The organism is Butyrivibrio sp. Su6 (assembly GCF_900108105.1).
Classification (GTDB): domain Bacteria; phylum Bacillota; class Clostridia; order Lachnospirales; family Lachnospiraceae; genus Butyrivibrio.
This window is the reverse complement of record NZ_FNUR01000018.1, coordinates 1-57671: the sequence shown is the minus strand read 5'-3', so window position 1 is coordinate 57671 and position 57671 is coordinate 1. Positions and strand designations below refer to the sequence as shown.

At 41.2% G+C, this 57671-nt stretch carries 46 protein-coding genes and 1 riboswitch (1 of these 47 running past the window's edge); of the genes, 1 reads left to right on the top strand and 45 read right to left on the bottom strand.

Translation table 11 applies throughout. The features are described from left to right. The 14 genes from C4S54_RS15315 to C4S54_RS15250 form a co-directional block, all read right to left on the bottom strand. Positions 1 to 313: the beginning of a ribonuclease Z gene (locus tag C4S54_RS15315; protein ID WP_103870264.1), read on the bottom strand. 608 nt of this gene lie to the left of the window's left edge; only the first 313 of its 921 coding nucleotides appear in the window; its start codon is at positions 311 to 313; its stop codon lies beyond the left edge, outside the window. A gap of 3 nt (positions 314 to 316) precedes the next feature. Next, positions 317 to 1528 (bottom strand): tRNA (adenosine(37)-N6)-threonylcarbamoyltransferase complex dimerization subunit type 1 TsaB, encoded by a 1212-nt coding sequence (tsaB, locus tag C4S54_RS15310; RefSeq protein ID WP_103870263.1) that lies wholly within the window; start codon positions 1526 to 1528, stop codon positions 317 to 319. Between the two features lie 13 nt (positions 1529 to 1541). Continuing rightward, positions 1542 to 1979 (bottom strand): tRNA (adenosine(37)-N6)-threonylcarbamoyltransferase complex ATPase subunit type 1 TsaE, encoded by a 438-nt coding sequence (tsaE, locus tag C4S54_RS15305; RefSeq protein WP_022774355.1) that lies wholly within the window; start codon positions 1977 to 1979, stop codon positions 1542 to 1544. 117 nt (positions 1980 to 2096) lie between these two features. Continuing rightward, positions 2097 to 2879, bottom strand: a complete 783-nt coding sequence (locus tag C4S54_RS15300) for an ECF transporter S component (protein ID WP_103870262.1) — start codon at positions 2877 to 2879, stop codon at positions 2097 to 2099. A gap of 120 nt (positions 2880 to 2999) precedes the next feature. Then, a riboswitch (FMN riboswitch) is annotated at positions 3000 to 3127 on the bottom strand. Positions 3128 to 3276: 149 nt separating this feature from the next. After that, a complete protein-coding gene (locus C4S54_RS15295) occupies positions 3277 to 4566 on the bottom strand; it encodes a UDP-N-acetylglucosamine 1-carboxyvinyltransferase (protein ID WP_103870261.1) in 1290 nt (429 codons plus the stop codon). Between the two features lie 93 nt (positions 4567 to 4659). Beyond that, positions 4660 to 6159 carry a M23 family metallopeptidase gene (locus C4S54_RS15290; RefSeq protein ID WP_242973845.1) on the bottom strand — a complete coding sequence of 500 codons (1500 nt, stop codon included), beginning with the start codon at positions 6157 to 6159 and terminating at the stop codon, positions 4660 to 4662. Between the two features lie 113 nt (positions 6160 to 6272). Continuing rightward, positions 6273 to 6662 (bottom strand): hypothetical protein, encoded by a 390-nt coding sequence (locus tag C4S54_RS15285; protein ID WP_022774362.1) that lies wholly within the window; start codon positions 6660 to 6662, stop codon positions 6273 to 6275. Positions 6663 to 6972: 310 nt separating this feature from the next. Next, entirely contained in the window at positions 6973 to 7632 is a 660-nt protein-coding gene (locus C4S54_RS15280) for a GTP pyrophosphokinase (RefSeq protein WP_022774363.1), read from the bottom strand. 1 nt (position 7633) lies between these two features. Beyond that, positions 7634 to 8572 (bottom strand): glycosyltransferase family 2 protein, encoded by a 939-nt coding sequence (locus tag C4S54_RS15275; protein WP_103870259.1) that lies wholly within the window; start codon positions 8570 to 8572, stop codon positions 7634 to 7636. A gap of 162 nt (positions 8573 to 8734) precedes the next feature. Further along, positions 8735 to 10069: an LCP family protein gene (locus C4S54_RS15270; protein WP_103870258.1), complete on the bottom strand. Its 1335-nt coding sequence runs from the start codon at positions 10067 to 10069 to the stop codon at positions 8735 to 8737. A gap of 127 nt (positions 10070 to 10196) precedes the next feature. Continuing rightward, complete coding sequence (locus C4S54_RS15265) at positions 10197 to 11600, bottom strand: undecaprenyl-phosphate glucose phosphotransferase (protein WP_103870257.1); 1404 nt, start codon at positions 11598 to 11600, stop codon at positions 10197 to 10199. Continuing rightward, entirely contained in the window at positions 11597 to 12568 is a 972-nt protein-coding gene (locus C4S54_RS15260) for a glycosyltransferase family 2 protein (protein WP_103870256.1), read from the bottom strand. The genes C4S54_RS15265 and C4S54_RS15260 overlap by 4 nt, the downstream gene beginning before the upstream one ends. 11 nt (positions 12569 to 12579) lie before the next feature. Then, the gene (locus C4S54_RS15255) at positions 12580 to 14031 is read right to left on the bottom strand and encodes a glycosyltransferase family 2 protein (protein WP_103870255.1); all 1452 of its coding nucleotides are present in this window, start codon (positions 14029 to 14031) and stop codon (positions 12580 to 12582) included. A gap of 43 nt (positions 14032 to 14074) precedes the next feature. Then, entirely contained in the window at positions 14075 to 15814 is a 1740-nt protein-coding gene (locus C4S54_RS15250) for a phospho-sugar mutase (RefSeq protein ID WP_103870254.1), read from the bottom strand. Positions 15815 to 15979: 165 nt separating this feature from the next. Here C4S54_RS15250 and C4S54_RS15245 point away from each other — a divergent pair, with 165 nt between their 5' ends. Beyond that, the gene (locus tag C4S54_RS15245) at positions 15980 to 17431 is read left to right on the top strand and encodes an integrase core domain-containing protein (RefSeq protein ID WP_103870268.1); all 1452 of its coding nucleotides are present in this window, start codon (positions 15980 to 15982) and stop codon (positions 17429 to 17431) included. Between the two features lie 398 nt (positions 17432 to 17829). Here the strand turns inward: C4S54_RS15245 and C4S54_RS15235 are convergent, their stop codons facing one another. The 31 genes from C4S54_RS15235 to C4S54_RS15085 all read right to left on the bottom strand — a co-directional run bounded on the left by C4S54_RS15235 (position 17830) and on the right by C4S54_RS15085 (position 57319). Further along, a complete protein-coding gene (locus C4S54_RS15235; RefSeq protein ID WP_103870253.1) occupies positions 17830 to 19866 on the bottom strand; it encodes a glycosyltransferase family 2 protein in 2037 nt (678 codons plus the stop codon). Between the two features lie 19 nt (positions 19867 to 19885). Next, a complete protein-coding gene (locus C4S54_RS15230) occupies positions 19886 to 21997 on the bottom strand; it encodes a glycosyltransferase family 2 protein (RefSeq protein WP_103870252.1) in 2112 nt (703 codons plus the stop codon). A 10-nt stretch (positions 21998 to 22007) separates the two neighbouring features. Further along, positions 22008 to 24200: a class I SAM-dependent methyltransferase gene (locus C4S54_RS15225; protein ID WP_242973843.1), complete on the bottom strand. Its 2193-nt coding sequence runs from the start codon at positions 24198 to 24200 to the stop codon at positions 22008 to 22010. Continuing rightward, positions 24193 to 25527 (bottom strand): ABC transporter ATP-binding protein, encoded by a 1335-nt coding sequence (locus tag C4S54_RS15220; protein ID WP_103870250.1) that lies wholly within the window; start codon positions 25525 to 25527, stop codon positions 24193 to 24195. Before C4S54_RS15220 ends, C4S54_RS15225 begins: the two co-directional genes overlap by 8 nt. A 62-nt stretch (positions 25528 to 25589) precedes the next feature. Further along, complete coding sequence (locus tag C4S54_RS15215) at positions 25590 to 26591, bottom strand: ABC transporter permease (RefSeq protein ID WP_103870249.1); 1002 nt, start codon at positions 26589 to 26591, stop codon at positions 25590 to 25592. Then, positions 26588 to 27133, bottom strand: a complete 546-nt coding sequence (gene rfbC, locus C4S54_RS15210; RefSeq protein WP_022774378.1) for a dTDP-4-dehydrorhamnose 3,5-epimerase — start codon at positions 27131 to 27133, stop codon at positions 26588 to 26590. Before rfbC ends, C4S54_RS15215 begins: the two co-directional genes overlap by 4 nt. Before the next feature lie 100 nt (positions 27134 to 27233). Then, on the bottom strand, positions 27234 to 27752 hold the full coding sequence (locus C4S54_RS15205; protein WP_103870248.1) for a hypothetical protein: 519 nt from the start codon (positions 27750 to 27752) through the stop codon (positions 27234 to 27236). Positions 27753 to 27843: 91 nt separating this feature from the next. Beyond that, positions 27844 to 28713: a glucose-1-phosphate thymidylyltransferase RfbA gene (rfbA, locus tag C4S54_RS15200; protein ID WP_103870247.1), complete on the bottom strand. Its 870-nt coding sequence runs from the start codon at positions 28711 to 28713 to the stop codon at positions 27844 to 27846. A gap of 11 nt (positions 28714 to 28724) precedes the next feature. Continuing rightward, on the bottom strand, positions 28725 to 29810 hold the full coding sequence (rfbB, locus tag C4S54_RS15195) for a dTDP-glucose 4,6-dehydratase (RefSeq protein ID WP_103870246.1): 1086 nt from the start codon (positions 29808 to 29810) through the stop codon (positions 28725 to 28727). Between the two features lie 97 nt (positions 29811 to 29907). Then, positions 29908 to 31278, bottom strand: a complete 1371-nt coding sequence (locus tag C4S54_RS15190) for a hypothetical protein (protein ID WP_146060005.1) — start codon at positions 31276 to 31278, stop codon at positions 29908 to 29910. Between the two features lie 108 nt (positions 31279 to 31386). Further along, complete coding sequence (locus C4S54_RS15185; RefSeq protein WP_103870244.1) at positions 31387 to 34236, bottom strand: GH25 family lysozyme; 2850 nt, start codon at positions 34234 to 34236, stop codon at positions 31387 to 31389. A gap of 84 nt (positions 34237 to 34320) precedes the next feature. Continuing rightward, the gene (locus tag C4S54_RS15180) at positions 34321 to 35967 is read right to left on the bottom strand and encodes a hypothetical protein (protein WP_103870243.1); all 1647 of its coding nucleotides are present in this window, start codon (positions 35965 to 35967) and stop codon (positions 34321 to 34323) included. Positions 35968 to 35971: 4 nt separating this feature from the next. Beyond that, positions 35972 to 36316 carry a multidrug ABC transporter gene (locus tag C4S54_RS15175; protein WP_103870242.1) on the bottom strand — a complete coding sequence of 115 codons (345 nt, stop codon included), beginning with the start codon at positions 36314 to 36316 and terminating at the stop codon, positions 35972 to 35974. Continuing rightward, positions 36309 to 36680 carry a transporter gene (locus tag C4S54_RS15170; protein WP_103870241.1) on the bottom strand — a complete coding sequence of 124 codons (372 nt, stop codon included), beginning with the start codon at positions 36678 to 36680 and terminating at the stop codon, positions 36309 to 36311. The genes C4S54_RS15175 and C4S54_RS15170 overlap by 8 nt, the downstream gene beginning before the upstream one ends. A gap of 8 nt (positions 36681 to 36688) precedes the next feature. After that, on the bottom strand, positions 36689 to 37663 hold the full coding sequence (locus C4S54_RS15165) for an SGNH/GDSL hydrolase family protein (RefSeq protein ID WP_103870240.1): 975 nt from the start codon (positions 37661 to 37663) through the stop codon (positions 36689 to 36691). A gap of 20 nt (positions 37664 to 37683) precedes the next feature. Next, positions 37684 to 38763, bottom strand: a complete 1080-nt coding sequence (locus tag C4S54_RS15160) for a hypothetical protein (protein WP_242973841.1) — start codon at positions 38761 to 38763, stop codon at positions 37684 to 37686. Between the two features lie 20 nt (positions 38764 to 38783). Continuing rightward, complete coding sequence (locus tag C4S54_RS15155) at positions 38784 to 40259, bottom strand: MBOAT family O-acyltransferase (protein WP_103870238.1); 1476 nt, start codon at positions 40257 to 40259, stop codon at positions 38784 to 38786. Positions 40260 to 40267: 8 nt separating this feature from the next. Next, positions 40268 to 40981 (bottom strand): IspD/TarI family cytidylyltransferase, encoded by a 714-nt coding sequence (locus tag C4S54_RS15150; protein ID WP_103870237.1) that lies wholly within the window; start codon positions 40979 to 40981, stop codon positions 40268 to 40270. A gap of 26 nt (positions 40982 to 41007) precedes the next feature. After that, positions 41008 to 41877: a LicD family protein gene (locus C4S54_RS15145; RefSeq protein WP_103870236.1), complete on the bottom strand. Its 870-nt coding sequence runs from the start codon at positions 41875 to 41877 to the stop codon at positions 41008 to 41010. Between the two features lie 30 nt (positions 41878 to 41907). Continuing rightward, positions 41908 to 44100 (bottom strand): CotH kinase family protein, encoded by a 2193-nt coding sequence (locus C4S54_RS15140; RefSeq protein ID WP_103870235.1) that lies wholly within the window; start codon positions 44098 to 44100, stop codon positions 41908 to 41910. A gap of 12 nt (positions 44101 to 44112) precedes the next feature. Beyond that, positions 44113 to 44895: a hypothetical protein gene (locus tag C4S54_RS15135; protein ID WP_103870234.1), complete on the bottom strand. Its 783-nt coding sequence runs from the start codon at positions 44893 to 44895 to the stop codon at positions 44113 to 44115. A 10-nt stretch (positions 44896 to 44905) separates the two neighbouring features. Further along, positions 44906 to 46030, bottom strand: coding sequence for a DUF6077 domain-containing protein (locus C4S54_RS15130; RefSeq protein ID WP_103870233.1), 1125 nt, complete (start codon positions 46028 to 46030; stop codon positions 44906 to 44908). Positions 46031 to 46062: 32 nt separating this feature from the next. After that, positions 46063 to 46683 carry a uridine kinase gene (gene udk / locus C4S54_RS15125; protein WP_103870232.1) on the bottom strand — a complete coding sequence of 207 codons (621 nt, stop codon included), beginning with the start codon at positions 46681 to 46683 and terminating at the stop codon, positions 46063 to 46065. A gap of 26 nt (positions 46684 to 46709) precedes the next feature. Next, positions 46710 to 48197 carry a hypothetical protein gene (locus C4S54_RS15120; RefSeq protein WP_103870231.1) on the bottom strand — a complete coding sequence of 496 codons (1488 nt, stop codon included), beginning with the start codon at positions 48195 to 48197 and terminating at the stop codon, positions 46710 to 46712. Between the two features lie 62 nt (positions 48198 to 48259). Then, entirely contained in the window at positions 48260 to 49711 is a 1452-nt protein-coding gene (locus C4S54_RS15115; RefSeq protein WP_103870230.1) for an MBOAT family O-acyltransferase, read from the bottom strand. 12 nt (positions 49712 to 49723) lie between these two features. Beyond that, positions 49724 to 50662, bottom strand: a complete 939-nt coding sequence (locus C4S54_RS15110; protein ID WP_103870229.1) for a glycosyltransferase family 2 protein — start codon at positions 50660 to 50662, stop codon at positions 49724 to 49726. Between the two features lie 66 nt (positions 50663 to 50728). Beyond that, on the bottom strand, positions 50729 to 52306 hold the full coding sequence (locus C4S54_RS15105) for an NAD(P)/FAD-dependent oxidoreductase (protein WP_103870228.1): 1578 nt from the start codon (positions 52304 to 52306) through the stop codon (positions 50729 to 50731). A 138-nt stretch (positions 52307 to 52444) separates the two neighbouring features. Beyond that, on the bottom strand, positions 52445 to 53653 hold the full coding sequence (locus C4S54_RS15100) for an SGNH/GDSL hydrolase family protein (protein WP_103870227.1): 1209 nt from the start codon (positions 53651 to 53653) through the stop codon (positions 52445 to 52447). A 135-nt stretch (positions 53654 to 53788) separates the two neighbouring features. Further along, positions 53789 to 54994, bottom strand: coding sequence for a lipopolysaccharide biosynthesis protein (locus C4S54_RS15095; protein ID WP_103870226.1), 1206 nt, complete (start codon positions 54992 to 54994; stop codon positions 53789 to 53791). A gap of 10 nt (positions 54995 to 55004) precedes the next feature. Beyond that, complete coding sequence (locus C4S54_RS15090) at positions 55005 to 55946, bottom strand: glycosyltransferase family 2 protein (RefSeq protein ID WP_103870225.1); 942 nt, start codon at positions 55944 to 55946, stop codon at positions 55005 to 55007. A 98-nt stretch (positions 55947 to 56044) separates the two neighbouring features. Beyond that, a complete protein-coding gene (locus tag C4S54_RS15085) occupies positions 56045 to 57319 on the bottom strand; it encodes a DUF6044 family protein (RefSeq protein ID WP_278308929.1) in 1275 nt (424 codons plus the stop codon). Positions 57320 to 57671 lie beyond the last annotated feature (352 nt).

Below are 57671 nucleotides of genomic sequence, written 5' to 3'. Positions count from 1 at the left end.
CAATCACGCGAAGTGAATTAACCACCTTTTCAAGCCCCTTGGGTCCTACCATCAAAAGAGGCTCCGTGCGCTCTGCATTTCCCATGGTCAAAAGAAGTCCCGGCAGTCCGCTGATATGGTCTGCATGGTAATGGGTAAAACAGATCACGTCGATGGGCTTGGCGCTGACGCCTTTCTTTTTCATGGCAATCTGTGTGGCCTCGCCGGCATCGATCAAAATACATTTTCCGTTATATCTCACAAGAAGTGATGTGAGATAACGGTTTGGAAGGGGCATCATTCCGCCGGTTCCAAGTAAACAAACATCTATCATAAATTATTTCCTTTTCCAATAAATAACGGCATCCTCTTTGGGATCCTCATAAAATCCGGGTCTTTTGCCCTCAGACACAAATCCAAGACGCTCGTAAAGACCTATGGCAGGGGCATTGCCTGCTCTTACTTCAAGAGTGTAGTCACCTATACCAAGTCCACGGCCTCTTTCAAGGAGCTGCCTCATCATCTTGTAGGCGACGCCCTCTCTTCTGGTGTCAGGCGATACTGACACATTGGTTATCTCGCCCTCTCCTGATATATTCTGGACTCCGCAAAGACCCACGATCCTTCCGGCCTTTTCAGCAACAAGATAGATCGTATCATCACGGGTCATGGCATCAAGAAGCTGCTTTTTAGTCCAGGCTTCTCTGCCAAGGTTCATTTCTTCAAGCTTATAGGCATCATCCACATCTTCAGGAGTCATCTCTCTTACCCTGATGATTCCCGGAGCCTTTGGAGTGTTGTCCTTTTTAGGCGCTGCGCCGCCATTTTCCTTGGCCTCGCGCTCAGCCTGGGACAGCCTTAAATAGTCAGGTGCAAACTCATCTGCTGTTGTAAATCTGTTCTCTGCGGCATAGACATTGGCAAGGGCACAAAGAGCTGCCGCATTCTGCCTGCTCTGATGGAATGGAGCGATGGAATAGGGAACAGTCAAAAGCCCTTCAAGCTTATCCCTGTACACAGGAACTCCATCTCCCAAAAGAACTACAGGTTTTCCAATTTTGTTGATCTCTTCAGCAATGTTTTCCACAGAAGTTGCAAACTGCTCGTGGATTACCTGCATATCAAAGGTCTGCTCGCGGACCTTCCCCTCCTGTCTGTTTGGCACGAAGGTGTAAAGACCTGTATATACCTGATTTCTTTTGGCATCCATCATAGGACAGATGATCTTCTCAACACCGTAGAGATTATAGGCAATGCCATCAACAGTTGGGATGGCTATTATAGGCTTATTAAGAGCAAGGGCAAGTCCCTTGGCTGTTGCACTTCCTATCCTTAGTCCCGTAAAAGAGCCGGGGCCCTTAGCCACAGCTATGGCATCGATAGTGGAAAGGTCAAGATGAACCTTTTTGCAGATGTCATCAAGCATGGGCATAAGTATCTCTGAGTGTGTAGTTTTGTACTGAATAAGGAACTGTGAAAGAAGCATATCGCCGTCTGAAACAGCTACAGCTCCCACAAGTCCTGATGTATCAATTGCTAATATCTTCATTTATATCTCCGGATCATTTCTTTGTCATTGTTATAAGACGATAATCAAAGCCTTTTTCAAGGTTCTTTTCTATGACAATCTCTGTGTAGTGCTCAGGAAGAATCTCCTCGATCAGATTGGCCCACTCAACGAAGCAGATTCCATCGCCATAGAAATAATCCTCATAGCCGATCTCATCCATCTCGCTCACATCGCCAATTCTGTAAACATCAAAATGGTAAAAAGGAATCCTTCCCTCGTCGTAAACCTGAAGGATTGTGAAAGTAGGGCTGCTGACAGGTCCCTTTATTCCAAGTCCCGCTGCAACTCCCTGAGTGAGCACAGTTTTACCAACCCCCAGATCTCCAATCAGAGTATAGACCATGCCTGGTGTGGCATTTTCACCGATTCTTTTTCCTATTTCGAAGGTTTCTTTTGCACTATTTGTTTCAAGTCTGGTAACTATATCCATATAAAACCTCACAAATATCACATTCTAAATTATAGTATAGCATATTAGACAAGGCGCAAAAAGAGTCGCACTTTTACATGCGACTCTTAAAACCCTCATATTAAACTGCAGCCACCATCACGCGTCAGCTTCAGCTGTTTTCTTTTTAGCAACGAGCATAGGCTCTGCCTTTAAAATAGGACTTATCTGCTTGTAGATAAGGAATGTCACTGCACTGTGAACGATGCCCTTGATAAGGTTAAATGGTGCTACGCAGAACAGGCAGAATGTAAAGAGATTATCAACGAATGGATAAATCTCTGTTCCTGCTTTTAAGATGTTCTCTACACCGCCAAACATAAGGGCGTAAGCAGGGATCATAAAGAATGCGTTCAGTGCTGCACCGATAAATGCGATGCAAAGTGTTGCGAGAATGCATCCGATAAGAGCAGTTTTCCTTGTTCTCTTAAATCTGTAAACGATTGAAGCAACCATTACAAAAGAAGCTCCGATCACGAAGTTAGCTATCTCTCCTACGAAAGCAGAAGTTGTTCCCTGAATGAGAACGTTAAGTGTAACCTTGATGAACTCCACCATAACTCCTGCAAATGGACCGGCAGCGAATCCAACTATAAGAGCCGGAATGTCGCTGAAGTCAAACTTGTAAAAGCTTGGTGCGATTGGAAGCGGAAACTCTATAAGCATCAGCACAAAAGATATTGCTGAGAAAACACCGATGATTGCCATCTTTCTGGGTGTTAAGATTCCCTCCGTTTTTCTTCCTTCCTTCAGATCCTTCTTTGCTGCAATCTTTTCAGCCAGATATGCCAGTGCAAAAGCCAGTACTATAAGAAGCACAAGGCCTATGAATCTGCCTGAATTCCCCGCAATGATCTGAAGTAAATTTTGTTCCTGTTTCATTTTTTCCTCCTTTTGTTCGGGGGAGGAGTCCTACACACGACCCTTTAAGTTTGGTAAAAGAACTTTCGAAAAATAAAAAATCCCAAGTAAATATACTTGGGGTACGCAAACTAAAAATCGTGCATTCTTCTCTCATCCAGACTTTACTGTCGGTTTTGGAATCTCACCAAATCAGCCACCTATCAATAGATAAGCAGGTCGCGGACTATACCGCCGGTTGGGAATTACACCCTACCCCGAAGAACTATATTTTTTCTAAATCAAATACTATAATGGTTATAGACATATGTCAAGAGTGTTTGACAATTTAATTTTGCAAAATTATAATTTGACTGTACAAATTACCACTAAGAATTATATGAAAAAAGGAAAGCTATCACACAGCTTTCCTTTTATATTAAGCATTTTTCAATTTAAATTTCTGCATATCGTAGTCTGAATCAACCTTTTCGATATGTGCTCCCAGCTCGCGAAGCTTTTTATCGAAGTCCTCGTAACCTCTTTCGATATACATGATATCCTCTACGGATGAGAATCCTTCGGCTGTGAGAGCTGCGATAACAAGAGCTGCTCCTGCTCTAAGGTCCGGTGCAGAAACTGTAGCTCCGGTGTACTTATCCACACCCTCGATAATAGCTGTGCTACCCTCAACCTTAATGCAGGCTCCCATTCTGGTGAGCTCATCCACGTACTTAAATCTGTTCTCGAAAATACTCTCTGTCACGATACTGATGCCGCTGGCAAGTCCAAGAGCAACCGTGATCTGTGGCTGCATGTCTGTTGGAAATCCAGGATAAGGAAGTGTCTTAACATGAGTGTTGGTAAGACGCTTTGTAGCTACAACTCTGACTGCGTCATCTGACTCATGGATCTGACATCCCATCTCTATAAGTTTCGCACTGATTGATTCCAAGTGTTTAGGAATAACATTTTTTATTGTGATATCACCCTTTGTAGCTGCCGCTGCCATCATGAAGGTTCCGGCCTCTATCTGGTCAGGAATGATAGTGTACTCAGTACCATGAAGCTTCTCAACACCCTTGATCCTGATAACATCAGTTCCGGCGCCCTTGATATTGGCACCCATGCTGTTAAGGAAGTTTGCAAAGTCTACTACGTGTGGCTCTTTGGCTGCATTCTCGATAATAGTCTTACCTTCAGCCATTGCTGCTGCCATCATGATATTGATAGTAGCGCCAACACTTACAACATCCAGGTAGATGTGACTGCCGATCAGCTTGTCTGCGTGAGCATCAATGATGCCATGTTCAATGCTTACCTGTGCCCCAAGAGCTGTGAAGCCTTTGATATGCTGGTCGATAGGTCTAAGACCGATGTTACAGCCGCTTGGAAGTACAACTCCTGCTTTTTTGTACTTACCAAGAAAAGCACCAAGAAGATAATAAGAGGCACGGATCTTTTTAATGTAGTCCTCTATAGTAAATGTGTGGACCTGTGAAGCATTAATTTTTACTGAATGTCTGCCAGTTCTCTCTACAAAAGCTCCGGTAGAGCTTATGGCCTGAAGCATCGCATTGGTATCTGACTCGTCAGGCATATTGTCTATATAGACAGTTTCGTCCGTCATTGTAGCCGCAGCCAAAATAGCCAGCGCAGCGTTTTTAGCGCCACCTATTTCAACTTCACCTACAAGAGGAACTCCACCTTTTATTACATATTTTTCCATAGGAATCCCATCCCATATAACCTAATTTTAAAAAAATAACTCATTTGCCAAATTATATTAATAGCACAATATGATATATGTGTCAAAAATGGCTTAATTCAAATAGTTCAAAGGATTGACCTGAGTTCCGCCAACCAAAATCTCGAAATGCAGATGCGGTCCTGTGGAAACACCCGTGTTACCTGAAAGAGCAATCTTTTGTCCCTGAGTTACAGACTGGCCCACAGAAACAAGAACTTTTGAGAGGTGACCATATCTTGTCTCTCTTCCGTCAGGGTGTCTGATATATACACAATATCCATATCCGCTTCCCCAACCGGCTCTTGTAACTACACCTGAAGAAGATGCAACGACTGCAGTTCCGACAGGAGTCGCCCAGTCAACACCCTTATGGTAAGAGCTTGCTCCCTTGGTAGGTGCGTTTCTCTTTCCAAATCCTGATGTCAGGCGACCACCGGATATAGGCTTAATGTATGTAGGAGGAACAATCGTACCTTTTTCAACAATCTTAGGAACAGCCTGATATGTGACTTCTTCCTTCTGGATCTCGCTGGATACCTCGCTGGCATCATTATATGTAACAAGGGCTACAACCTTTCTGTGTCCTGCAGAAGGCTCCTGAAGTACCTTGGTCTCTGTCGTGTACCAGGAATCGTTGTAGACATACTGAACTTCTGCCTCGTAGTCCTCTTCGTAGTATTCCTGAACTGTGTAAACAACTGAAAGCTCAGGTTCAGGAACTGTTACTATAAGTTCATCACCGGTTCGGATTGTGGTGTTCTCACTCTCCAAAAATCCGTTCATGGCAACGATATCCGCTACAGTAAGATCATATTTTAAAGCTATGGAGCCAAGAACATCGCCTTCCTGTACTTCATAGATCTGATTGGTCTCTTTGTCCTTGGTTACTTCATCAATAGCATCTGAAAGGGATGTGATCTCATCATCAGGCAGGTAACTTTCAACAATCTCAACCTTATCAGCAAAATCTATGGACATAAGTCCCAGCTCATAATCTGAAAAGTCCTTGTCATAAGAAAGAGGCGCAGCATCCTTAACTGCCTCAGTGAGCATCTGAGAAAAACCAGACTCAGGCATGCTTGTCTGGGCATCTTCCTCTTCTTTTTTCACCTCTTCCTTGCTAAGAACAACAGGAGTCAGAACGTTCACTTCTCTTGTTGGATCAAGGGCCAGTGTGACATCGTATTTATCCTCGGTATCATAGGTAGAAAGAGCTGTCTCAAGAAGCGCCATTACATCATCGATAGAAGCCAGATTCACAGAGAACTCATTTATCTTAATGGAGTAAGCCCTGTTAAGGGTACTCTTCCTGCTGCCTGAAAGGACCTCTACCATGGAGTTCGTAACTTCTGCTATGGAATTGACAGCCCCAAAGATCTTGTCACTTCCGTCAATTGTCATATCTGCGCCGGCAAGAGTAAGCTCATCGTCGCTGCTGGATATCTCTTTTCTCGCTGTTCGATATGCTTCATAAGCATCATTCCTGGAAGCAACCGTTCCAACGAACTGTCCGTTTAAAGTTATAGTAAAAAGGTTGTTGCCGCCCTTCTGGAACTTTACAAATGTAGGCATAAATAAGATCCAGAAAGCAATTACCACCAAAGTGGAATGCAAAAACCATATTTTAATCCTGTTTCTAAAAATTGTGTTTCTTAAATTCATGTTGTAAATCTTTCCAAAGCGTATTAAATAATGCCAAAAATTCTAAGAATATTGATAACAAGATCTGCTCCTGCCACAAGGAGTGTAACTATAAGAAGTGGAAGAAGGGCTGTATTCTTGGTCTCAATTGCAAAATGAACTTCTTCGAATTTCTTTTGGATCTCTTTATATTCTTCCTGGTGCTTCTCTTCCTGTTTGTTCAATATTGCCTGAATATTGCGGTAGGTCTGAACACCAACGTCATGGGTTTTTGTGCTATTTTCATCAAACTTCTTGTTGAAGTTCTCCTCCATTTTCTTTGAAACAGCTTCAACAGATTCACTGATAGCTGACTCAACTTCAGCCTGTGTGTTAGCTTTGATCATGTCCTGTGCGCTCATTTCTCTAGTGAGCTTATCCATAATGTTATCCAAAATATTCCCTCCCAACGTGATCTACTATCCCTCTGTTCTGCATACAATATAGATTATCATTTGTTGTGCAAATTAGACAAGACAATATTTCAAAAAATAGTTTTGTTGTTCACTTTTACTATTTGTTTACCGTTTGTTCATAATTTGTTAATAATTGAATTGTATATTAATACCATAGCCGATGGAAATACGGCAACCAAATTTAGAAAGATAGATTTTTTCATAATAGGCCAGGTGCGGGAAACCGTGTCTGGCCACTCCTCATTAATGGGGCGATTACGGTAATGGCAAATATACCATTACCCACGCCTTAATCCTCTTGTTTCTCACCAACTGCCTGAATCTCTTCATTAAGTGAAAGCATACGTGCATCAAGGTCTGCAACCATTTGTGCACATTGCGTAAGCTCAGAATTGATATGACTGGGAGCCTTACCTTCAAACTTGTACTGGATCTTGTGCTCAAGAGAAGCCCAGAAATCCATGGCTACTGTTCTTATCTGTATCTCAACCTTAACATTAACAATCCTGTCTGAAAGATAAACAGGGAGAGACACTATCATGTGATAGCTCCTGTAGCCGCTGTTTTTGGGGTTCATAATATAGTCCTTGACTGTAAGGACCTGAATATCTTTCTGGTTGCTGATCATCTCAGCAATTCTGTATATATCTGAGGTAAAAGAGCATATGATACGGATTCCCGCTATATCATTAACATAGCGGACCATGTTTCCTATTGTGGACTCATATCCGTTTCTCTTAAGCTTTTTTACAATGCTCTCTGGCACCTTGACTCTTGCCTTAACGTGCTCAATGGGGTTATATCTGTGAACCTCCTGAAACTCCTCGTTAAGGATCTCGATCTTGGTTGTAATCTGCTTAAGTGCTGCATTGTAAAGGAGGTTAACTTCCTCCCAGGTGTTAATATCATCGGAAATCTTTATGTTGCTCTCAGCGAGATCTAATTCCATATCAGCTCCTTGTTTTCCAGTACTCTTTGTTCAAACTGCAAGCCTTCACAACGCCCATAGGAAGCTTTTTATAATTTCTTCCAAGCTTATATCCCATCCATCTGAATCCGCACATAACAATATATCCCGGGATAAGATGGGCTTTTCCTATATGTCTGAAATGATCAATTGTCTGTCTCACCATCTTTTTGCCCTCAGTCTCAGACTTGATCCTGCCAAAGATCTCCGGATGATCAGTCTGTGAAACACCAAGGTCAAAATTCCTGTGGAACTGCTGCATACAGGTGTAATTGTGTGAGTGGATGACTCCTGCCTCAGGAACATACATGATAGCATAGCCGCGCTGGCAGGCATTACCCGCAAATACCATATCCTCGTTAAAAATAGTTCTGTGAGTAAATCCACCAATTACATTATATACGTCACGCCTGTACATGGCACATACATTTGAACAAAAATAAGTTTTTATTCCAAGCTTATCCACATCTTCCTGTGTTTTTCTCATAGGCTCGTTGGGATAATTGAACTTTCTGGAATATCTCTCAGCCAGATTGCAGTCAGACTTTGGATATTGTCTTGCATAGGCTGCTGCAACATCCCTGTCAAGGGCCTTTGCCAGGTTACTTATAAGCATCTTATCCCTTGGGAACGCATCCTGAGTCATCATTAAAAAGAAATCCGAATCAGATAAGGCTACTCCCTGATTTCTGGTTTCGCCGTGGTCAAATTCAGCCTTTGTCACATGCTTTACTATTATGTTGTCATACTTCTCTAAAGGATTTTCTTTTGTCTCCTCAAGAAGCTTATTCCAATATTTTTCCTCGGTGTTCATGATGATGATGTGGCTTGGTCTAAGGGACTGCTTTTCCAGATCATCGATCAGTGTCAGTAAGGAATAATCCGGTTTGTAGGTAGGAATAATTACGTCTACTGTATTCATCTGTTTTTCCTTTTATATACAACTTATGCTGAGCGCATGTTTAGCGTAGCCTTTTCACCCGGTAGGAATATCCTATCACATGAAAAGAGGTATGTGCGCTTTGTTCGAGCACAATACGCACATACCATCTCTACAGTCTAAAATGCCCTCAGCATTAAATCATCAATTCAAATATGGATCTGTATCAGATTTGATCTTATCACTGTATTTCTGTACATCTGAAGAAATTGTGTAATCTGAATCATTGAACAGGAACTGGTGGAGCCACTTAACGTTGCTAGCAAGATCTACTGCGATTACGCAGCTTCCCTTCTTACCGATAGTACCTGTTGCTCTCATGCTCTCTTCAGGGAATCCGCCATTATCAACTACGTTGTAATTAGCTACATTCTTAAGGAGCTCAAGGATCTCTGACAGATCAAGTGATGTATATGTCTCATCAAATGCCTTGTTGGCAATTGTCTCAAGATCCGAATAGCTCTTGCCCTTTGCCTTATCAAGACAAGCCATAAGGACTGTTCTCTGTCTCTCAGCACGTTTGAAGTCATCACCTGCTGTGTATCTGATACGGCAGTAAGCTGTTGCCTGAAGACCGTTAAGAGTCTGAAGTCCTGTGCTTGTTACAGGTACATACTCAAGTCCAAGCTCTGTAGCCATTGTCGCCTGATAGTTGTTAAGGTGAGAAATCTCAGCCTCTGTAACATCGATCTCAACTCCGCCAAGAGCGTTAACTACATCTGTAAGTCCCTTGAATCCGATAGTAATGAAGTCCTCAATATCCATATCAAGGTTCATGTTAAGCATTGAGATAGCCTGCTCAGGACCACCCTCAGCGTAAGCTGCGTTACACTTAGTGTACTCATCGTTACTAAGGTTAAGGTATGTATCACGGTAAACTGAGCAAAGCTTAACCTCACCATTTTCATTGTTGATAGATGCAATAATGATAGTATCTGTTCTGGTGTTTTTCTTGATAGCGCCCTGGTTTTTAGCTTCATCACGGGTATCAACACCAAAGAGTGCGATATTGGTATAGCCCTTCATCTGCTCATTCTCAGCAGCTGCCTCACTGATACTCTTTGAAATAACTTCCTCGTTCATGTTAACCTTACCAACCTTGGTAACATCAACCTTGAAGAATACGTGGTAAGCAACAAGAACAAGAATACATGCTACTAAAACTTCTGCAACAAGAATGAAGATTGCCTTCTTGTTATTTTTCTTTTTACCTGATCCGCCATGTGAACCACCTCTTCTGGATGAGTGGCTTCTGGTAGAACTTGAGTGGCTCTTAGCACCGCTCCTTGAAGAAGAATGGCTCTTAGAACCATTTGAACTTCTCCTTGCAGGTCTCTCATCATAGTCATCGTAATCATCATAATCCTCGTAATCATCACGATATCTATTATCACGAGTAGACTTTCTCACTTCTCCGTTATTCTTGTGAGATGAACGTCTCTCGTCTCTGTCATAATATTCGTCATCACGCCTTGACATTTTCTATCTCCTTTATCCCAACAAAATATAATTTACATAAATAAAAACCAAGTTATACTATGCCACAAATAAATAAAATATACAAGCGCAGGATAAATTATTCTATCCTGCGCCTGTTTCTCACTATTTAGTATGCGTTTTTATTTACAAAGCCATATCGGATGGTTCCAAGCATTATCTTAAAATCAAAGGCCATGGTCCAATTCTCGATATAGTAGATATCGTAATCAATTCTTTTTCTGATGGATGTATCACCGCGGTATCCGTTGATCTGTGCCCAGCCTGTGAGTCCCGGCCTGACCTGGTGTTTTACCATGTATCTTGGAATCTGCTCTTTAAACTTCTCAACAAACTGCGGTCTCTCGGGACGAGGTCCAACCAGGGACATCTGCCCGATAAAAATATTAAAGAACTGAGGCATCTCATCAATACTTGTCTTTCTAAGAATCGCACCAACTCTTGTAACTCTCGGGTCTCCCTTAGTGGTCCAGCCCTTTTTCTCCTCCGCCTCAGTCTGAACCTTCATGGTCCTGAACTTGTACATCTTAAAAGGAGCGCCGTTAAGGCCTATTCTCTCCTGTTTATAGATGATAGGTCCCTTGCTGGTAGCCTTTACTGCTATAGCCGCAGCCAGCATGACCGGTGAAAAGATAATGATAGCAAACAAAGATCCCACAATATCCACAAGCCTTTTCATCGCCTTATTAAATGAATTGGAAAGTGGCACGTATCTGATGTTGATAACTGGCATTCCCTGAACATCCTCAGTATATGGATTACTGGGGAAAAGAGATGAATAATCCGGAATGAACTTGGTGTGGACGCCGGATTTTTCACACTGGGCAACCAGCTCCTCCAGTCTGTCGTAGTCATCCAAAGGAAGGGTAATCGTTATCTCATCGTAATTGTTATTTTCAAGGTAAAGGCCAAGCTGCTCGATCTTGCCCACAACCTTAACGCCGTGGTAATTGGTCCCAAGGGGAACAAAGTCATCAAGAACTCCTGCTATCTCATATCCCCACTGAGGATTGTCAAGAATTCGGCTTATATAGCCTTCTGCAGCTCTTGAATAGCCAACAAGAAGCACATGCTTAAGATTGTAGCCTTTTTTCCTGATATACCTTAGGAACTTCCTGAGAACAATCCTGAACGCTGTGGCAAAGGTCACATTCAGCACAGCAAATATGATCATCATGGACCTGGAAAAGTCGTTGTGCTTTAAAAGGAAAAGGATTACCCAAAAGCCAAGGATCCCGGCCACATTGGCCTTGACCACATCCATGAACTCGTCCCACATTCGTAGGGCGCGCCGGGGCGTATACAGCTGAACCATATAATAAAGAATAAGGTAAGCCGGCACAAGAAAATACAGTGCCCTGAAGTAGATCTCCATAGGCAGATGGCCGCCCGGCAGTCTTTTACTAAAGAGCTCAAACTTTATAAAATAAGACGCAATGTAAGAACCGGCTACAATGAGCCCGTCCGCAACTACATGCGCCCTGTTTAAATGAACCTGATTGTCTTTTATCATAAAAATACAGCCCCAAACTTCCTGGCACAGTTAATCCACAGCTCCAGCTGCATCCTTAAACTGTTAAAGATTTCTTTTTTCCCAAATGCCACTCTTTTGTCGGCATTAACTCTAATCTTGGATAAGCCAAGGGCAAGCCCCTTAAGATGTGCTCCTCCAAGTCCCCTCTTTGTATAAAAAACATGCTTTATCAATATACCTGCCAGAATGAGTGGCAGATTTATCGCTATCTGAAGGATAGGCATATTTTTATAGATAAAGTATAAATTATTACCCGCTGTTAGTTCAACCTTAAATCTGTTATATCTTGAACCACTTGTGCCACTTCCTGCGTGATAAACTATGGCTCTGGGCTCGCAGACATTGATATATCCCTTTAATCTGGCCCTGTAGCCAAGGTCCACATCCTCAAGATAGCAAAAATGTGCAGGGTCAAAAAGTCCAACTTCGTCAAACAACTCTCTCCTGTAAATTGCGGCTCCCGCGCAGGCGCTGGTCACAGGTTCTATGCTTGAAAAATATTTGTTATCCTTGTCTCTTCCCGGAGAAAAAGCCCACCCCAAAGCACAGTAAAGATCCCCCGCATCATCGATAAGGTGGGGCTCTTTAAACTGAAGCATCTTGGCCTGAGCGCTGAAGATCTTCTTTTTCCTGTCCATGGTGGATACTAATCTTTCAAGAACATCTTCCGAGCAGACAGTATCATCGTTTAGTAAAAAGACATACTCTGACTCGCAGGATTTTATGCCGATATTAACCGCATTGGCAAAGCCAGTATTTTCAGGAAGCGCCACCAAAGTCACCCTTGGATAGTTATTCTTAATAAAATCCTGACTTCCATCTGTTGAACCGTTGTCAACAATAAGCACTCTAAAATCCCTGAAAGTCTGCTTTTTCAGACTTTCAAGGCAATCAGTCAAAAACTTTTTTCCATTGTAATTGGGAATAATAACCGAAACTTTTTCCATAAGCTCTTTCCCTATATTTTCCTGACGACCTGAGGATCCCACATAACCCTTAAGCCACGTCTTTTCATCTCTTCCCCGATCTTTAAGTTGATCTTAAGGATTTCTTCCTCGGTCAAACTGTTGATATTATCAAGATATTCCCTTTTGCTCTCAACCTGAACATCATCATGAGACTTATCAGTCATGTTCCCTTGCAAATCGCTAAAGGTATCCTCATACTCAAAACCCGCAATATCCTTAAAGGCTTCCGCAAACTCTGGTCTAAGTGCCATGCATCTGATATCCACTGCGTAGCAGTCCTGCTGCACAACAGCCTTATGCTGAAGGCCACCGCTGTATCCAAAAGGCATTCCCTTGAAGATTGCGGTTCCATCTTTTTTGTAGATGCCGCCGGCAACTCTGCCTTTCTTATTTATGAGCTTGCCACCGACACAGCCAATGTCTTTTCTCTGGGAAAAGATATCACCCCCATAACCTGCACGGTAAAAGCCAAGGTGAGGGAGCTGGGCAATCTCCGCCTCCACTCCAAAATTCTTAAGGGCATCACCTATAGCAATCTGTCCCGCTTCATAGGCATACATTTTGCTGGCAGGGTTGGATGCTGTGGAACCCTTGTGGCATCTCCAATGATAAAGAACCTTATCAATGTGTGCAATCTGATCAGTAGCCATAGGCATTGTCAGCGTTGCCTCAAGGCATGCCCTTAAAACCAGGTCAAAATCCTGAGCTCCATCGTACTTTTTCCTGAATTTAAGTCTCTTTATTATATCAGCCCTCATTACTGTGAAATGGCAGATATAGTTATTGGACAAAAGATAATCCAAATTAAATGAAGGCTTTTGATGATGCTCATAGTAAAGGTTCTTATGGTCATCAAACTTGTCTTCATCTGAATAAATCAGCCTTATAGGGCATGCCTGAAACTGTGTCAGGTGATTCCTTGACATGCTCTTTCTGATAACTCTTGAAACTTCATATAATGCGTCCGGTGTAAGGAGATCGTCATGATCCAAAAGACCTATATAATCCCCTTTTGCCTTCTCTAAACCTCTGTTTGTGTTTTCTGAAATTCCCTCATTGGAACCAAGGTAAAAATATTTAATCCTTGGGTCTTCCTTCATATACTCTTTTACCAGGTCAGATTCAAGGGGTGAAGCATCTGCAAGAACCAGCTCCCAATTGCCGTAGGTCTGAGCGACTACGGAATCTATCATCTGTCGAAGGTATTTCTCCGGAGTATTAAAAAGAGGCACTACAATGCTAAACCGCAAAGCGCCTCCTGTTTCAGCCAGAGCCTTGTACTCCTGCTTCTGCTCATTAAGTACAGCCTCTGACAATTCATTGTATGTATACTTTTCTTTCCTGTTGTCGGACAATCTCTCAATGGCAGCAAAGAATGCAGCCCTAGCACCATTGCGTTTTGCATATGCTATTGTCTTTTTAGCCGCATTCTTTATGCCCATAAATATCTCCTGAGTTTTAAAATGAAGAAGTTTTGCTCTCGGCTCAGCCTATCACAGCCTTAACTGCAGCTGTAAGCTCTTCCTGAAGTTTGTCTGCATCAGCAAGGTCTTTTCCCTTAACACCCATGTAGAACTTGATCTTAGGCTCTGTGCCTGAAGGTCTTGCACAGCACCAGGCATCGTTATCAAGTGCAAAATAAAGAACATTTGATGTAGGAAGTCCTGTCTCGCCTTCCTTGCCTGTAGCCATATCCAGAGTCTTACCTGTCTTGTAGTCTCTGAACTCTTCAACCTTCCACTGACCAAACTCCTTAGGTGGATTGCTGCGGAGCTTATCCATAAGTGCTGCGATCTGCTCTGCGCCTTCCTTGCCCTTCATTGTGATTGAGTACTGGCCTTCCTTGTAATAACCGTACTCCTCGTACATATCGATCATAGCATCCCATACGCTCTTGCCCTGCTTTTTGTAGAAAGCAGCAAGCTCGCAGAGGCACATAACTGCAACAACAGCGTCCTTATCTCTTGCGTGTGTTCCAGCAAGACATCCATAGGACTCCTCAAGACCAAATACATAGTTGTGAGACTGACCGTTCTGCTCGAAGAGCTTGATCTGCTCGCCGATGTACTTAAATCCTGTAAGAACTTCGATGTAGTGGCAGCCGTATTTTTTAGCAACAGCCTTAGCCATGTTTGTAGTAACGATTGTAGTAACAAATGCAGGGTTAGCCGGCATTGTGTTTGTCTTTGTGCGCTCTCTTAAGATGTAGTCACCGATGAGCATACCTGACATGTTACCTGTAAATCCTACATACTCGCCTGTCTTTGTATCTTTTGCATAGATTCCAAGACGGTCTGCATCAGGGTCAGTTGCAAGAACAATGTCTGCATCCTTCTCTTTTGCAAGCTCAAGGGCAAGCTTAAATGCCTTAGGATCCTCAGGGTTAGGATAATCAAGTGTTGTGAAGTCAGGATCCGGAAGCTCCTGCTCAGGTACTACGAACACATTCTTGAAGCCAAGTTCCTTAAGAACTCTTCTCACAGGAAGATTACCTGTTCCGTGGAATGGTGTGTAAACGATAGTGAACTTATCAGCCATCTCATCAATAACATCCTGATGAATGATCTGCTTTTTAAGTTCAACCATGTACTTATCATCAAGCTCTTCGCCAAATGACTCATAAAGACCTGCCTTAACAGCCTCTTCCTTTGGCATTGTCTTAACTTCGTTGTAATCAGTGATAGCCATAACCTCACTGATGATTCCTGTATCGTGAGGAGGTGTGATCTGTGCGCCGTCCTCCCAGTATACCTTATATCCGTTGTACTCAGGTGGATTGTGAGAAGCTGTAACCATTACACCTGCGATACATCCAAACTCTCTAAGTGCAAAAGAAAGCTCAGGTGTAGGACGAAGGATATCACTTACATAAGCCTTGATTCCGTTTGCTGCAAGACAAAGAGCTGTCTCCTCTGCAAACTCAGGAGAAAACTTTCTGCAGTCATAGGAAATAGCAACGCCCTTCTTTGCTGCATCAGCTCCGCCGTGCTTTTTAATATAATTAGCAAGACCCTGTGTAGCCTTTCTTACAGTGTATTTGTTCATTCTGTTTGTGCCGGCTCCGATAACTCCACGAAGTCCGCCAGTACCAAATTCAAGTTCTTTATAGAAACGATCTTCGACCTCATCAGCATTGTTTCTGATAGCAAGGAGCTCATTCTTTGTCTCCTGGTCAAAATAATCATTGTTAAGCCAATATTCAAACTGTTCTGTAGCTTTGCTCATATCTCTTTCCTCCTAGTATTTATCGGTAGTGTCTAGTCGACACCCCTTTTTTATTTATAAAACCTTGATTTATCGGGGGTTCAAAATAAAAAGAGCATTGACCTCCCTTTTTGGTATAATGTCAGCGACCAAACATCCAAAATAACAAATAAGGAATCAATGCTCATGGACATTATACTTTATTTACTTCAACTCATTCAACAGCTCTATCAACAGAACTGCTGGTTAATTAACTTCATCTGTAGATATATTCCCTTAAAGCAATGGGCTTACGAGGACTCTCATTCACCCAAATATCAGAAGTTTAAGATTGATAAGCTTCCTAGAATTGTTTACCATCACCAGGATTGGGACTGGAAAGATCTCAACAACTACTATGAACAGCGGTATGGCAAACCTGTTAAGCCTATCCGTCGTCGTTCCGAATGCGATATACCAGAGGACTGCACATGCCCATCCTGCAATGCTCCACAGCCATTCCTTTATAGGAACAATGGTAAGGCGGGCCAACTTCTGTGCAAGGTTTGTCAGACTGCATTCAGTCCGGATGAAAACAGATTTGAGAAACATCTTACCCTTAAATGCCCTTACTGTTCTCACAGCCTCGTTCATAAGAAAGACCGCAAGCATTTCATAATACACAAGTGCGTTAATCCCAAGTGTCCTTACTATCTGCACAATCTTAAGAAAGTCAGTAAGGAAGATCTTGAAGAAGCCTATGGCAAGAACAACTACAAACTTCACTACATCTACCGCGAATTCGTGATAGATTTCTTCAAGATGGATATAACCTCTCTTCCAAAGAATGCCTCTTCACTCAAGTTCATCAAGAACAATGCTTATATCATGTCCCTGTGCCTTACTATGCATGTCAACCTTGGTCTGTCTCTGCGCAAGACATCTCATGCGCTCCAGGATCTGTACGGTATTTCCGTCTCACATCAGATGGTTGCCAACTACTGCAAGACTGCCGCTTTGTGTATAAAGCCTTTTGTTGATACATATCCTTACGAAAAGGAATCCGTATTCACAGCCGATGAAACATACATCAAAGTCCGTGGTATCAAAGGCTTCATCTGGTTCATCATGGATGCCGCAAGCAGGGCTATCATTGGTTATCAGGTCTCAGATAACAGAGGCGTCGGCCCTTGTATCATGGCGATGAGGATGGCCTTTCAGCACTTGAAAGAGTTACCCCAAAACTTCAAGTTTATTGCTGATGCCTACAGTGCATATCCTCTAGCTGCCCAGCAGTTCTTCATTCATTTCGGTAAGAGCTTTAAGTTCGACATTACTCAGGTATTGGGACTTACGAACGACGATGCAGTATCTGCAGAGTTCCGCCCATACAAGCAGATGATCGAACGACTTAACCGTACTTATAAGGAATCCTACCGACCAACCAACGGCTTTGATAACTATGATGGCGCCAACTATGATCTTGCTCTCTGGGTTGCGTATTACAACTTTCTGAGGCCTCACAAACATAACGGTTTCAAGCCGCCTGTAGTAGATGACATGGTCATGAACGCAGGCAATATGCCAGGTAAATGGCAGATGCTGATAATACTTGGTCAGCAAACCATCCTTAACATCCAGCAAGGTGCAACTGCATAAACAGGAGCGGAACCGTTGTCAAGGAAACCGTGGAATACCGGAGCGCTCCGCGCGAGGATATGCCGCGAAAGTTACTTGACATAAGGTTCACGGATTATCCTATACCTCTGGTCAGCAAGCACGCTTGCTGGCCTGCTTCCGGCGAGGACGGGTTCGGGCAGAGCCCGATTAACGGGTCAAGGGATGAGTCCCTTGCAGGTTCTTAGGGCGGCGCCCTAAGCCCTCGGAGAGCCTATAGTGGTCAATATCTACATTTTCAAGGTTCGATTGAGCCTTTTTTCTTGGGCTCAGTTTTTCATAGCCGACTTTACACTATCTATTTATCTGTGGATGCTACCACTCTATTTCCACAGTTTAATATTCTGAAACACCTATAATATTATAGCATATAAAGTCGATTACTGTGTTCTCAGGCTCGAATAACCTTCTACATTAAGGCTAAAATCACTTCTATCAAGTGAGAAGTTCGGATTGTAGTAAGGGTCTCCCTTATCGAGAACTTTTTTCCATTTAGTCCTGAAGTGCTCTGACTCTGCCTCGTAGCGCTTTGCGTTTTCACCTTCAAGATCAAGGCCTCTGGACAGTGATTCATAATGGAACAGCTCTGCAAATGGTGTGAATACGTTCAGATAACCCTTATCACGGAGCTTTAAACAGAAGTCCACATCGTTGAGACTTACCTGGAAGCCCTCGTCAAAGCCGCCGACTTCATCGTATTTTGCCCTGCTGACCATGAGGCATGCACCTGTAACAGCGCTTACGTCCTGTGCATAGCAGAGGCGTCCCATGTATCCAAGATTCATACCCGCCTGTCCATAGTGTGAATGACCTGCAGTTCTGTGAGCACCGAGTTTTAACACAACTCCTGCGTGCTGAATCTTTCTGTCAGGGAAGTAGAGCTTGGCACCAACCGCACCCACGTCACTTCTCTGGGCGTACATAAGGAGCTCTTCCATCCAGTTAACTGTGATAACCTGAGTATCATTATTCAAAAGAACTATATATTCACCGGTAGATTTTGAAACTCCGTAGTTTACAACTGCTGAATAGTTAAATGCCGGCTTTGAGCCGTCTGCATTTAAGTGAAGCCCATTCTCGTAGAAATCAACAACCTTCACAATATCTTTTAGGGAGCCATTCTTAAGCTCTTCATAATAGCCCTTTATTTCTGAACCCTTGCTGCCATTCTCAACAACTATTATCTCGTAGTTGTCGTAAACAGATTTCTCATAGATTGAATCAATACATCTCTTAAGGTCCTCAGCGTGTTCGCAGTTAGGGATCACAATGCTTATCTTTGGCGTTCCCACAACCTCGTAAGAGATCTTAAAGATTGTCTCAAAGGCTCTGGTACTTGTGATCTTAAAGTGATCATAGCCATGACGCCTTAAATGATCAGCAACTGCTCCCTTTGCGGCCTCAATAGCATAAGGTTTTGCATTGATATCTGATGCAACTGACCCTGCGTGGGATCTCCAGTAATACAAAAGCTTTGGAATATGAACGATGTGCTCAGCCCTGTCTGTGAGGCGAAGGATCATGTCATGGTCCTGGCTTCCGTCAAACTTGGTTCTAAAGAGCTCTGTTCCGTCCAAAAGAGTTCTTTTAAATACGCTGAAATGACAAATATAGTTATTAGCTCTTAAATTATCGATTGCATAATCAGGCTTAAAGTGCATGGTTATCATCTTGTTGATGTCGTCGCCCTTAAAGGTTGTCTCATCACAGTAGAGATAATCTGCCTTTTCCTCATTGATTGCCTTTACATACCAGTAAAGGACCTCAGGATGAAGAATATCGTCATGATCAAAAAGACCTATATATTCACCTTTAGCCAGCTCAAGACAGTGATTGGTATTTCCTGAAATACCCTCATTCTTCTCAAGCTTCATATAGCTGATGCGGTTCTTGCCGTCTTTATCCTGATACTCCTTAACGATCCTTGAAACAAGCGCTATGTGTTCAGCATCAGAACCATCAGCAAGACAAAGCTGCCAATTAGAGTAGGTCTGCGCCAAAACTGACTCAACCATGTCTCTTAAAAACTTCTCAGGAGTGTTGTATAAAGGTACCAGTATTGAAATTAGTGGTTCATATTCAAACTTAGTATTCTCCTGCTCTCTCCTTGTCTCCTCACTTGGAAAGCTCTCTGTTCCGTAGTGAGTCATGGCCTTTTTCTCAATCTGCTTGTACTTTATCTTGGCAATAACTCCCTTTAAAGAGCCCTGGTTTCTGATACGGTCTCTTTGTCTGATCACCCAGTGCATGGTATTTCGCGCAGGTGTTGAAGCCTTCCATATAGGATTATTCTTGATTCTGTCCAGCTTAAACTGAAGCTCCTGGTTCTTATCTTCAAGCTCAGCTATTCTGCTGGCAAGCTCTGCACTTTTTAGTTTCTCTTTTTCATATGCAGACTTATAGTCAATTTCGCTCATCTACTACTCCTAAAACATATCACTCTTTTACATTGAGAATATTTGGCACCCAGTTTACAAGCTTTAGCCTGCTCGTCTTATCAACAGCAAGCATGCCTATCTGGTAATACCCGGGTTCAAGATCGCCTTTTCTGATTTTAACCTTATAGCCTGTCAGGTCCACATTGACCTGATCCTGAAGCCTTATTCTGATGTCAGGCCTGTACCAGGTATAAAATGGCACAGCATAAACCTTCCTGTCAGCAGGGCCCGCCCCATCCTCGTGCCTCTCCACAAGGCGCAATAAAAGCTGCTTTTCAAAAATAGCATTGTCAGATCCTATAACAAAGCTATAGCCCTTCAAATAATAGCCTTCATCATTCCCCTCAGCAGTCACGCCGTAGAGCCAGTTATCCAGAGTACCGTTGTACTCGCAGCCAATCCTTAAGCACTGATCCTCCCTTGCGCCCTTGATTCCCTTTTCATGAACAGAGATGCGGCTGTAAGGGATATCCTCAACAGGAGTGTAATCCTCCTTTGGAATGATGGCTGAAATAGTCTCATCCTCAGTAAGATGGGGACTATAAAACGGGTCGAAATTGTAAAGGTGAGAATGACGCCTCATAAGGGTATCTCCCTCCCGGCCAAGTCTCTCCATCTTTTTAGGGTCCAGATTATCAATTCCCCTGGTCAGGGACTCATGATGATACAGGTAAATATGATTACAGCAGACATTGTAGTAACCAGCCTCTATCACAGAGTAACAGAAATCCACATCATTAAAGGCCACCTTCAGCTCCTCAGGGAAACCTCCGATGTCATTATATTTTTTCCTGCTTATCAAAAGACATGCCGCAGTAACTCCGATGTTGTTGTGAACGCCTCTGTTGTAGCCAAAATAATGGTTCTTGCCATCGTGCATCTTCTGAAGCTTGTGCACAGGGCCGCGCCTTACATTGGCAATTCCGGCATGCTGAATAAGGTCCGTATCCGGGTAAATGAGCTTTGCGCCCACTGCTCCCACATGGCCAAGCTGGGCCTGGGAAAGCATCTCGCGAAGCCAGCCCTCTTTTTTAGCCTCAATATCATCATTTAGGAAAAGAAGATACTCCCCTGTTGAATTTCTCACGCCCTGATTGCACATAGCGGAGAAATTAAACTCCTGAAGCTTATAAATGTAATTGATATTGGTAAGTCCGTTCTTTCTAGGCGCGCGGCTGCAATATACGCCGTACTTAACCCTATTTGCAGCGGAGGAACCGTTATCAATTATCACAATCTCATATTTGATATTCTCATCACCGGTGGTCTCAATAATGGAATTAAGACACTGCTGCAGGATCTCCGGATGGTCCTTTGACGGAATGATAATGCTGACAGTAGCAGGCTTTAAGAGCATGTGCCTTGAGTTGTGGAATGATCTTCCGTAAAAGACCTCCTGCTCAGCACTACGATGGAATAAAACTTCCCTTATATGACCGATTGGAAGCTCCATTCCGGTTCTTTTGGCAAAGGCTCTCTCATGAATCGCAAGCATGCAAAAGAGGACATCTGCCGATAATAAAGATGCCTCAAGGCCAACCTGTTCCGGTGAATTCTTTTTGTTGGAAACGCCACCAAGCATCCTGACTGCGTTGTCGTATTCTGTAGCTGCAGCATGCATGGTTTCTGAACGGCAGGCAAAAAAGCTGCCAATATAGAAAGCATTTAAATAAGAGTCAGGAGACCAATCAGGCTTGAAATAAGGATGGATGTATTTGCCACCGTTTCCCATTTCATCCTCGTCTCCATAAACTACATTGTGCTCGGGATGAGCAATAAAGTACTGCTGAATGACCTCTTGAGCCCTTTTTGTAAGCTTCCCTCTGCTACTTGCAAAAATGTAGATGGTATTCTCATCGCCCTTCATATCAGAGACTTCCCAGACCTTGGAATAGGCAATAACCTTCACCTTAGGCTCAGGCTTTTTGTGAGGCACAACCTCTCCTGTCTCCAAAGTCTCCATGATAACAGGCGCATCTGCTTTAACAACAGGCTCTTTTTCTATGGCTTTCTGCCACTTGTCATAGGCCGAAGACTTAGCATTAACTGTTTTGTTGTATTTAGTTACACTCCTTTTGATCAGAGCACTCTTTGCCAGGTCTTTAAGCATTCCCCTTTACTTACTCCTCGTCGTCTTTGTAGTACAGCTCTTCACGCTTACTGATTATCTTTTTCCCGATCTTTTTAATGATATTCTCTTTTGGCTCAGCTACTGTCACTTCAGGAATGGAGTTTGCGATAGCATCTGCCGCATTCCTTGGGATAAGAGTTGTCAAAAGAGATACCTTCAGATGATTTCTCTCCTGAATACTGAGTTTGTTACTTGTAAGCTTAAACTCAATGTTAGGGTCGTCGCTGTTAAAGACAAAAGAATCATCTGATATCCACTGTCCATTGACAGGGTGTATATCTATATCTGCTCCGCCCTCTGAAATGGATGTTCCATTCCAGGAAGCGTCAACAATAGTCACAACGCAGGATGCAAAGGCCGGATCAATACGCACTGTCTTGCAGTTTGAATCCACCCTGATATCCAGATTCACAGTATTTTTCTCATCATACTGCTCCTCAGGGAAAATGGATTCATCCTCTGAATAGCCTTCGCCCTCATCAAGATATATCTGTATAAGGTCCGCAGGTCTTGCCGCATTCTGTGCCCCCAAAGTCACTTCCTTTGGCACAATGACCTTTCGTCCTATCTCCTTCCAAATTTCAACCATGGACTTTCTGTTGCCGGTCACATATTTCTGGAAAGCATATTCCTCATCAAGAAGAACCTGGATCTCTTTTTCTGTGATACCGATCTTATTAAATATAGGCTTTGGATCGAATCTTTCTCTTTTCCTGTCCTCTAACCTATAGCAGTAAAGCGCCCTCCACATCTGCTCTTTTGCAGGGATGCACTTACCGTAAGTCCACTCATAATCTATTATAGTCCAAATAGGGCCATTAACCATAATATTTGAGAAAATAAGGTCATAATCCGATACAGGATAATCCTCTTTGTACCTTATTCTGCGGTAATACTCATTTATAAGGGCATTGAAGCCTTCGAAATCATCCTTATCAATGTACTCGTCAAGAAGGGATGACAGCGGAACTCCGTTGACAAAAGAGAAAATGGCACAGCCCTCTTTTTCATCAAGCTGACAGTCATTGATCTCCAGGTCGCCCCCTCTGAATTTCTCAACAAGTCCAAGATATGCATCCCTTATGCCAAAGACATGCTCTTTTGCAGCCTCTGTAAGAGGATACTTTTTGATTATCTTCCTGCCTGCCCTGTCTATTGCAATGTCAGTACGGATCTTGAACTCATCCACTCTGTCATTACTGTACTTACTGTATATTGTATCAACTCCCGGTCCCAAAATAACCAGGAAAGAATTGGCAAAATCCTGATACATGCCGTCTTTAATAAGATCCTCATAGGCATGTTTTTCATTAAAGAGAACCATTCGGTCTCTGTCGAAGTTTCTTACATTATCCTGAAGCTCCCCGAATTTAGGAAGATATGAATCTGAGTGTAAAAGAGTCATAAGCTTGTAGTCAGGATATGGATAATAGAAATGGTAATCATTCATACCGCATTTTTTGAAAATGTTTATGAGACCATTTCTGGTAAAAGTCTTGGCTACGCTGTCAGGTGAATAGCCTTCGATCCCTGTAAAGTAGGTTCCAAGGTGATCCTCTGCGCATCCTGCAAAATACTTAAGTCCAAGTCTGTTTTCAATGGCAATGACAAGTCTTCCGCCTTTTTTCATATGTCTTGAGAGCATTCTCAAAAACTTCTCGTAAGGATTGTCTGTGCCAATATAGCCCTGACCATATTCAAATACACCGATCAAAAAGATATAGTCAAAATCGTTTGGGAGGTCAGGCTCAATGTCCCTGAAGTTACCAACATGAATAGTTACATTGGAACACTCCTGATTTCTTGTGGCATTGATCTCAGAGCGCCTTCTTGAAAGGTCGCAGGCTACAACCTCTCCAGCTTTTGAAGAGAGCATGCCTGTGATGGCGCCGCACCCTGAGCCAACTTCCAATACTTTAGCCTTTGGATCCATAGGGATCCACTCAACAATATTGGCTCTCTGATCAGATAAATGGTAAAGGATTGGCCAGTTTGCCCTCTCCTCTATGATCTTCTGATACTCTTCTTTTTTATGATTTTTAACAATATCAAGAAGGTCGTTCTCTATAGCGCCATCGCTATAAAGATCAACCCCTGAATAGTGTTTAAAGTTAAGGGTAACTTCCCCGATCTTGATCTCTTCCTGCATGCTCTTTCCTCGCAAGTGCTGATTTTCAGTCATTCTTAGCATCGCTGACTTTACATATACTGTTCATGTCATAGTAGCCGACAGTGTTTTTGTCTGAAACAACTGAAACGCTGAGCACGTCGTAAAGCCTGTGATAAACTGTAAAATCATTCTGTTCAAAACCTGTTACTCCAAAGCTTAGAAGGTAGTCTCCTCCCTGAAGTGACATGTTCTGAGTAAAGGTAATATCTTTTACATCTCCTGCCTTTACAGGTTCCAAAAAGGCCTTTTCAACCATTGAGTTGGTACCTGTGATCTCAATGCCCATAACGTTTTTAAAGGTCATGGCAAAAATAGGAGCTGAAACATTTCTGTTAAACTTAACTCTCATGTGAACAGTGAAATCTGTTCCCTTGATAATGGAGTTTGTGCGAACGTCCTTGTTATCAGTGATGTAATACTCAGTGATAACTGCTGCGCCATCGCCATACTCGAGGGCCTCAACATCTGAAACTGATTCCTTTTTTGACGCCTTATTATCGCCCTTGATCTTGGCGTCAGCTCTTTTGTCTGCTGAAGCGGCAGCTTCCCTGATGGACTCATCATCTAAAAGATTCTCCACATCACTTGACGGAAGCGGATACTGTCCAACAAGAACCTGCTTGTAGATGTCGATCATCTTCTTGGGAGTTCCCTCACCAAGGAGAACACCCTGATTTAAAAGAACTGCTCTGTCACAGTATTTGCTGATACTTGAAAGGTCATGGGATACAAAAAGAATAGTCTTTCCTTTCTTTTTGAACTCCTCAAACTTGTGATAACACTTGGCCTGGAAGAATACGTCACCTACAGATAAAGCCTCATCGACAATGAGAATCTCAGGGTCAATATTTATGGCTACTGCAAAGGCAAGACGCACGAACATACCGCTTGAATAGGTCTTTACAGGCTGATAAACATAGTCGCCTATATCAGCAAACTCAAGGATAGCGTCCATCCTCTTTTCAATCTCTTCCTCAGAAAAACCGATCATCATACCATTGAGGTAGATATTGTCGATTCCGTTGTACTCCATGTTAAAGCCTGCTCCCAACTCCAAAAGAGCTGAAATATGGCCGTCTACGTTCACTTCTCCCTCTGTTGGAGAAAGAACTCCTGTGATTATCTTAAGGATAGTGGACTTTCCTGAGCCATTAGTTCCGATGATTCCGACAGTTTCGCCTTTTTTAACAGAAAGGCTTACGTTGTTAAGCGCCCTGTGCTCCTTAAACTTACCCTTTTTAGCAAGGCCAAGAGAGTCCTTAAGTCTGTCCATGGGCTTATCGTAAAGCTTATATATTTTAGTCAGATTTTTGACTTCAATAGCAATGTCTTTATCCATACAAATCTCCATTGTAATTTGTTATGATACTACGGATTGCTTCACTTTTTTCATCCCTAGTATCATAACACGTCTGCGAAATGCGGCTTTGAGCGTTTGAATATGAGGGATCCGATGCAGAATACTGCAACTACAAAGATCCAAAAATATGTTGATGAATAGAAATGCTCAAAAAACCAGGTGTCTCCGTAAATTGCATTTCTGTAGCCTTCAACAATATAGGTCATAGGATTAAGCTTGAAGATCCACTTGTACTTGTCCGGTACAATATCCAAATTCCAGAGAATAGGTGTAGCCCACTGGAAAAGCTGAAGTCCTATGCTGATTATCTGCAAAAGATCTCTAAAGAACACCACAATGGCGCAGGTTGCATAGCTTATGGACAAAACCAGAATAAATTCGCAGCCCACATAGTAGATGAGCTGGAGCCAGTAGATGCTTGGATAATAGCCATATACGCAGGCAATGAATAAAAGCACGCAAATAAAGAACACATGGATAAACATAGCTGCGATTATCTTGATGATAGGAAGGATACTGATCTTAAAAAGCACCTTCTTTACAAGATAGTTGTACTCAAGAAGTGATGTTGTTCCGTTGGTCAGAGCCTCCGAGAAAAAGAACCATGGTACAAGACCCGCTGTAAGGAATAAAACATAAGGAACTTCAACACCGTCAGATACAGCCTGGGCTCTCGACTGGAAAACCCTGTCAAAAACGATGTAGTACATAACAACAGTGACTACAGGCTGGGCAAGGGCCCACACAATTCCCATGTAGGAGCCGGCATATCTTTTCTTAAAGTCATTTATTGATAATCTCTTTATGAGTTTTCTTGAATTGTAAAGTTCAACAGGCAAAACAAGAAGTCTGTCATACCAAAAGAAGACCAGAACACAGCTGACACCTATCAAGATACATCCACATATCTTTTTAAGCATCTCTGTGTGCGGGTCTGCAAGAGGATTTGTATGAAGAATAACTAAGAGCGCCAGTGAAAGCGCCAGTACGTAGAAAATCCCCAAGCCTGCGCGCTTGGGAAGTTTCTTAAGTCCCCTGATCAATACTCTTTAATTCCTTTCCACTTTGTATCCTTGTCTGAAAGGTCAATTTCTACACCTTCAAGAAGTGGCCATTCTACTCCGATATCAGGATCATTCCAGATAAGACCGCCCTCGTCGTTTGGATGATAGAAATCAGAACATTTGTAAGCAAACTCTGCATAATCAGATAAAACGTAGAAACCATGAGCAAATCCCTTAGGAATAAAGAACTGCTTCTTGTTTTCTGCTGAAAGTCTTACGCCAAACCACTTTCCGAAAGTCTTGGAATCTCTTCTAAGGTCAACTGCTACATCGAACACCTCACCGTTGATGCATCTTACAAGTTTATCCTGTGGGAACTCCTTCTGGAAATGAAGGCCTCTAAGTACTCCCTTATGGCTTGCTGACTGGTTGTCCTGAACGAACTCTACATCGATTCCAGCCTCTACGAAATCATTTTTATTGTAAGTCTCAACAAAATAGCCTCTTGAATCTCCAAAAACTGTAGGTGTTATAACCTTAAGTCCTTCGATCTCACATGTTTCTACTGTTATCTTACCCATTTTAAAACTATCTCCATTTTATAAAATTTGTTCTTATAAAAAATATTTATTCTTATCCTGAACTGCTGCTTGCAATCAGATTAATTTCTTTTTACAAAAATCAGTTTCCGGGCACAATTCCAACAGGAGTTCCCGGTGCCTGCCCTGCAGGAGGCGGAGTCTGTGGCATCTGCCCATTGTACTGAAAAAGACTGGCATCAAGTGTGGCCGGATCAACTCCCTGTCCGTTTGGATTAAGGAGTTCTCCAACAACAGCCATTCCGGTTCCCGGCTGGTCATCTGGGTTTCCAGAACTGGACGCAGATGAACTATCAGAAGAGTCCTCAGAAGAAGCAACCTTTTTTATGACAACTGCAGAAGAAATCTTCTCTGTCTCATCAAAAAAGTCCGGATCCGCTAAAAAGCCGTCAAGGTCATTGCCGATCTGCAGGCCATACTCAGATAAATCTCCGCTGTAATAGGAGGCAGCCACTTCAGAAGTATTCTCTTCCGCTGTAGTCTGTCCCCATCCAAAAAGTGCATTTATTTTTTCAGTGTTGGCGGCATACACTATAACAAGGACAAGGAAGATTGCGCTTATTATAGTCAGTATCGCCATTCTAAACACTCTTTTATCCATAGCATGCCTCTGTTAAAAACAAGGAAGTTCTGCTCTCGCTTCGCTCGCCAGAACACGTTCGCACTAATTTCGAAAATACCTCAATAAGTGCTCACAGCCCTTCAGCTACCTCTTTAAGGTACTTACCGTAGTCTGTCTTCATCAAAGGCTCAGCAAGTTTAAGAAGCTGCTCCTTGTCGATGAAGCCTCTCTTATAAGCAATTTCCTCAATGCAGGAAATATAAAGTCCCTGTCTCTTCTGGAAAGCACAAACGAAATCTGATGCATCAAGAAGTGAATCATGGTTACCTGTATCAAGCCATGCAAAGCCTCTGCCCATAGTCTCAACTCTGAGCTCGCCTCTTCTTAAGTACTCGTTGTTGATACTTGTGATCTCGATCTCGCCTCTTGCTGATGGCTTTACATTAGCTGCTATATCAACTACCTGGTTGTCATAGAAATAAAGACCAGGTACTGCATAATTGCTCTTTGGATGCTCAGGCTTTTCTTCAATGCTGATAGCCTTGCCGTTTTCATCAAACTCTACAACGCCGTAAGCTCTTGGGTCTCTTACATAGTAGCCAAAGATAGTCGCTCCCTTATCTCTTGATGCAACTTCTCTGAGGAGCTTTGAAAAGCTCTGACCGTAAAAGATATTGTCTCCAAGAACAAGTGCAACTGAATCACTTCCGATGAACTTAGCACCGATGATAAATGCATCAGCAAGTCCTCTTGGCTGATCCTGAACTGCATACTCAAAGTGCATTCCAAGCTGTGATCCGTCGCCAAAGAGTTCCTCGAACATAGGAAGGTCTCTTGGAGTTGAAATAATGAGAACTTCTCTGATGCCCGCAAGCATAAGTGTTGAAAGTGGGTAGTAGATCATTGGCTTGTCGTAAACAGGCATCATCTGCTTAGACATTGCACGTGTAAGTGGATAAAGCCTTGTTCCTGATCCACCAGCTAAAATTATACCTTTCATTTCAGTTCTCCTTATTTGTTTTTATACATCTTTTCATAGTACTTTTCGTAGTCACCGGATGTTACGTTAGCCATCCAGTCCATGTGCTCGAAGTACCACTTTATTGTCTTACGGATGCCTTCTTTGAACATTGTCTCTGGCTCCCAGCCAATTTCTGACTTGATCTTGTCAGGAGCAATGGCGTAACGTCTGTCATGTCCCTTACGATCTTCTACGTATTTGATAAGATCATATGAAAGGTGAGCCTTTCTTGGATCTGAATCATCAAGTTCATCCTTAAGAACATCAATAATTGTCTTAACGATTTCGATGTTCTGCTTCTCGTTGTGACCACCAACGTTGTATGTCTCGAAGAGACGGCCCTTTTCCTGAACCATGTCGATTGCCTTAGCGTGATCCTCAACATAGAGCCAGTCACGAACGTTCTTACCATCACCGTATACAGGAAGTGTCTTGCCTGCAAGAGCGTTGTTGATGATAAGTGGAATAAGCTTCTCAGGGAACTGGTAAGGTCCGTAGTTATTTGAGCAGTTTGTGATGTTTGCAGGGAACTTATATGTATCCATATAAGCCTTTACAAGCATGTCTGAACTTGCTTTACTAGCTGAGTATGGGCTGTGTGGTGAATATGGTGTTGTCTCATAGAAGAAAGCAGTTGGATCATCATCAAGTGAACCGTAAACTTCATCTGTTGAAACGTGAAGGAACTTCTTGCCCTCCTTAAATGTTCCGTCAGGAAGTTCCCAAGCTTTCTTTGCTGCGTTAAGCATTGTAGCTGTTCCCAAAACGTTTGTCTGAACAAAGATCTCAGGGTTAACGATTGATCTGTCAACATGGCTCTCAGCTGCGAAATGAACAACTCTGTCGATGTCATTCTCTTCAAAGATCTTGTTGATCGCATCTCTGTCGCAGATATCAGCCTTTACAAATGTGTAGTTATCTCTGTTCTCGATATCCTTAAGGTTTTCAAGGTTACCAGCATATGTAAGAGCATCAACGTTAATGATTCTGATCTCGTTATCATACTTTTTGAACATGTAGTGAATGTAGTTAGAGCCGATGAATCCGGCACCACCTGTTACTAAATAGGTTCTCATTTATTTTTCCTCGTTTTCCTTTTGTTCTTTTATTTACTTAGCTATGATAAGACGGATTGCTCCACTTCGTTCTCGCAATCCTACAAAAATATTCTCATCATAGCAGTATACCACAACTCATCAATAAGTAGAAGAGCCCCATAGAATAGCACATATACCTGGGCTGGGGGAATATCATAGAGCCCGTAACCACGCTATTTATAAACACTCCTACGATAACAATGAATGCCATTAAAAGAATATCCTCTTTTTTCCTAAGGACTCCCATTCTGAACATCAAAGTCAGATACAAAATGTAAATTACCAAAGATGCTGTAATAAGAACCCTTGGGGATATGTTGGCCACTGATATAACAAATGCCTTCAGCACATTTGCCTTAAACACATACAGGAAAGCCTTGGACTCTCCCTTAAATATTCCGGAAATATCTTTTTTCATAAGCTCTGTCAAAAGAACTTTCTCAACCGCATCCTCTTTTAGCTGAGCATCCACTTCATCCAAACCCGGGAAGTACTCAGCTACATACTCTTCGCAGATAGGAAGCACAACGTCAAAGCCGATAACATCATAACAGTCCGCATAGTGGGATGCCATGGACACCCAGTCAGAGTTAGAAATCGTCGACTCTTCTCCAAGCTCATACCCTGATGAAGCAAAGTCAATTGTAAGCTCCCGCTCAATCAAAGTGTCATATATCCTGGTGTACAGCTCGCTGAGATTCGGATAGTCCTCAGAAGTATCATACTTCTCATACAAAGCTGCGTCTTCAGCCTTTGCAGTATAAAGAACTGTATCAAGAGCTCCCTTGCTGTTTCCTGTGTGCTCCACAAAGTGCCCGCGAAGAACGTAGTTATAGCTCCTGTCTGCGACGCTGATGCAGACAACTGCAATGATCACAAGGATAAGGGTTTCCACAAATCTCCTGATATCTCTGGTTATTTTCCACAAAAGATGCATGACAAAAGACACAAATCCCCAAATAAGAAGAGTTATGAGCATCTGCTTTCTGATGCTTGAGATCAGGACGCACAGCAAAAACAATACAGTCACATTCAGCTTGTTGTAATCCTTAAGCGCCATAAAGAGCCTGATGTTAAACAGCACAAACAGGGGCATCGCAAGTGATTCCGTCATTATACACTCTGAATACATAGAGCCTCTAGCCGCAACAAAGCGGTTTAAGACGCACACAGCAAGCTGGAAAAAGACAGCAAGAAAGCCAATTACCCTTGCCTTATTCTCATAGGTGTTATCTCCTGCTACCCTGTACATAAAAAAGCCAAGCCTTGCTGTAGCATAGACCCACAAAAGGCTCTGAATGATCACAGCACAGAACAGATATGAAGGCTGCCCGTACATTTCCCCTGCAAAATCAAAAAACTCAAAGACTTGCCTGATGCCTAAGAGAAATAGTGGATACACAGGCTCCCTGGTGAAATCCATGCTCACATAACTCTGCGAATCCACACACCACACTGTCCCATCGTAAACAGCCATTCCCATAAAAAACAGGAATGGCAAGATTACGTATAGCAATATTAAATTCTTTTGATGCTTCATTTTAAACATAATTCATTAATAGTAGATGTTCATATCTACGTTTCCGGAAATACCGGATACTTTTCCTTTTGAAGTGTATTGCCACATATTTACCTTGGAAGCTGAGTATTCCATGGCTGACTTGTACTGGGCAAGCCAGATGTTGTAGCTGCTAAGCTGAGAAACATTCATTTTCTCAGTAAACCAGGTCTTGTTGGAATAAACACCAACAGAGTAACCGGCATTTGCAATTGTTCCGCAGAAAGCCTTGATATTGGCTGTTCTCTGGTCATTACTGATTCCATCGCCTCGGCCGTTACTCTTTTCAATATCCAGGTAAACCGGGTATGAGAGGCTGTATCCCTTTATAAGGCTGATAACCATTGAGGCTTCCTCAACAGCCTCTACTTCATTAACCGCCTGTGAAAAGAAATATACACCGACCTTAAGGCCTGCATCCTGAGCACCTTTTATGTTGGACTTGAACTTTGAGTCCTCAATAAGTGCGCCCTCTGATGAACCTCTGTAACCACATCTGATGATAACAAAGTTTACACCGGAGTTCTTAACTGCAGCCCAGTCGATATTTCCGTTCCACTTGCTGACATCGATACCCATAACGTTGGATGAACCGGCAATAGCACCGTCGCTTCCAAAGGTGTACTTTGCTCCCTGGATAACCTGCTCACCGGTAACAGGATTACCGTTTTTATCAAAATAGTAGGTCTTTCCATCGATAGTCTGCCATCCGGTGTACTTGTAAGAAGTTGCACCATTTCTAAGATAAAAGGCAGATTCAATATAGTAGTCACCATAGTCGGCCTCTATGTAGTTGCCTTCGCTGTCCTTGATGTAAACCTGCTTGCCGTCTTTAGTCTGGAGCTTTTCGGAATTGCTCTTTACAGTAACTGTCACTTTCGCTTCTGTATAGCCATCAGCTGTTACAGTGACTGTTGTCTCTCCGGCATCCTCACCCTTAATTGTTGTGCCATCAACAGAGACCTTTCCGGTGTCTGCAGAAGTTACCTTAAGTGATATATCAGAGTTTTTAGGCTCAATCTTAAAGGTTCTGCCCTTTACAAGTGTTACCTTGGTAATGCTGATAGGTGCAGTCTTGTCAGCAGATGAACTGCTGCCTGTGGTGCTGGAACTGCTGGAGCTTGATGAAGAACTGCTTGAGCTCGAGCTACTGGATGAGCTGTCTTCCTTCTTAACAGTGACCTTCACGATTTCCTTCTGATAGCCATCAGCAGTGATGGTAATGTACTCAACACCCTCACCAACAGCTGTGATAGTTCCATCATCAGAAACCTTTACAAGATCAGGATCAGATGAAGAGTAGTTAAACTCTGAAGGTCCATCAGTTATCTCTATCTTGGAGGTCTCACCGATTTTCAAGGTAACATCGTAGGATTTTACCTTGAACTCTTTATCCTCTTCATCATTATCAGAGTTCTCTTCAGATGTAGCTGCAAAAGCAAGGAACATGAACCTTCCAACGCCGTTAATGGCACTGCTTGAAGGATCAACGATGTTGCTCTTATCCACAGCCTCGTAGGTGTAGCTTCCATCTCCGCTGTCAGTGCCTTCTCCAACAGCAGTCTTGGTGCTTTCAACCCACTCGACTGTATCTGTAAGGGCTGATTCAACCTTGTCCGCTACGGCCGTATCCTCTTTTGCCACATTGACTTCAGATTCCTTCTTAACTTCGCCTGTAACGTCGACAGCCTTCATCTCTACTGTATTCTTAACCGTGACAGACTTTGAAGACGTATCCACCTTATATTTTGCATAGTCACCTGTTAGAGCATTTGGAGTAACTGTGTACTTTCCTGCCGTCAGGTCTTTTTTATAGATGATTCCGTCCTGATCGTGGTCGTCATAAGTGACGCTGCTGCCATCAGGATTTTTAACTGTTACAGTAAAAGGAGTGCTTGCAATAAGCTTTCCTGTCTTGGAATTGGTGAACTTTATCTTAATATCGCTCTTGATAGTGGCAACTGACATGGATACGTTTATTGTTGCGCTCTCAGCCTCTTTCTCAGCATTCTCCTGCTCTTCCGCTTCCTCATCCTCGGAAATCAGCTGAGCCGCCTCAAGCTTTGCTCTCTGGGCATCTGCAACTGCGATAAGTCCGCTCTCGCCTACAATCTCAGTCTCGCCGTAGTTCTCTCCCACACTGGCAAAAGAGCTGATCTCATGATTTTTGTCCATAGCTTTTTTGTAGAACACGCCTGTAGCCACAGCTCCGGCAATCAGGACAACAAAAATCAATGCTGCGATTCTCTCAACGGCTGAAGACTCTGTGATAATTCTAAGGAAGCCTGAGTCATCTCTATCTCTTACAGCACGCCTATCGCTATAATCTCTATCACGGCGATTATCTCTTCTATCTTCTACATGAGCTCTGCTACGCCTGGAATCTGCCAGGTAATCATCATATACATCGTCGTAATCTTCATCATCCTCATCGTAGTCGTGCTCATAGCTCCTACGGGCATCGATATCTTCTACATTCCTGTAGTCCTCATCGCCCTCGTAGAGCTCATCATCCTCTTCTTCGTAGGAATCATCGTCCTCGTAATCATCTTCATAATAATCGCGGTCGTCATCATAGTCTCTGTCATATTCGTCATCATCTATGCCATCTGTCTCGCGCTCATATTCCTGATCATCCCTGTCGTAATCATCAGACTCATCATACTCACGAACATCCTCGTAGTAATCATCATCCTCTACATCGCCGAAGTCATCCTCATAATCATCCTCAGGATAATCGTCGTACTCATCATCGTACTGCTCTCTGTAGTCTATATCCTCGTCATGGCGCCTTGTACGCGAACTCTTCCCAACAAGTCCCAATCCTCTTTTTGAACTTCTTCTCATACCTTAACTTTTCTCCCTTTAATCGCCATCGGTAACATCCCATTCTAGCATTTATAAATCACATCATCAACCAAGCCCCTTTTGTCACCTCTCCCACAGGGTGTAATCGTGGTCCAGAACATAAATGACAAATTTGCCAACTTCTTCTGTATTCACAATTTCAGGCTCATAGGTTTCAAGAAATACATTAAAATCCTCAGTCATAGCCTCAGAGACTATATAACAGGTTGCCCCCTCCTGGGATTTAACAGGCGGATACCAGGTAGTGTCAGAGAGCCACTTGCAGCCTGACATTTCAGCCATGTTATTAACGGCCCTGACTTTGACAGTGTTGTTTCCCATAACAGTAACATAGTTGGCATAATCAAATGTTGTATAGCCGTAAGTATAGCCATTCTCAGTCATCCAACTGTAGACCTTATAGGCATCTGTGTTATAGGAATAGTCATTTATTACAAGGTCACTATAGAATATAACAGCAGAAAAAGCACCATAAAATGCCACCAGGAAAAGAGATGCTGTAAGAATAATTCCTCTTAAAAGTGCAAAGTCCTGAAACTTTTCTTTTAACTGATGAATCAAAAGAGAAAAGCCAGTGGCAACTGTGAACAAAAGCATCAGGAAATATCTGCCGGCCACATCTGCAGTAGTAAAGGTCTCAAGCAGCACACACAAAATAAATCCAAAAGGAAATACCAACATGCTCCAGTATCTGTAAGTCTTATCAGAAGAATCGAGCTTATAATCTGACAGAGCAGCCCTATAATTCTGGAATAAATCCTCATCAATTTTCTTCCCTGCATTCTTCACAAGTTTAAAAATGTAGATGACATAACCTGCAATTGCCGCAGCAACAATCAGGATAATCAAGACCGGTAATCTGTTGAAGCTAAGGGTTGTTCCAATTACAGGACACACCTCACCTACAAATTTCTCAAAGGCATGCCTGATATTCCTGCTTGCTCCGAAGTTGGTGGTAGCAAAGACCTTGGTGCAGCCAAAAGAAACAACAAATAAAATAATAGTCCATATCAAAATGAAAGGATCACTCTGTTTCTTTTCCCTGATCCAGAAAACGAAACGCCTTAATACCTCAACTACAACCAAGGGTATATAGCAGAAAAGGCAGGCATGCATTCCCTGTAATCCATTGAGAACAGCTATCAAAAGAGAAAGTGCCAAAGTCCACCAGCTCACCTTATTATCTTTTAACCATTTATTATAAAAAATAAGGATAATAAAAAGCGTTATAGCATGACTTACATAGTATGAAGCATACAAAAAGAGCATTCTCTGGAATTCATCTGCGGCATTTGTAAAAGACAAGATGATCACAAGGCTCGCTAAAACCTGAGCCCAGGAAAAGCCTATCTGTCTGAAGTAGACAATCATAACCGCAAGAAGTAAAACCATCATTATGACACAGGCTATCCCTGCTGCAAGATTGGCATTCTGTGAGACAAGAGGATATATAAATGCAGCAAGATTAGGTACAGATATGACCCTCACTGTAGTAGAAGCATACCAGGTTGATGGCTGAACAAAACCGTTGTCATATATCACTGTCCCCAAAAGGGTCTCTGACGCAATATCCGCTTCCATCCTGGCTGTGTAATGGAAAATATTTGCACTAAAAAAAACAAATAAAAGCGCAAGAACTACCACAGCCATAATGACTGTGATAATCCTTGCGATTATATTGTTTACCACTAACTTTTGCTTTGCTTTCAATTTTTCACCCCAATGCGTAGAAAACAGCTATTCCGGCAATAATAAACAGCATTCCTAAAAGTTTTCTGTTCGTGATCTTTTCTCTAAAGAAAAATCTGGACATGAACATAACAATAATATAGCCCACAGGCTCCATTACTACTACCCCCATATATCCAAGTCCATCATAACAAAATATGGAAATGATCATGGATAAAACCAAGAGTCCATATCCACCAATTACAAGACCATTTAAATACTCTCTGATAAAAGAAGAATACTTGCGTCCGGCGCTCTGCTTAAGAAGCATCTGTGAAGTGGAGGCTATAAACTCAGCTACTATCATCAGGAAAAAGTAAATGTTAATCATCTTCGCCTTCCCCCTTCACTGCGCCTGTATTCATGATCACAACTCCAATCACTACCAATACTACACCCACAACCTTAAATGGAGTTATACCCTGACTAAAAATTATAAAATTCCAAAGCATCGACCACATAAGTGTCATCGCCTTGTTGGCATAGGCTACTGATAACTGGAACCTTTTTATCATCTGCTGCCAGATAAGAGCGTAGGCTGCCAATATCACAAATTCAAGTCCAAAAAACAAAATGTATCTGGCTGATAAAAACTCATATTTTGAAGCCAGATTGGCTGCCACAGTAGACAGAGAATAAACAACTACTGCACTCTGGAGCAGCAAAATATCTGCTAAACCAATTCTCTTTTTCATAAAACCCCTCAATTACCGTAATCAGGATAGATGACTCTCACAAAATGATCTGCCATGTATGCATTACAGTCAGCATTCACATGGACGTTGTCCAAAAGCCACGTGGAACTATTGTCTTCATCAATTGTTCCGTAGTAGTTATCTACAAAAGATACCCCCGTTGCTCCGGAAACATCAATCATAAACTGCAGATAAGTTGTAAGCTTACCATTTCCAAAATCATATCTATCACCGCTCACAAGCTGACCTGATGAATCATAGGCATAGCACATAGGGAAGGACATACAAACAATCCTTATGAAAGGATATTTCTCCTGGATAAGCTTAATGCCTGCGTTAAGGGCCCCGCTAAAAGTAACAGGATCGCTGTCATTGTCAGGATTCATGCCAACTCTTAAGTTGAGATAGTCCTGAGCGTTATAGAAAATAACTAGCGTATCCACAGTATTAAAATCCAGGTCTCTCAAGGTTTCAGCACTCTTGTCATAGCGTGAATCCTCAAAAAGAGTTGATTTTTCAATTAGCTGATCAAAGTCCTCATCATAGATGCACTTGGCTACATTGTAAAAACTAAAGGCATCAAGGGCATAGTCATCTGTATACTCAGCATTTTTAAGCGCAACTGTTGAAGCCGGGAATCCTGCATTTATACAATTTGAACCTGCCAGTTTGGACTGAACCTGGCTTGTAACACCTGTCTCAGATGTGTCATAGGTAAGGGAATCATTACCGAGGAAAAGAATTGTCTCAGTACCGTCCTCTTCGTGACCAGCCTTTTTATCCTCTGATAACAGGAATATCTGATCAAGAACTTCTATCTCGTAGCTCTCTCCTGTTACACCCTCAGTCTTGGCAGTTCCCTGATTCCATCTCCAGAGCTTAAAGCCTGAAAAGGCAAGGACGCCTACGATTATGGCTATCAGTATAATGTGGACCCAAATGGGGATCTGTTGAAATTTGTTCTCATTTTTTTCTTTACTCATGATTACCTCTTTTACTACTCTTACCACTCTTTTGAAAGCAGCTCACCATAATCAAATGCTGCTATCATCTCTCTCATAGTGGCAAGTTGGTTTTTCATTTCTTCTGATGAATGGATCTCATAGCTTCCATCCTTAAAGCATTCTACCATAAATCTGTTAATATCGGGTTTATAATGTGTGTAGTCCGCATAGTTATTGAGGTCTAAGGTCTCCGGCATTGTCTGAAAATAGAATAAATGAACATTGTCATATTCAAGCAATCTATCCGCAACATACTGATACTGACTAAATGTCGCTTCAATGGTATTTTCCTGCATTACATTGTGCCAGTACAAAATGCTGTATGGTGGGAAAAAGAAATAAAACTGTGTATCAGGATTATTTTCCACAAAAGGAAGTATATTTACCTCAAGGTTTTCTTTGGTTTGAGGCAAAAGAGCATCTGCTGCCGTCTCTTCATCCACATACTCCGGTTCGTCATAGTTGTGCATAACCCACTGAATATTGTAATAATCAGGCGTCCACCAGCTGGCATATATTTCTGACAGATCAGAGCCCTGTCCCTGAATCATAGGACGCATAATGTACTGCAAAAGTACATCCTTGTTGAGCAGATACTTCACATCGTTAAGGTAATTATCATCATACAGATATTCAGGCAGTGGATACTTTGTGGTCTCTGTATCTGCAGTCATAGTCGGGATATCCATGGCAAAAAACACAGCTTTTACATCACTATTTTTTCTGGCGTATGTATCCTTATCAAATACAATTGATAAGATGTTGTAGTCATCCTTGGGATACGCTCCACTATAACTGAGCTTTATAGTATTGACGTCAAGGAGCTCTTTAAAATCATCTGTATCAAAATTAACCGTCATAGATGAACCAATGATGCATCCCTCATAGTTCATATTTTTGGCCATTCCGGGATTTTGACTTAGCTGATTATCCACCACATAAGGGAATCCCTCTAAAGGTGCATGGTAATGAAAAAATGGATCCACATAGACAACTATGGCGCCACACAGAACAAATGCCGCAAATATAAGCGTTATCAGTATTATAAATTGTTCTTTATAACCGTTTTTACTATCCATCAAATTAATCCTATTAGTTATCAGAAATTCATGTAGAGGAATGTGCTTACTCCTCCGAAGCTAAGTACACACCACACCAAAAGTGCCGCTGTCAAAAGTGTTGTACCAATGCCAATCTTGCACTCTTTTGCATAATTTATGGCGCTTTTTCCAAAGAACACGATTGCAATTGAAAAAGCAAGGAATAACCACATGCACAGATCCCATGCAAAGTTAAACTTCACTATTGACGTAAGCTTAAACACATACCATATCTCATCAAGTCTGAAATAATTGGCGAAGTCACTATAGTAAGGTCTGATACCGCCGCTAAACATGCGCTTAAATAACAGTGCTGCATCTGAAATAGTATTTGCTCTAAAGAACACCCAGGCTATTGTTACGTAGATAAAAGTAAAAAGACGTTTTCCACAAACAACAGCTCTTGTAATCTTTTTTTCCACGGGAGAACCATTTTCTTTGCGATTTATACTTCCAATCGCCCTTGTTAACATATTTAGAACACCATGCATAACTCCCCATACAATAAAGGTCCAGCCACTTCCATGCCAAAGTCCACTTATTAGGAAAACTATCATGATATTTACATATGTCCTGACAGCGCCCTTCCTGCTGCCTCCAAGAGGAATATAGATATACCTGGTAAAAAACTTAGTTAGTGTAATATGCCATCTGTTCCAAAAATCTATTATATTAACTGCCTTATACGGAGAATCAAAGTTAAGACTAAGTTCAAGACCAAAAATCATGCAGATTCCGCTAGCAACATCACAATATCCGCTAAAATCAAAGTAAAGCTGAAATGAATAGAATACAGCAACAAGCACAGCCTCCCACCAGCCAAGGGTTGCCAAAGAATTATATCCATAATCCACAGCCTTACCAATGGTATCAGCAAGAATCACTTTTTTGAAAAGGCCCAAAGAAATAAGGAGAAGTCCTCTCATTACTAATTCCCAATCAAGGCTCTTTTTCGCTAAATCCCTTAACTGGCTCACAAAGTCCCCATAACTCATAAGCGGTCCCTGAAGGAGTTTCGGAAAAAAGAGAATGTATGAAAGATATTCAAACAGGTCGAATTCCTCGATGTCTCCCCGATAAAAATCCACAAGATAAGCTATCTGATTGAAAGTATAGAAGCTTATTGCTATCGGAAAGAAAGCCCCCTTAAATTTAAATAATAGAAGTGCAAGAACGTTTAGTATTATTCCAACTGCCAACAACAAACGCTGTGACGTGTTTTCACCATTTGTGCCTTTATCCTTGATAGAATTTAGAACCAGAATAAAGATCGCATTTAATACTATACTGGCTAATAATACCAATATATTTTTCACTCCAAAAAGTGCATAAAAAACTAATGAGCCTGCAATTATCCACAAATTGCACAGTCTCATTAGCTTCTCATTTTCTCTATAAAAATGCCTTATCAGGAAATACCCGATAATGAATACCGGCATAAAAGCCAGCATAAACTCATAAGAATTGAATAACATAACTCCCCTTACTTAAGCCACTCACTTCTTTTACTCATAAGAAGTGCCTTAAAAATATCGATGTCATCTACTGTTGTGAGCTTGATATTCTTTTCAGATCCTTGAGAAAAATACACCTTTTTGCCCATCTCGATCATAAGTGTACAGGAAGCAACAGATGCTGTAATTCCTTTTTCAAGTGCCTGTCTGTGAAGATCACAGATCTCTCCAAGCTTAAAGCCCTGTGGAGTCTGAGTTCTCTTTAATTTATCTCTTGAGTAAGACTCCTCAGACACTACTCCATCGTCAGTTGTAAGCATGGCCTCAGCGCATGGAATGGCTGTTATAGCATTGCCATACTGTTTTGTCTTCATGATACAGTCTGATATAATCTCCGCTGAAACCATGGGTCTGATGGCATCGTGGATAAGCACAATATCATCCTTGTCAAAAAACTTCTCAAGCTCATAAACACCGTTTCGTATGGATCCCTGTCCATTGTCTCCACCTTTAACTATATGCTCAAGCTTTGTTATATTAAACTGTTTGGCATATGCCAAAAGCATCTGCTCCCATCCATCTACGCAGACAACTGCGATTGAGTCTATTTCAGGATGATTCTGAAAAGCCTCCAAAGTATATACTATAACCGGTTTCTCATTAACTGTCAGAAACTGTTTTGGAATATCCTGATGCATTCTGGCTCCTGTGCCGCCTGCAATGATCAGTGCTACAGTTTTCATATTCTTTCCTCTTTTCGTAATAAAAATCACTCTTTAATTATATTCACATGCATAGGCACCTGTTTTTCCTTTGGTGGAAGCGCCATGTAATCTCCATAGGTTTTTTTAAGCCACTTGTCATGGAGTTTGGGAATAGGGAACTCTTTTCCTCTGATAAGCGCTGTATCAGGTCCATACACTAAATGCTCAACATCAAAATCAAGGCCCCAGTACCTGGGATCCGGCTGCTCGTTGGAGATAAAGAGTACTTTTTTACCATCATAAAACTTATCATTATCTCCATCAGCAAGCCTTGCAATTCCGCCCTGCATCTGAAGTCCAATGTACTTCATTGCAATCTTTTTAAATGGGATCAGCTTTCCAACATTTGCAAGCACAAAGGCCACAACTTTCATAATTCCTTTGAACTTACTGTAATCAACATAAGGTCTGTGTCCCATAGCCAAGGCATATAGAAGCTTCATCCTGATAAGCTGCCACTTGTGATTGTCATCTTCTATATCAAAAACAAACAGATCAAGTGTTGGATGAGAATATCTATTCTCGTAAAAATCCTCTGCTCCAAATGTAGTTCCTTCATAGGTCAGTTCTGTATCAGCTATCTTACTGATAAAATCAAAGAACTGTGGATATCTTTCAAATCTCAAAAGCTGAAATCTAGGATCAGCCTCTTTTTCAAAGGCATCCAAAAATCTCTCATAATCCGCTCTTAAAAACAAAATATCCACATCATCATCCCAAGGAATAAAGTCCTGATGTCTTACTGCACCAAGGAATGTACCACCATGAAGATAATACTGAATATCATATTTTTTACAAATCCTGTCAACCTCAGAGAGCATGGCAAAATCTGACTCATGCACTCTGTCTAAATAATCCTGTACTTCTTTTTCCATAAAACTTGAAACACTACTTTCTTTATTTCCTTAATTGGTAATCCCCAAATCCTCATACATATAGTTTATTATATACCCTGCCCTGTCTCTGAAGAATGCATCCAAAATCTCAATATCTTTTTGGTAATCTTCTTCGTCGTAAGGAGCTTCATATCCCTCAAAACCAGGATAATCATCAAGAGCAAAATCTCCTCTGAACCTGTTATTAGACTTGATAGTTGCTGCTTTATACCTATCTGCCATTGCCCAAAGCTTTGCAGATACTGTCTCGTAATCAAAATTATTTGTTGCTATTTCTGTAAAAGAATCTGCAAACCTCTCTCTAAACTCCTGGTTAGCACAAAGAGCTGTAAAAAGCTCATCTCCATTTAGAGGATTATTGTCATACCAGTTTCCTGTGACGAATGAATCTATATCAGCAGTATTGGCCCCTATGTTCATTGCGCAGGAATCATCAAGGTCAAATAAGAGCCAGCGCCACCTGCAGTCTTCATATTCCGTTAGCCCTGGATCACGGCTTCGCCAAACTGCATAATTATTCTTGTATGTATCAGAATTAGCCACATAAGTCTCGATTGCATAATAGTCTATAAGACTCTGAATATCCACTTTTTTTTCAAATTCGCGGTAGTTATCCACAATAGACATATCATTTTCTGTGGCAAAAGTAACAACATCATCATACAACGATACATCATTTGCATCGTTCGTCCTGGACTCACCATTTTTAATGATAACCACATTGTTCTGAGGGACGCCATAATACTCTTCAATATAACTTGTGCCTATAGTTTCCTGAAGATTGTACAGTCCCCAATACTCGCCATTTAAAAACACCGCATATGGCACAGACCTTTGAGTACCAATCTCTCTGTCATTTACAAGCGAATGTACTAACACATCTCTTATCTTGGAAACATACATATCCGTTGACCCACCGCTACGGAGCATCAACTTATCAAATATTAAGCCATTATCAAAAAAGTCATAGTTAAAAGAATTGTTTCCATCATATTCTTCCCTTGCATATATTTGGAAATTCTTTTGATTCATCTCTCGTGTCCATCCTCCATGAACACGAATACCAGCAGTTTGCGAATAAATCTTCACATGGTTTGATGTAAAAAACTCCACCCCAACTTCTCGCTCCCATCCGCGTCCTTTTTTTCCAAAATGGGTATATTTGACATCGTCGATATCTGCTCGTTCCATGTCGAATTTCGCATAAAGAAGATCATAAACTTTACCATAAACGTATATTCCCTTCTCATATCCAAAAAAATCATCCGGATCAAAAGAAACAGATAATATACCAATTCCTTCATACTCAGACTCATCAAGTCCAACGAAATACGTGTTGCAAACCACATCACTCTTTCCATCTGCAGATATGGCCACTGCTTTCAAAGCAGTACCTTTATCCACATTATAATCAGGCAGATAATTATTCTCAGAAGATATACCTCCGATATTAGAATAGATATTAGGCTCATCGGTCCTGTTTTCTATAGTAATAGCTCCTGTGTATTTAATTGAACTCTCATCAGGAATTGAACCATCTAAAGTGTAATAAATCTCCCCTTCTTTTGCAGATAGTTCTACAACGACATTATCCGTAAACCAACCACCTTCAACAGAATATGTCGGTGCATCAAGGTTCCTTTTTTCCACCGGAGGTGTCTGCTCTACATAATAAGGAGAAGGATCTGAAATATAGTAATCATCACCAATAAGCGAAACCACCTTGTCATCCGAAAATCCACTAGCAATGACAGCGCTAGATACAACCTGTCCCTCAGGATCAGTCAGGATGCACTCTTCTCCATCAGATATATGAAAAGATAATCCATGAACATCCACAGGAACATAATCATCTCGATAGAGACTTATATCGTCAGTATTATCACTGCACCAGGCAATAATACACTGCCCTGGCTCTACGATAAAATCAGGAAAAATAAATTTTCTTAAGTTTTCCCCACTATCTGACAGGCTCCATCCCTTAAGGTTAACACTCGAGTCTGACCTATTATAAAGTTCTATATAATCTGCACCGTAATCTCCGTTATCGTCATAGGCCGCCGTAACATTATGAGGACACACCTCAGATATAACAATTGGCGACTTCTCTTCATCCTCTATAGCCAATTTCTTCACTAAACAAATTGCCAAAATTGATAGTAGGACTACGCCTATGCAGATCAGCTGTTTATTTCTTTTCATCCATTTATACCATTACTTCTCTACCATCGGATCCTCATAAATGGTATATCCATCAATGTTTGCTATCGCATCAAGTCCCATATTCACCAGATTACCATCTATTTTTCTGCTATCAGCAATAACAATGTAATGACACTTAGTCTGCCTGGTTGCTTCCAAAAGAGCTGTGGCATCTATTGTCTCCGGCTTTTCCATAACTTCATACACAGCATTGTAATAATCCCACTGTGTTACTACCATCTCGCGGCCATAGGGCATGAGTATATCTGTATCGTATTGTCTTACGAAATGCACAAGCTCAGATGGGAATGCTGCTCTAACTCTTGGTTCTCCATCCTCAGGCGCTATGACTTCACAGATATCAATAACGTTTTGAGGAATGTGATAGAGATTCTCAGCCTTTGACATATACTGATTGGCATAAACAAAAGAACCTGTCACGGCAATTATCAACAGTATAAGCGCCAGCATTCCTCTTCTTACAGCAACCTTTTTGAAGTTCATGACAGCCTTGCAGGCACCATATCCTATAACCACGTACATAGGAATAAGCCACAATATCCTGTAATATGTATCACTCCCATCATCAAACAGCGCCACATAGACAATCTTAGTGATAGGGAAAAGAAATACTATAAGGATTACCAGCGGCAGTATGCCTAAAACGATTTTCTTTTTTATATCTTTTTCACTGGCCACAATGTAGATAGCAGCTGCCAAAAACATTAAAAGCAGCACTCCATTTCCGCCATACAATTTCAGTGCAACCCAGCACTCCATGAATATTCCGTACATATAGGTCACCTCACATGCCACTTGTCCAGATTGAGAAGTAAAGAGCCAGATAGATAAGGTTTGGTATCATGCAAAAGAAAGCTCCTATAATAACCTTCAAATTCCTGCTAAATATCAAAAGAAGAAGTGATAAAAGAGCTATTATCCCACTTCCAAAGATAACTCCCATAGCACTGCACATGCCTGATAGCATATTTACAAGAGCAAGCATTATCCACAAATAAGCTGAACTTGTACCTGCTTTATCCACAGATATTTCTTTATTATTAGCATTCACATTCTCATACATCTCAAGGAAAATCCAGAAAATCATAGGGAATACCAGATTTCCAACCATAGCTTTTCCCTGCCATGTCCTCATCAAAAAGAAAGTTGCAGGAGTGTAGTGCGAAACATTTCCAAACATCATGAGAAAGCTCACAATAATCAGAAATACAGGCACCATCTCTTTTTTATCTTTAAAAAGAACTTTACCAATCTGTGCGTAAACCAGGTAAACTAGCGGAATGAATAATAGTGGTATAACAGAGTGTGACACAATTGTTGCATGAACACCGCTTACCTTGGCAATAAAACCAATCCACATAGTTATAACAGCAAGAGCGTGCCTAATATCAAGGGAAGTAGAATTTCCGGTATAGGGTAAAATCGTATTCATAACATCAGCCTGCTGCGCAAGCAATGACTCAACCACATAATACGCATCGTCGCCATCAAAGCTCGCCATAACAACTGCCATTACAAGTTGAAATGCAAGGAGTCCAAAGAAAAGAAGCCAGTAGACTTTAGGAGCAGTAATCTTCATTACTATGGCTTTATCGGACACTATAAAGTTTCTATCCTTTTTGATAAAATAAGCGTAACAAGCTCTTACTATTCCCAGCACTATCAGTATCCATGAAGCTATCAAAAAGTATTTCACACAGTATGCAAATGCACTATACATTATCGTAGTCATGCAATATATTGCGATAACCTCAAATACTGCAAGGTAGATCAAAAAGCCAAGCAGAAAAGTCACTCCAACACTTCTCTTCTCTTTCGGCAATATAAAGTTGAATAGCAAACCGATAACCATTGGCGCACAAAGCAGCCAAAATATCAGCTTAAAAACCTCACCAACAATTTGCAACAAAATACAGTCCTCCCCAAAAGTTTAACGCCATATCACTCCTGCATCATGAGCTTTAAGTGCTCCTGAAGAATGCTGATACCTGTTAAGTTCTCTCCGCCACGAGGGATGATGATATCAGCGTATTTCTTGCTAGGTTCTACGAACTGCTCATGCATTGGCTTAACAGTCTCTGTGTACTGCTTCAGGATTGAATCAATGCTACGTGCTCGCTCAACCATATCACGGCGAATTCTTCTCATAAGTCTCTCATCTGCGTCAGTCTCCACAAAGACCTTGATATCCATAAGGTCTCTGAGTTCCTTGTTCTCAAGAATAAGAATACCCTCTACAATAATTACTTTTTTAGGTATAACATGAACTGTCTCATCAGCCCTGTTATGAATGGTATAGTCATAGACAGGCACATCAATAGCTATGTTATTCTTAAGTTTTTTCACATCTTCAATCAGAAGATCTGTATCAAAAGACTCAGGATGATCATAGTTAAGTCTGGTCCTGTCCTCATAGGATAAGTCATTGTGCGCCTTATAATATGAATCATGATTGATTACTACAATATCATCCCCAAACTTTTCCTTTATCATGCGGACAATTGTTGTCTTGCCCGATGCTGTTCCTCCTGCAATTCCTACGATACAAACCTTATCGTTCATAAAAAACCTCCATTAAAAAATATATCTCAACGAACGTAATTGCCGCCGTTTGACTTATAGTAATCATGCTCTAAAATCTCGCCATCTTCATCATATATGATGAGCTGAATGTCATTCAGATAATGTGCCTCGTCATACAGATAATTGGTATCCGGATCTTCATCGCTGTAGAGAAGCCTGAAATACCGCTCAACAGGCCTGTAATTAAGTGTTCCCAGGGCGGTACTCATAGCTGTAAGTTCCTCACTCTCACAGGCCTCGTAAGTTTTCCCGGTAGAGTTATCCTTTACAAGGATATATGGTCCGCTTGTACCATCTATTTTATTAGTCATAGAATAATTTCTTATCATTCTCTTTAAATAATCATCCAAAAAGACTGGTGAATCTCCATTGACATACAGCACGAAATTGTAATCTTCTAAGTTTAGAAGGTCAAGCTTAATATATAAATTGTCCTCACTAAACAGGACATCATCAAGCTCCTCATTGAAATTATCAACACATTCCTGCCAATAGCTATAAGAGTCATCACCGCGGTGATCTGCCAGATCTCCTGTTTCAGAAAGCCACTGCCCCATGTAATCAGTAACCTTTTTAGAACCAACTACATTCAAATGGCCATGGTCATTGAGATCAGAGTAAACATCAATTACATCAAGGTCCAGCATATTGATATACGGAACATCATAGCTTTCCGCTATCTGTCCTGCTCTTATGGCTGCTGCCTGATCCTTGGTCTCTGCAGCAAATGGATAATAAGTAAGCACAACAGGAATACCTCTCTCCTGACAGAGCTCAATTATCTTCTCAAGATACTCTGTTCCAACTGTATCCTCTTTCAAAAGATCTTCCTCTGTAACTACAGGGTACTGCTCCGGTTCAAGCTCTACCTGGTATCTCATCTCCGCACCAAAAAGTCTGTTCCTGTCAGCAGTTCCGGTTATAGTCTTAAAATCACTCTCGTTTAGGTATTTCCAACGATTATGGTAAATAATGAACTCATAAAGAAATTCTTTTTTTACGCTCTCATCCTGAATAAGATCATCAATTGCCTGTCTTTTAAGATCATTTAAAGGCCAGGCATCCATGTTCAAATGGAGCTGTTCAACTGATGTATTTACTTCATCCTCATCGTCGAATTCTTCCCTGTTATCGAGGTACCTGATGTTTTTCTCGAGCATGTAAGTATCTACAACAACCCATTTAGGTGTGCAGTATTCAAGTGCCTGCTGAAGCTCCCAGTAGGTTGCCTGAAGCATTGCTCCGTGACCACCCATATTGTAGGAAGTTATGCCATACTCCTCAAAAAGAAATACCGGGTTAATGGCATTTATCACATGGGATGAGCCCATAAACAAAACATCTATGTGGTCTTTTTTGGCTTCGTTAAAAAAGTCGGTATATTTGTAATCGCTCTCTTTTCTCTTAACTATCACGACAGTCGCTGCAATTGCAAGAGCAAGGAGCAATACGAAGATTATCGTTTTAAATACATTGGCTAGTGTTTTTTTCATGACCTTTATTTTCCTAGATTATTATTCATTTTGATGATATACGGATTGCTCCACTGCGTTCATCAAAACTGTTGATAAATAAACGCAGCGCTGTCGTAGCCAGGGCCCCAGATTCCAAAAACTAAGATAGAAATGATAGCTGCGATTACGATAATGTACCTGATCCAAATTCCCTGTTTAAGAATTCGTTCTCTAATAACGAATCCGTTGTAATTCACAAGATCAGTAACAACTACGATGATAAGCCCCACTATTGCCACAAAGAAATCCGCACTGTCGAGTCCATGCTTATATAGGCTTCCATCTGCCAGCATCCACGGAGTGAATACCAAGCTGTTCTTAATGATAACTAGAGCTTCACCAAGTGAAGATGCTCTAAAAAATACCCACGCAAAATTTACAAGTAAGAAAGTAACTAATACTTTCAATACTCTGTGTGAAAATGCATTTCTCTCAACCTTAAATACATTTACGCACCAGTCTCTTACCGGCTTTAAAATATAACCAATAACCTGGAATAATCCATGAAGAAGCCCCCAGACCACAAAAGTCCAGCCGGCCCCATGCCAAAGTCCGCTAACCAGAAATACAATCATTATATTTAGATATTTACGAGCAGTACCTTTTCTGTTTCCTCCAAGTGGGATATATAAATAATCCCTAAGCCAGGTAGACAGAGAGATATGCCATCTTCTCCAATATCCTGCTATGCTGCTTGCAAGGTAAGGGCACTTAAAGTTCTCCATAACATCTATACCAAGAAGCCTGGATATACCGATTGCAATGTGCGTGTATCCTGCAAAGTCAGTATATATCTCAAATGTATAAAATACCGTTGCAACAAGAGTTGTAAAACCTACAGCCTCCATGGGATTAGCATATACGTTATTTACGTAAATAGCCAACCTGTCAGCAACTACCAGTTTTAAAAAATAGCCCCAGATTATCTCCAGAATCCCATCCCTCAACATGTCATAATCCACAGTGAGTGGAAAGTTAAACTGCGGAAGCATGTTTTTTGCTCTCTCGATAGGTCCCTGCGTTATCTGTGGGAAGAATGATACATATAATCCGACTTTAAGGGGATTCTTTTCAGCCACCAGGTCACCGCGATATACATCGATCAGGTATCCGATGATCTTTAGCATGTAAAAGGAAATGCCAAGAGTCGCCAAAAGATTAAGATTTACTGCCTCCTCTGTTCTCCCTGTAAGAGAAAGAAAAGTCTTTTCTATGAAGTTAAGATATTTGCAGGCAACCAGCACAGCTATGTGGATAGCTATTGCCACAGATAAAATTGCCGTATTCTGCTTATTTTTTTCAAGCAATAGTCCAAAACCATATGCTAGTGCTATAAAGATTACCAGTACTACAGTACTCTTTACATCAATGCTGGCATAAAAAAACAAGCTTGTTATAAAAAGCCAGATATACTTAAACTTCCTTGGTACTATAAAATTGATTGCCACAACTATTGGCAAAAATATGAAAAATTCTGCGGATACCAGCTGCATAACGCATTCCCCTTAGAAATTAATTCTCTTTTCCTCTACTACAATAGGTCTGTTGATCACTCGGGTATTTATATTGAGGATATACTCACCCATAAGTCCTATGAAAAAGAGCTGAATTGCTCCAATAAGGAACATACCAATGATCATGGGTGCATAACCTGCATGGAAGCTATACCAGTGAGTCAGCTTCAATACAAGGTAGACAAAAGCTACTATAAGATCCACAAGCGCACAGATAAATCCGGCAATTGTACAAAGTCTCAAGCCAACCTTAGTGTATGATGTGATGCTGAGCATTGCCGCATCATACAGGGTATAGAAATTGTTGTGTGTCTTACCGGCTCTTCTCTGAGGCTGCTCATACTCTACAGTTGTCATGTTAAAGCCTTCTCCGTACTCTGCAACAATTCCCCTGATAAAAGGAATTGGATCCCCAAGCTGCCTAAGAAGCTGGATGAAAGTTTTGTCATAAAGCCCAAAGCCTGTGAAATGCTCGATCATTCGAACGCTTGACATATTTTTGATCAGCTTGTAATAACAACTTCTGAGAAAATAGATAAAGCCATTTTCCTTGCTTGAAGACTTTACTCCACTTACAATCTTATGTCCCTCTTCCCATTTTCTCACAAAAACAGGTATAAGCTCAACAGGATCCTGGAAATCTGCACAGATTGGAATAACGCAATCTCCATCAAGTGAGCACATGCCATGGAAAGGTGAATTAAACTGGCCAAAATTGGTCACATTAAAAATAGCCTTTATCTTTTTGTTTTCAGCGCATAATCTCTCAATTATATCTCTTGTGCCGTCAGTTGAAGCATTGTCAATAAATGCTATCTCATAGTCATACTGTGGAAGTTCCCTGACTAAAACCTCCTCTACTGCTTTGCTGATGGCTTCAACATTTTCAACCTCATTGAAGCACGGAATCATAATACTAATCTTTTTCACAATTAAACCTCTTAAAATCTTTCATAATAAAATGGGATGTGACGCCCATGCCACACCCCATAATTCTTAATCTACCTCAACTTCTTCCTCAGGTGCAGAATCAGCTTCGTGGTATTCCTTCTCGGTGTTGACATTCCATATGTTGCTGCGGTCTGTCTCCCCACTAAGAATATTCTTAACCGTCTCAAAAGAAGTGCACATTGAATGATCAATGTTGTTGTATCTGTGCTGTCCATTACGTCCAACGCAGTACAGATTATCAATAGTGTTAAGGTAATCCACCAGTTTATCCATTTCTTCGTATGTATCGAAGTATGCAGGATAAGCCTTCTTAACTCTTTCCATGTGATAATCAATAACCTCATCAGCACTGCTGATAAGATTAAGTGTAACCATCTCTTTAATTGCCATCTTGGCAAATTCGTCCTCAGTCATATTCCACATTGAATCACCTTCAAAGCAGAAATACTCAAGTCCAACCCAAACTGTATGCTCCAGGTCCTTTACAAGATATGGAGACCAGTTGTTGTAAATCTGGAAACGTCCCATCTTAACTGTTCTGTCCTGAACATATACCCAGTTATCAGGAACAATATTACCAATAGTCTTGATCTTGGTCTTATTCTCAAGATTGAGCTTAGGAACCAAAACTCCTAAAGTCATATAATCCCTGTAAGGAAGTCCCTTGGCAATTCTAAGTGACTCAGCAGGAACATCATTCATTCCCTCAACAAGGTCCTTAACAGGCATGGAGCTGATGACTATATCACCCTCAATCTCCATCTCTTTGCCGTCAAAAAGATAGGTGATGCCCTTTATGTGATTGCCATCCTTCCTTATCTTAGTAACCTTGGCATTGCAGACAATTGTTCCTCCGAGATTTTTGATCTCAGCTGCTGTGACATCCCAGAGCTGACCGGGTCCAAGCTTAGGATAGCTGAACTCTTCAATAAGTGAAGTCTCAACCTTGCCACCAGTCTTTCCTGACTTTTTCTGGAAAGCATTTTTCAAAACTGCAAGGATGGATACACCCTTAACTCTCTGTGCTCCCCAGGATGGGTCAATTTCTGATGGGTGTCTTCCCCAAAGGTTCTCTGTATAATATTCAAAGAACATGGAGTAAAGCTTTTTACCAAATCTGTTTACATAGAAGTCCTCGAGAGAATTCTCTTCTCTCTTAAAGATCATAGCCCAAAGATATGAAAAGCCGCAGGCAATTGTCTTGGCAAGTCCCATATTCTTGAAAGTTTCAAGCTTAAGTGAGATTGGGTAATCATAAAACTTTCTGTCAAAAAAAATCCTAGACACTCTGTTTCTGCGGAGCATAACCCTGTCTGTCTTCTCTGGATCAGGTCCGCCCTCAGCCATAGCCATAGGCCTGTCTAAAACTATATCATCATATGTAGGTGCTCCCTGAAGAGGCAGCATTTTCTGCCACCACTCATTTACCTCAGGAACCTTTGAAAAGAACCTGTGTCCACCCATATCCATACGATTGCCTTTATAGTTAACTGTTCTGGAAATACCACCAAACTGGTCTGTCTCTTCAAAAACTACAACCTGATAGTCCTTTGACTTGGACAGAAGCTCATAAGCTGCTGTAAGTCCTGCAGGACCTGCCCCGATAATAAGTACTTTTTTCATCTAACTTCCCTCTTTTAGTTAGTCTTTTAACAATAAGAGTAGTATACAACAACGTATACATTTCTTCAATTAAAAAGCAAAAAAGACCTCCCTGGCATATAGTCAAGAAGGTCTGCATATGTTCAAGTACGAGTCAAATCACTCGGCATCAGGTTTTGCAAGCTTATACTCACCATTTATAAGTTTCTCATAATAATCAGGATAGTATTCTTTTAACATATCATCGCGATATTTATAATACTCATCAGGATTAAACTCAGAAATCTTGATGTAGTCGGTATCGTAATATACTGATGGTTCATTCTTTTCCATGTAGTTTGGAATGTGCGCTAAGAGCCTAGCAAAAATCTGTCTTCCTGTTAGAGTAAGATGTACACCATCAATCAGATACTGATCAGCAGTATCAATGTATAAGTCACAGTGTGTACCAAACATTGCATCGAAACTCTCAACATTCTCATCCTCAGCGGCATTTTTTGACTTTCTGGCATAGTTTGCAAGAGTGTCAAAATAGTTACTTACAATATAGGTATCGCCAATCAGATTATTTTCACTGTCATAGTAAACACCATAAAACGGAGTTAAAAGAATGATTGTTGCGTCTGGACTTATCTCTTTCAGCTTATCAATGCCGGTACACATTGCATCATAGAAACAATGCATTGCATTTCCATCATACTGAGTATGATCAAGCGGTAGCCCTAAAAAGAAATCATTGGTTCCATAGGAAAGAAAATAGTAATCAACTTCCTTAGGATCAACCTTATTCATAGTCTCTAAGATTTCCGGATACTCTGATAGTACACTATTTCTGTCTGCCTGCCCTGACAAAGCATAGGTCATACCAAGAAAACTTGTTGATACAAGGCTACTAGGTGCAACATCAGATGTTGTCATCTCAATGGCACCTGTTGTTCCTCCTATTCCAAGGTTATAAACAACTGAATCAGGAACCCTCTCACCAATAAGATGTGGAATATCAGTTCCCTCGCTCCTACCATTAGCAAACTGGCTATCGCCCATGAAAACCATTACAGTTTTATCCTGCTCTTTTACTTCATCAGTTGTAGCAACAGTAGCTGCTGCAGGAGTCTCAACTACAGATGTTGAAGCTGAGGCACTTGCCTCTTCCAAAACCGGCTCCATCAAGCCATCGACCACAATTGTTGATCCACTCTCTGAAGCAAAATCCACTGCACTCATGGCAGTAGAAGCGTCAGAACTCTCAGTCTCATCATTTATATACTCTGTGGCCTTCTGAGTATCATCCCCCTGAAGAGCGCACCCTGTAATAACAGTAACAAAAGTCATGACAGTTGCAATTGCTGTCAAATATCTCTTTTTCATATCAACATCCTTCCTGTATTTCTCATAAATCTTCTTACGATATGATTGTATCACTTTGATTTTTCTTGTGAATAGATAATCTTCAATCTTAAGAATATCTGCCGCAAATCTTAAGAAAGTCTTAAGATTTAAACGCTATTTTGATAACTTTTTAATTCCAATAAAAGCAGTCAAAATAAATCTAAAGAAACTAATAATAACAAGTCCATAGGCAATTCCATTTATCCCAAGTGCCATAGTCATCGGGATAACTATAAGACAAAAGCATGCCCCATAAACACTATTGATAACAAGCTGCATCTTTTCTTTTGAAAAGCTCATGATCACAACCATGAGCGAACCGGATATAAAATAGAGTATCTGCCCTAGGTTAGCCAGGAAAAAGAACCTGGTCGCTTCCTCAAATATGTCAGGATACATAATCTTTACAAATATGTATGACACTCCGGTGCAGGCAAGAGCGCCGACAGCGGTTAATATTAAAAGGAATACGCTGATAAGTCCAAATTTCTTTCTATCAAGCTCAATCTTATAGTTGGTAAGATAGCTGATAATAACACCATTAAGTGGGGTCGTAAGCATTGCGACGATCTTACCTATAAGGCTAGCCGCATAAAATACAGTAACCTCTCTTCCACCAACTACAAGTCGAAGGAGGATCCTGTCTGAGTGTAGTATCAGTGCTGCAAGGAGATTGCTGGCTGAAATAAACCACAAAGACTTCATGTTCTCTTTGAAGCTATCGGAAAGTCTGGTGTATGGGCCTCTAAAAATGTGCCCTCTAAAAAAAGTGTAAATAATGCCGAAGGCTTCACCTATAAAGAGAGTTGCTGCCCAACTCTTTGTCACAGGATATATCAGAAGGCCTAAAACATAGCCGATAGAGACCATTCCAAAGAAAATAAAATAGTCTTTGAACCTGATGGTCATTCGCCACTCAACATCAGCGTAGTACCTGACTACTGTCACAATCATTAGTAGCAGCACCTGAATATATAAAAGTGCTTCGAGGTTTCCTAAGACAAAAAGAGCTGCAAATGACACTACAACAGATATTCCGGCAACTATCAAAAGAAATAAATTATAGTCTCCGTTACTCTCTGTCCTGTCTTTTTTTGCTACCATTCTAGAATAGCTGGCTGCTGTGCCAAAGCCTGCCCCCATTATGGATACCGCAGAGATCAAATAAAGAACGGTGCCAAAAGCATCCGCTCCCACCCTGGACTCAAGTCCCGGATAGATCAGCAGCTGAAGGACACCGTTATATATTACCAGTGCTAGAACACTGAATATAAAATCTTTAGAAGCACTAAACAAAAGCTTCTTACTATTATTTTTCATTACTAATATCTCACTTCATCAGATCTGTCTCTTTATGCCTCTGAAGCATGTTGAGCTGCATCTCAAACTCACGTCTGTTGTTGATCGACATGGTTGACAGTATAACCCCTGCAAAAAAGCTCTGAACAGCCGCCATTAAAACAAAGCAGCATACAATAAGTGTAGGAATCCTTGGTACTAAATGTGTAGCCCAATATTCCTGAAGGATTGGCACAAAGAATATAAGTGAAAGAATCGTAAGCAGCGCCGCAACAATAGAGAAGAACCCAAATGGCTTGTAGCTTCTGTAAAGTCTTGCTATAGTCCTAAGTACCTTGAAACCATCTGCGTAAGTGTTGAGCTTACTCTCTGAACCTTCAGGGCGATCTCTGTAATCGATGATGACATTATCAATCTGCATATTGTTGTAAACAGCATGAATAGTCATCTCTGTTTCAATTTCAAATCCCTTGGACAATACAGGGAATGTCTTAACAAACTCATAACTAAATGCCCTGAAGCCGGTCATGATATCTCTGATATTGCAGTTAAAGAGTCTGTTAATGCTTCCTCTTACAAGGTTGTTTCCAAAGTTATGGAAAGGTCTTTTATTCTCCTCATAGTATGTACTTGATAATCTGTCACCTACTACCATATCTGAATTATGATTAAGAACAAGGTCAACCATCTCAGGTGCTGACTCCATAGGATATGTATCATCTCCATCAACCATTACATAAACAAGGGCATCAATCTCGCGGAACATCCGTCTGATAACATTGCCCTTGCCCTGCATGTATTCATTTCTTACAATTGCTCCTTCAGCCTCAGCTATTTCTGCTGTGCGGTCCTTTGAATTATTGTTATATACGTAAATTGTAGCCTCAGGCAAAGCTGCCTTGGCATCACGAATAACTTTTCCTATTGTCTTTTCCTCATTATAACAAGGAATCAAAACTGCTATTTTATCCATTGTTTCCCCTTTTCGATTAAATGCAAGATTTCCATAGCCACATCTTGCCTTATACATTTTAAACTGATAATGAAATAATATCAAATTCGGTAGTATTCTCAATCAATCGTATACACATAAATAGTGTATGGTGATGAATTATCTGTATAACTCTTAATTAGCTTAATCCCTGTTTTATCTGTGTTAGTTATATCTATACGCGAGAATATATACTTACATCCAAGCTCTTTTAGAGCAGCCGCATTAATATAAATATCATTATCAGTAACTTCTGACATACTCTTGGTGGCCATAACAATCGACAGATCCGTGCCTGAATAGAGATAGCACCTTGCTCCCCATTCATCAAAATATAAGCGGGATGGTTCCATACGATCAAGAGCAGGAGCTATTACCTCCCTAAAGGCTTCTTTATAGCTCTGTGGATAAAATCCCAAATATCCATCAAGAGTATAAATCCCGTTATACTCAAGAATTGCCGGGTGCATTCCATAAGCAACGCTGTACTCGCCTGTTTTATAGTCAAGGTCTTCTTTTATCTCATCAAAAAGCTTAGTAGAATAAAACTCTTTGAAATTAAGAGCATCATTCTCATGGCCAAAAATCTCGCTGCGAGCTGTAAGCTTTGCAGTATGATACAGATCGTTGTACTTAGTTGGTGATACAAGAACTATCAAAGCAGCTACGAAAATTATCACATAAGGTATGCCTATCAATGCCTTATATATAAATGATTTCTTTCCCTGCTCTGAATTTACTTTGTTACTTATCCACAAATAAAGTCGATAGATAAAAATAAATAACATCGTGCACCACAGGAATGGGTTAAAAAAGATTGTCCTGTTGTACTGAAATCCTGTAAGCGGTGGAACCAAAGTTTCAATCAGATGCTCTACTGACTGCGAATAATAAAGTCCATATACAACGCAGTTAAATACAATGATCAGAAAGCAAAGATTGTAATAATTTGTAAAGATTCCTTTGACATTCTTTTTCACAATATACCTGACATTTAAAAGTAAAAGGTAGGCTAGGCAGATTGGCATTACAAAAAACTGATGAAGGTCCTCTACATGCATCATGCCATTTACAAAAATGTCAAAACTCTCTCCAATAATCTCATTAAATGGCAAATAGGTCTGAACCATAGTCTCCCTGATAGTCTCAGCATCAGAAAAGAGCATCATGTTAAAAAGCCTATATTCAAATACCACGTTGCCAATTCCAAGTGCCACAAGTGAAATCACAAGGCTCCAGCTAATTTTCTTATCCCTTATCCACAACCAAATAATCGCTATAAACAAATAGCCTAGTATGAAGAATCCTAAATAGGAAAAGTAGGAAATAAACGGATAACAGAAGACAAGTAAAATGAACCATATACCCCGTCCCCAATGTCATTTAGTTAAGGTATTCAAGTGCATTTAATACATAACGGATGGCATAAAAACTCCGTTTTAGAAAACTTCATATCTTGTTTGCAAAACAAATGGCACGCCAAGAAAGCAGGATTGCTCCTGCTTCTTCCGTGCCATTTATTCTTGGAGAAATTTATGCTCTATAACTTAGTGGAACTACACGTTTGGTATGCTTTTTTCTTGGATATGTGCGGCCTTCTCGGATTGGCGTGACGTTACCTATCAACAACAGTTCCACTGTATCACTAGACATTCTGTTATGCAGGAAATCCCTGCAAGTAATCACAGCATCAGAAATAGAGACTTT

What these genes read in the sequence shown, in the direction of transcription:
- tsaB (WP_103870263.1), bottom strand. Translation starts at nt 1,528, where the DNA reads ATGAAGATATTAGCAATTGATACATCAGGACTTGTGGGAGCTGTAGCT.
- tsaE (WP_022774355.1), bottom strand. Translation starts at nt 1,979, where the DNA reads ATGGATATAGTTACCAGACTTGAAACAAATAGTGCAAAAGAAACCTTC.
- C4S54_RS15300 (WP_103870262.1), bottom strand. Translation starts at nt 2,879, where the DNA reads ATGAAACAGGAACAAAATTTACTTCAGATCATTGCGGGGAATTCAGGC.
- C4S54_RS15295 (WP_103870261.1), bottom strand. Translation starts at nt 4,566, where the DNA reads ATGGAAAAATATGTAATAAAAGGTGGAGTTCCTCTTGTAGGTGAAGTT.
- C4S54_RS15290 (WP_242973845.1), bottom strand. Translation starts at nt 6,159, where the DNA reads ATGCCTACATTTGTAAAGTTCCAGAAGGGCGGCAACAACCTTTTTACT.
- C4S54_RS15280 (WP_022774363.1), bottom strand. Translation starts at nt 7,632, where the DNA reads ATGGAATTAGATCTCGCTGAGAGCAACATAAAGATTTCCGATGATATT.
- C4S54_RS15275 (WP_103870259.1), bottom strand. Translation starts at nt 8,572, where the DNA reads ATGAATACAGTAGACGTAATTATTCCTACCTACAAACCGGATTATTCC.
- C4S54_RS15270 (WP_103870258.1), bottom strand. Translation starts at nt 10,069, where the DNA reads ATGTCAAGGCGTGATGACGAATATTATGACAGAGACGAGAGACGTTCA.
- C4S54_RS15265 (WP_103870257.1), bottom strand. Translation starts at nt 11,600, where the DNA reads ATGATAAAAGACAATCAGGTTCATTTAAACAGGGCGCATGTAGTTGCG.
- C4S54_RS15260 (WP_103870256.1), bottom strand. Translation starts at nt 12,568, where the DNA reads ATGGAAAAAGTTTCGGTTATTATTCCCAATTACAATGGAAAAAAGTTT.
- C4S54_RS15255 (WP_103870255.1), bottom strand. Translation starts at nt 14,031, where the DNA reads ATGGGCATAAAGAATGCGGCTAAAAAGACAATAGCATATGCAAAACGC.
- C4S54_RS15250 (WP_103870254.1), bottom strand. Translation starts at nt 15,814, where the DNA reads ATGAGCAAAGCTACAGAACAGTTTGAATATTGGCTTAACAATGATTAT.
- C4S54_RS15245 (WP_103870268.1), top strand. Translation starts at nt 15,980, where the DNA reads ATGGACATTATACTTTATTTACTTCAACTCATTCAACAGCTCTATCAA.
- C4S54_RS15235 (WP_103870253.1), bottom strand. Translation starts at nt 19,866, where the DNA reads ATGAGCGAAATTGACTATAAGTCTGCATATGAAAAAGAGAAACTAAAA.
- C4S54_RS15230 (WP_103870252.1), bottom strand. Translation starts at nt 21,997, where the DNA reads ATGCTTAAAGACCTGGCAAAGAGTGCTCTGATCAAAAGGAGTGTAACT.
- C4S54_RS15225 (WP_242973843.1), bottom strand. Translation starts at nt 24,200, where the DNA reads ATGACTGAAAATCAGCACTTGCGAGGAAAGAGCATGCAGGAAGAGATC.
- C4S54_RS15220 (WP_103870250.1), bottom strand. Translation starts at nt 25,527, where the DNA reads ATGGATAAAGACATTGCTATTGAAGTCAAAAATCTGACTAAAATATAT.
- rfbC (WP_022774378.1), bottom strand. Translation starts at nt 27,133, where the DNA reads ATGGGTAAGATAACAGTAGAAACATGTGAGATCGAAGGACTTAAGGTT.
- C4S54_RS15205 (WP_103870248.1), bottom strand. Translation starts at nt 27,752, where the DNA reads ATGGATAAAAGAGTGTTTAGAATGGCGATACTGACTATAATAAGCGCA.
- rfbA (WP_103870247.1), bottom strand. Translation starts at nt 28,713, where the DNA reads ATGAAAGGTATAATTTTAGCTGGTGGATCAGGAACAAGGCTTTATCCA.
- rfbB (WP_103870246.1), bottom strand. Translation starts at nt 29,810, where the DNA reads ATGAGAACCTATTTAGTAACAGGTGGTGCCGGATTCATCGGCTCTAAC.
- C4S54_RS15185 (WP_103870244.1), bottom strand. Translation starts at nt 34,236, where the DNA reads ATGAGAAGAAGTTCAAAAAGAGGATTGGGACTTGTTGGGAAGAGTTCG.
- C4S54_RS15175 (WP_103870242.1), bottom strand. Translation starts at nt 36,316, where the DNA reads ATGATTAACATTTACTTTTTCCTGATGATAGTAGCTGAGTTTATAGCC.
- C4S54_RS15170 (WP_103870241.1), bottom strand. Translation starts at nt 36,680, where the DNA reads ATGAAAAAGAGAATTGGTTTAGCAGATATTTTGCTGCTCCAGAGTGCA.
- C4S54_RS15165 (WP_103870240.1), bottom strand. Translation starts at nt 37,663, where the DNA reads ATGAGTAAAGAAAAAAATGAGAACAAATTTCAACAGATCCCCATTTGG.
- C4S54_RS15160 (WP_242973841.1), bottom strand. Translation starts at nt 38,763, where the DNA reads ATGGATAGTAAAAACGGTTATAAAGAACAATTTATAATACTGATAACG.
- C4S54_RS15155 (WP_103870238.1), bottom strand. Translation starts at nt 40,259, where the DNA reads ATGTTATTCAATTCTTATGAGTTTATGCTGGCTTTTATGCCGGTATTC.
- C4S54_RS15150 (WP_103870237.1), bottom strand. Translation starts at nt 40,981, where the DNA reads ATGAAAACTGTAGCACTGATCATTGCAGGCGGCACAGGAGCCAGAATG.
- C4S54_RS15145 (WP_103870236.1), bottom strand. Translation starts at nt 41,877, where the DNA reads ATGGAAAAAGAAGTACAGGATTATTTAGACAGAGTGCATGAGTCAGAT.
- C4S54_RS15140 (WP_103870235.1), bottom strand. Translation starts at nt 44,100, where the DNA reads ATGAAAAGAAATAAACAGCTGATCTGCATAGGCGTAGTCCTACTATCA.
- C4S54_RS15135 (WP_103870234.1), bottom strand. Translation starts at nt 44,895, where the DNA reads ATGTACGGAATATTCATGGAGTGCTGGGTTGCACTGAAATTGTATGGC.
- udk (WP_103870232.1), bottom strand. Translation starts at nt 46,683, where the DNA reads ATGAACGATAAGGTTTGTATCGTAGGAATTGCAGGAGGAACAGCATCG.
- C4S54_RS15120 (WP_103870231.1), bottom strand. Translation starts at nt 48,197, where the DNA reads ATGAAAAAAACACTAGCCAATGTATTTAAAACGATAATCTTCGTATTG.
- C4S54_RS15115 (WP_103870230.1), bottom strand. Translation starts at nt 49,711, where the DNA reads ATGCAGCTGGTATCCGCAGAATTTTTCATATTTTTGCCAATAGTTGTG.
- C4S54_RS15105 (WP_103870228.1), bottom strand. Translation starts at nt 52,306, where the DNA reads ATGAAAAAAGTACTTATTATCGGGGCAGGTCCTGCAGGACTTACAGCA.
- C4S54_RS15100 (WP_103870227.1), bottom strand. Translation starts at nt 53,653, where the DNA reads ATGAAAAAGAGATATTTGACAGCAATTGCAACTGTCATGACTTTTGTT.
- C4S54_RS15095 (WP_103870226.1), bottom strand. Translation starts at nt 54,994, where the DNA reads ATGAAAAATAATAGTAAGAAGCTTTTGTTTAGTGCTTCTAAAGATTTT.
- C4S54_RS15090 (WP_103870225.1), bottom strand. Translation starts at nt 55,946, where the DNA reads ATGGATAAAATAGCAGTTTTGATTCCTTGTTATAATGAGGAAAAGACA.